The sequence below is a fragment of the Paenibacillus sp. FSL H8-0283 genome (assembly GCF_045040675.1).
In the GTDB taxonomy this organism is placed as follows: domain Bacteria; phylum Bacillota; class Bacilli; order Paenibacillales; family Paenibacillaceae; genus Paenibacillus; species Paenibacillus amylolyticus.
The window spans coordinates 1,499,454-1,557,124 of sequence record NZ_CP150295.1 but is presented as its reverse complement, the minus strand read 5'-3'; the positions used below and the strand labels follow the sequence as shown (position 1 = coordinate 1,557,124).

At 46.1% G+C, this 57,671-nt stretch carries 47 protein-coding genes (2 of these 47 cut by a window edge); 3 read left to right on the top strand and 44 right to left on the bottom strand.

Annotated elements, in window-relative coordinates; all coding sequences use genetic code 11:
* The 25 genes from MHI52_RS06900 to MHI52_RS06780 form a co-directional block, all read right to left on the bottom strand.
* Window positions 1-425, bottom strand: partial view of an AI-2E family transporter gene (locus MHI52_RS06900; RefSeq protein WP_405158719.1) — the beginning only. The gene continues 649 nt to the left of window position 1, outside the view; 425 of the gene's 1,074 nt are visible here — the first part of the coding sequence; the start codon lies at window positions 423-425; its stop codon lies beyond the left edge, outside the window.
* A gap of 177 nt (window positions 426-602) precedes the next feature.
* A complete protein-coding gene (locus MHI52_RS06895) occupies window positions 603-1,394 on the bottom strand; it encodes an ABC transporter permease (RefSeq protein WP_036611300.1) in 792 nt (263 codons plus the stop codon).
* Complete coding sequence (locus MHI52_RS06890; RefSeq protein WP_253506285.1) at window positions 1,387-2,295, bottom strand: ABC transporter ATP-binding protein; 909 nt, start codon at window positions 2,293-2,295, stop codon at window positions 1,387-1,389. Before MHI52_RS06890 ends, MHI52_RS06895 begins: the two co-directional genes overlap by 8 nt.
* A gap of 32 nt (window positions 2,296-2,327) precedes the next feature.
* The gene (locus MHI52_RS06885) at window positions 2,328-2,579 is read right to left on the bottom strand and encodes a hypothetical protein (RefSeq protein WP_127551208.1); all 252 of its coding nucleotides are present in this window, start codon (window positions 2,577-2,579) and stop codon (window positions 2,328-2,330) included.
* Between the two features lie 251 nt (window positions 2,580-2,830).
* Entirely contained in the window at window positions 2,831-3,352 is a 522-nt protein-coding gene (locus MHI52_RS06880; RefSeq protein ID WP_036611303.1) for a hypothetical protein, read from the bottom strand.
* Between the two features lie 84 nt (window positions 3,353-3,436).
* Window positions 3,437-4,021: a VanZ family protein gene (locus MHI52_RS06875; RefSeq protein ID WP_253506283.1), complete on the bottom strand. Its 585-nt coding sequence runs from the start codon at window positions 4,019-4,021 to the stop codon at window positions 3,437-3,439.
* Window positions 4,022-4,031: 10 nt separating this feature from the next.
* A complete protein-coding gene (locus MHI52_RS06870) occupies window positions 4,032-6,191 on the bottom strand; it encodes a hypothetical protein (RefSeq protein ID WP_405158718.1) in 2,160 nt (719 codons plus the stop codon).
* A 21-nt stretch (window positions 6,192-6,212) separates the two neighbouring features.
* Complete coding sequence (locus MHI52_RS06865; protein WP_253506280.1) at window positions 6,213-7,133, bottom strand: LCP family protein; 921 nt, start codon at window positions 7,131-7,133, stop codon at window positions 6,213-6,215.
* A gap of 13 nt (window positions 7,134-7,146) precedes the next feature.
* The gene (locus tag MHI52_RS06860) at window positions 7,147-8,478 is read right to left on the bottom strand and encodes a UDP-glucose/GDP-mannose dehydrogenase family protein (protein WP_047841972.1); all 1,332 of its coding nucleotides are present in this window, start codon (window positions 8,476-8,478) and stop codon (window positions 7,147-7,149) included.
* Between the two features lie 32 nt (window positions 8,479-8,510).
* Window positions 8,511-9,893: a sugar phosphate nucleotidyltransferase gene (locus MHI52_RS06855; protein ID WP_105597661.1), complete on the bottom strand. Its 1,383-nt coding sequence runs from the start codon at window positions 9,891-9,893 to the stop codon at window positions 8,511-8,513.
* Entirely contained in the window at window positions 9,890-10,918 is a 1,029-nt protein-coding gene (locus MHI52_RS06850) for a polysaccharide pyruvyl transferase family protein (RefSeq protein WP_253506276.1), read from the bottom strand. The genes MHI52_RS06855 and MHI52_RS06850 overlap by 4 nt, the downstream gene beginning before the upstream one ends.
* The gene (locus tag MHI52_RS06845; RefSeq protein WP_062833046.1) at window positions 10,905-12,281 is read right to left on the bottom strand and encodes a lipopolysaccharide biosynthesis protein; all 1,377 of its coding nucleotides are present in this window, start codon (window positions 12,279-12,281) and stop codon (window positions 10,905-10,907) included. Before MHI52_RS06845 ends, MHI52_RS06850 begins: the two co-directional genes overlap by 14 nt.
* Before the next feature lie 8 nt (window positions 12,282-12,289).
* Window positions 12,290-13,195: a glycosyltransferase gene (locus tag MHI52_RS06840; RefSeq protein ID WP_235431526.1), complete on the bottom strand. Its 906-nt coding sequence runs from the start codon at window positions 13,193-13,195 to the stop codon at window positions 12,290-12,292.
* Between the two features lie 43 nt (window positions 13,196-13,238).
* Complete coding sequence (locus MHI52_RS06835) at window positions 13,239-14,261, bottom strand: glycosyltransferase (protein ID WP_076209611.1); 1,023 nt, start codon at window positions 14,259-14,261, stop codon at window positions 13,239-13,241.
* 11 nt (window positions 14,262-14,272) lie between these two features.
* Window positions 14,273-15,217, bottom strand: a complete 945-nt coding sequence (locus MHI52_RS06830) for a glycosyltransferase family 2 protein (protein ID WP_076319067.1) — start codon at window positions 15,215-15,217, stop codon at window positions 14,273-14,275.
* A gap of 21 nt (window positions 15,218-15,238) precedes the next feature.
* Window positions 15,239-16,306 carry a glycosyltransferase family 4 protein gene (locus MHI52_RS06825; RefSeq protein WP_405158717.1) on the bottom strand — a complete coding sequence of 356 codons (1,068 nt, stop codon included), beginning with the start codon at window positions 16,304-16,306 and terminating at the stop codon, window positions 15,239-15,241.
* A 37-nt stretch (window positions 16,307-16,343) separates the two neighbouring features.
* Entirely contained in the window at window positions 16,344-16,823 is a 480-nt protein-coding gene (pssE, locus tag MHI52_RS06820) for a PssE/Cps14G family polysaccharide biosynthesis glycosyltransferase (RefSeq protein WP_339308831.1), read from the bottom strand.
* The gene (gene pssD / locus MHI52_RS06815) at window positions 16,820-17,278 is read right to left on the bottom strand and encodes a PssD/Cps14F family polysaccharide biosynthesis glycosyltransferase (protein WP_036611329.1); all 459 of its coding nucleotides are present in this window, start codon (window positions 17,276-17,278) and stop codon (window positions 16,820-16,822) included. The genes pssE and pssD overlap by 4 nt, the downstream gene beginning before the upstream one ends.
* Window positions 17,275-18,651, bottom strand: coding sequence for an O-antigen ligase family protein (locus MHI52_RS06810; RefSeq protein ID WP_405158716.1), 1,377 nt, complete (start codon window positions 18,649-18,651; stop codon window positions 17,275-17,277). The genes pssD and MHI52_RS06810 overlap by 4 nt, the downstream gene beginning before the upstream one ends.
* Before the next feature lie 34 nt (window positions 18,652-18,685).
* The gene (locus tag MHI52_RS06805; protein ID WP_076327309.1) at window positions 18,686-19,384 is read right to left on the bottom strand and encodes a sugar transferase; all 699 of its coding nucleotides are present in this window, start codon (window positions 19,382-19,384) and stop codon (window positions 18,686-18,688) included.
* The gene (galU, locus tag MHI52_RS06800) at window positions 19,381-20,283 is read right to left on the bottom strand and encodes a UTP--glucose-1-phosphate uridylyltransferase GalU (RefSeq protein WP_036611572.1); all 903 of its coding nucleotides are present in this window, start codon (window positions 20,281-20,283) and stop codon (window positions 19,381-19,383) included. The genes MHI52_RS06805 and galU overlap by 4 nt, the downstream gene beginning before the upstream one ends.
* 187 nt (window positions 20,284-20,470) lie before the next feature.
* Complete coding sequence (locus MHI52_RS06795; RefSeq protein ID WP_340902715.1) at window positions 20,471-21,148, bottom strand: CpsD/CapB family tyrosine-protein kinase; 678 nt, start codon at window positions 21,146-21,148, stop codon at window positions 20,471-20,473.
* The gene (locus MHI52_RS06790; RefSeq protein WP_235193748.1) at window positions 21,129-21,884 is read right to left on the bottom strand and encodes a YveK family protein; all 756 of its coding nucleotides are present in this window, start codon (window positions 21,882-21,884) and stop codon (window positions 21,129-21,131) included. Before MHI52_RS06790 ends, MHI52_RS06795 begins: the two co-directional genes overlap by 20 nt.
* Before the next feature lie 32 nt (window positions 21,885-21,916).
* Entirely contained in the window at window positions 21,917-22,675 is a 759-nt protein-coding gene (locus MHI52_RS06785; RefSeq protein WP_036611338.1) for a tyrosine-protein phosphatase, read from the bottom strand.
* A 155-nt stretch (window positions 22,676-22,830) separates the two neighbouring features.
* A complete protein-coding gene (locus MHI52_RS06780) occupies window positions 22,831-23,235 on the bottom strand; it encodes a hypothetical protein (RefSeq protein ID WP_127551237.1) in 405 nt (134 codons plus the stop codon).
* A gap of 378 nt (window positions 23,236-23,613) precedes the next feature.
* Here MHI52_RS06780 and MHI52_RS06775 point away from each other — a divergent pair, with 378 nt between their 5' ends.
* Window positions 23,614-23,982, top strand: a complete 369-nt coding sequence (locus MHI52_RS06775) for a helix-turn-helix domain-containing protein (protein ID WP_047841965.1) — start codon at window positions 23,614-23,616, stop codon at window positions 23,980-23,982.
* Between the two features lie 97 nt (window positions 23,983-24,079).
* On the opposite strand, the gene MHI52_RS06770 is transcribed toward MHI52_RS06775, so the two are convergent.
* The 4 genes from MHI52_RS06770 to MHI52_RS06755 form a co-directional block, all read right to left on the bottom strand.
* The gene (locus tag MHI52_RS06770; protein ID WP_017690128.1) at window positions 24,080-24,235 is read right to left on the bottom strand and encodes a hypothetical protein; all 156 of its coding nucleotides are present in this window, start codon (window positions 24,233-24,235) and stop codon (window positions 24,080-24,082) included.
* 230 nt (window positions 24,236-24,465) lie between these two features.
* Window positions 24,466-29,064, bottom strand: a complete 4,599-nt coding sequence (gene gltB, locus MHI52_RS06765) for a glutamate synthase large subunit (protein ID WP_340902710.1) — start codon at window positions 29,062-29,064, stop codon at window positions 24,466-24,468.
* Between the two features lie 671 nt (window positions 29,065-29,735).
* A complete protein-coding gene (locus MHI52_RS06760; protein ID WP_340902709.1) occupies window positions 29,736-32,018 on the bottom strand; it encodes a YhgE/Pip domain-containing protein in 2,283 nt (760 codons plus the stop codon).
* Window positions 32,019-32,224: 206 nt separating this feature from the next.
* Window positions 32,225-32,806, bottom strand: coding sequence for a TetR/AcrR family transcriptional regulator (locus MHI52_RS06755; protein WP_036611349.1), 582 nt, complete (start codon window positions 32,804-32,806; stop codon window positions 32,225-32,227).
* Window positions 32,807-33,188: 382 nt separating this feature from the next.
* Here MHI52_RS06755 and MHI52_RS06750 point away from each other — a divergent pair, with 382 nt between their 5' ends.
* Complete coding sequence (locus MHI52_RS06750; RefSeq protein WP_047841963.1) at window positions 33,189-34,403, top strand: UDP-N-acetylglucosamine--LPS N-acetylglucosamine transferase; 1,215 nt, start codon at window positions 33,189-33,191, stop codon at window positions 34,401-34,403.
* A 275-nt stretch (window positions 34,404-34,678) separates the two neighbouring features.
* On the opposite strand, the gene MHI52_RS06745 is transcribed toward MHI52_RS06750, so the two are convergent.
* Together MHI52_RS06745 and thpR are read right to left on the bottom strand one after the other, a co-directional pair.
* The gene (locus tag MHI52_RS06745; RefSeq protein WP_047841962.1) at window positions 34,679-35,536 is read right to left on the bottom strand and encodes a cell wall hydrolase; all 858 of its coding nucleotides are present in this window, start codon (window positions 35,534-35,536) and stop codon (window positions 34,679-34,681) included.
* 130 nt (window positions 35,537-35,666) lie between these two features.
* Window positions 35,667-36,269: an RNA 2',3'-cyclic phosphodiesterase gene (gene thpR, locus MHI52_RS06740; RefSeq protein ID WP_047841961.1), complete on the bottom strand. Its 603-nt coding sequence runs from the start codon at window positions 36,267-36,269 to the stop codon at window positions 35,667-35,669.
* Window positions 36,270-36,476: 207 nt separating this feature from the next.
* Here thpR and MHI52_RS06735 point away from each other — a divergent pair, with 207 nt between their 5' ends.
* Window positions 36,477-37,433 (top strand): D-2-hydroxyacid dehydrogenase, encoded by a 957-nt coding sequence (locus MHI52_RS06735; RefSeq protein ID WP_405158715.1) that lies wholly within the window; start codon window positions 36,477-36,479, stop codon window positions 37,431-37,433.
* Between the two features lie 130 nt (window positions 37,434-37,563).
* Here MHI52_RS06735 and MHI52_RS06730 read toward each other — a convergent pair whose 3' ends face one another.
* The 13 genes from MHI52_RS06730 to MHI52_RS06670 form a co-directional block, all read right to left on the bottom strand.
* Entirely contained in the window at window positions 37,564-38,541 is a 978-nt protein-coding gene (locus tag MHI52_RS06730) for an RsmD family RNA methyltransferase (protein ID WP_340389379.1), read from the bottom strand.
* Window positions 38,542-38,881: 340 nt separating this feature from the next.
* The gene (locus MHI52_RS06725) at window positions 38,882-40,594 is read right to left on the bottom strand and encodes a methyl-accepting chemotaxis protein (RefSeq protein ID WP_405158714.1); all 1,713 of its coding nucleotides are present in this window, start codon (window positions 40,592-40,594) and stop codon (window positions 38,882-38,884) included.
* 284 nt (window positions 40,595-40,878) lie between these two features.
* A complete protein-coding gene (locus tag MHI52_RS06720) occupies window positions 40,879-41,904 on the bottom strand; it encodes an MsnO8 family LLM class oxidoreductase (RefSeq protein ID WP_405158713.1) in 1,026 nt (341 codons plus the stop codon).
* Between the two features lie 21 nt (window positions 41,905-41,925).
* Window positions 41,926-43,341 carry a deoxyguanosinetriphosphate triphosphohydrolase family protein gene (locus MHI52_RS06715; RefSeq protein ID WP_074093901.1) on the bottom strand — a complete coding sequence of 472 codons (1,416 nt, stop codon included), beginning with the start codon at window positions 43,339-43,341 and terminating at the stop codon, window positions 41,926-41,928.
* 682 nt (window positions 43,342-44,023) lie between these two features.
* A complete protein-coding gene (htpG, locus tag MHI52_RS06710; RefSeq protein ID WP_237176603.1) occupies window positions 44,024-45,904 on the bottom strand; it encodes a molecular chaperone HtpG in 1,881 nt (626 codons plus the stop codon).
* A 1,353-nt stretch (window positions 45,905-47,257) separates the two neighbouring features.
* Window positions 47,258-48,157 (bottom strand): nickel transporter permease, encoded by a 900-nt coding sequence (gene nikC, locus MHI52_RS06705; protein WP_339189219.1) that lies wholly within the window; start codon window positions 48,155-48,157, stop codon window positions 47,258-47,260.
* 230 nt (window positions 48,158-48,387) lie between these two features.
* On the bottom strand, window positions 48,388-49,392 hold the full coding sequence (locus tag MHI52_RS06700; protein ID WP_315371528.1) for an ABC transporter permease: 1,005 nt from the start codon (window positions 49,390-49,392) through the stop codon (window positions 48,388-48,390).
* A 207-nt stretch (window positions 49,393-49,599) separates the two neighbouring features.
* Complete coding sequence (locus MHI52_RS06695) at window positions 49,600-51,246, bottom strand: ABC transporter substrate-binding protein (RefSeq protein WP_405158712.1); 1,647 nt, start codon at window positions 51,244-51,246, stop codon at window positions 49,600-49,602.
* A 921-nt stretch (window positions 51,247-52,167) separates the two neighbouring features.
* Window positions 52,168-53,115 (bottom strand): glycoside hydrolase family 25 protein, encoded by a 948-nt coding sequence (locus MHI52_RS06690; RefSeq protein WP_036668876.1) that lies wholly within the window; start codon window positions 53,113-53,115, stop codon window positions 52,168-52,170.
* A 517-nt stretch (window positions 53,116-53,632) separates the two neighbouring features.
* Complete coding sequence (locus tag MHI52_RS06685) at window positions 53,633-54,133, bottom strand: holin family protein (protein WP_405158711.1); 501 nt, start codon at window positions 54,131-54,133, stop codon at window positions 53,633-53,635.
* 334 nt (window positions 54,134-54,467) lie between these two features.
* Window positions 54,468-56,231 (bottom strand): hypothetical protein, encoded by a 1,764-nt coding sequence (locus tag MHI52_RS06680; RefSeq protein ID WP_405158710.1) that lies wholly within the window; start codon window positions 56,229-56,231, stop codon window positions 54,468-54,470.
* A complete protein-coding gene (locus tag MHI52_RS06675; RefSeq protein ID WP_405158709.1) occupies window positions 56,231-56,821 on the bottom strand; it encodes a YmfQ family protein in 591 nt (196 codons plus the stop codon). The genes MHI52_RS06680 and MHI52_RS06675 overlap by 1 nt, the downstream gene beginning before the upstream one ends.
* A 137-nt stretch (window positions 56,822-56,958) precedes the next feature.
* Window positions 56,959-57,671 carry the 3' portion of a baseplate J/gp47 family protein gene (locus MHI52_RS06670; protein WP_127547891.1) on the bottom strand. 427 nt of this gene lie beyond the right edge of the window, so only the last 713 of its 1,140 coding nucleotides appear in the window; its start codon lies off the right edge, out of view — the gene reads right to left on this strand; it ends in the stop codon at window positions 56,959-56,961.

Genomic DNA, 57,671 nt, shown 5'->3' with positions numbered 1-57,671 from the left:
ACATCGGATAATCGTGAGAATAGATTGGAATCATCAGGCAGGTATCTGGATACAACATTGCTCTTTTCAAGTGCATTCAACTGATCGCTGAGTGAAGTAACCAACGCTGGAGCATTCTCTACGAAATTCATCAATTGTTCACGCAGGGAAGGCCATACAAGCACACTAAAACCTGCAAGTATTAGTGCAATTACGACATAAATAATCAGAACTGATAATGCACGTTTGATCTTATGTCTTTCCATATAATCGACAAGCGGGCGCAGCAGATAATAGAAGAAACCAGCAATCAGCAGCGGAATGATGATGATGTGAATCAGTGAGGTCAGGGGGCTGAAAATAAAGTTCACTTTTTCCCCCAGATACACGATGAGCAGCAGCAGAATAATCGCTGTACATATGCGGTAGAACTTGTTATTTATCAAGAAACGTGATCCCTCCATGCGCTGCTCTGCCAAAGTGACTGCGGCGTTCATATGTATATCTAGTCATTTACTTATGATACTAAGTACCCTTAAATGACAGTCATGCCACAGGCGATGCTGAATATACACTTATTTTCTTTCCAAAACAAACATTGGAGCAAAAAAAAGAAGCAGGCGTTAGCCTGCCACATCTCTTTTGCTGAATACAACCCAGGAAATCACCATGAAAATAACGTAATACACCGCCAGAACTGCAATGGAGAAACCCAGTGTCATTCCTGCACTTGGACCACCCATTAGCGCAAAATCTGCCCCGGAGGTCATGTATTTGCTAAGATCCATGTTGTTGAATAGAACATACTTGGCCCACTCATAACGGACCGGATTGAATATGAGTGAGAAGATACTCTGTGAGAACATAATGAACAGAGATAATCCAATCGCAAGTGCACCTGAACGAAATACGGAGGACACCATAAAGGCAATCGCAAGCGTAATGAACAGATCAACGTACAAATATCCCCATAACGTCAGAGCATTCGTAGCCGGACTACCGCTTCCTCCCGGAGCATCATGCGAGAAAAGGATATAAGACGTTAGCATGGCCATCGCGATGATCAGCAATGTACTGACAATACTGAAGCCAACGACGGTCAGATATTTGGAAGCAAGAACTTTGCTTCGTGACCATGGACGGATCAGCAACAGCTTAATGGTTCCCCAGGTAAATTCGCCCGCAACCGATTCCGCTGCAATCACGACACAAAAGATCGTGTTCAGGAAAAACGTAATCTGGATGGTCGTTACAGCCGCTTCCCAGTACAAAACTTCATTGGACCCCATGCCTTCTCGCAGTAACACTGGCATTAATAGCGAGATCAGCGCCAGAATCGATAACATGATCCAGGTACGGGGACGACGGAAAATTTTCATATTCTCGTTCAATATCAGATTACCAAAACTACCCAATGCCTCCACCCCCAGTGACTTGCAAGAATTGTTCTTCCAGGGTGTGAGTCACGTTACGAATACCGTATACCTGAAACCCTTCGCTAACCAGCTTGGCATTGATATCCGGAATCTGCTCACGAGACACCCGCATCATCAGGACATTGCCCTGTACGACAGCACCCTGAATCAGATCCGCAGCGCGGTCAGCATCATTCAGCTCAAAAGCAACTTCGATTAATGCATCCGAACCGGCTTGAGCCCGAAGGTTTCTTACATCAATCAACTTGCCGTTCTGGATGATGGCCACCGTATCACACATCAGCTCCATCTCCGACAATAAATGACTGGATACAAAGACCGTAATACCTTCCTCTTGGGTGAGCTGACGTAAATAATCTCTCAGTTCCCGTATACCCTGTGGGTCCAAACCATTGGTCGGCTCATCCAGTACAAGCAGCTTCGGTTTATGTAATATCGCTTGCGCGACCCCCAGACGCTGGCGCATGCCCAGTGAATAGGTTTTGACCTTATCGTGAATACGAGCTGTGAGCCCCACACGCTCAATTGTTTCCGCAATACGTTCCTTCGTAACTCCCGGCGACATGCGAGCAAAGTGAACGAGATTTTGGTACCCGGTCAGAAACTTGTACATTTCCGGATTTTCCACAATAGCTCCTACCTGGGCTACCGCCTTCTCAAATTCATTCTTTACACTGTGTCCCGAGATGAAAATGTCACCTTTACTGATGGACATCAGTCCAACCATCATTCGAATCGTCGTTGTTTTTCCCGCGCCATTAGGTCCTAAAAAACCAAAAACCTGCCCCGGAGAAATATCCAGAGTCAGGTCGCTGACCAATGATCGGGAGGATATGATCTTGCTGACGCCCTGAATCCGGACGACCGGCTCCTGCTGCATTCAATCCCCTCCTTCATGGACGAGCACATCATTCATGCCCGTTTCTCATATGCACATAGTGTATCATAATCTTTAGTATATTGTCCCGCAAACTGGGATTTCCCCTGACGTTTCGCTTCAACTACACACGCTTCACAGCATCCAAGCGGCATTTCACTCCGGTAGAATCCGGTGCGAAATACGTGATTGCCTCCATTGCCCTCTTCCTTCATTTCGACAGAGCTTCTAGTGACCGACACAATCATCCCACAACTGACACAGTAAAAGCGGCCCGTTTCGATCAATGATATTCCTTCCCCTCACAAGGAGCTTAGAAGTCCTTGTTATTTGTCGTTAGACGCTGAAAATTGATACATTTTGTATCTATCTCGTAATTTACTTGACACCGGGACTAATGTCAAGGCTTTAAAGCTATAAAAACAAGCAAAACACAAAAAAAGCTCCAAAAATGCGACAAAAGTCTCGCATTTTTGGAGCCTTATGTTAGGTAAATGATACAATTCGGTTCAATGTATGGGTTAATACTATTTCCTGATCAGTCACTATTGTCGACCTGCGAGGTATCCTCGTTTTTCTGATTTGGATAATACCAAAGTAAGGTCCACTCATCGCCATCCTCTACCAGATAACAGGTCTGCACAATATCGAATTGGCCAAAGGTACCTGAGTACTTCTGGGTGACCCGGATTCTGTAGGCTTCAGAAAATGGCTTAACGCCATCGATCACGGTTACATCGAACTCGCGCTCCGGCTTTTCCATCTCCAGCTCAAACGTTTCCACGCCAAAGTGCTGCATAAATATATGTGCTCTGTTCTGTACGTAAGCACTCTTTGGAAACCGCTCTTTCATCAGGGGATGAAAGAGTTCCCATGAACTGCCGAAGTCACCCGTCTGCTCATATTTGTAAAACTCTTCGGCAACAGCAGCAGCTTCATCCGATGTATCTGCCTGAAACAGATACGGAATGGTTCTGGCAATCAACCACAGCAATAATACAATGATCGCGATGAACCCGATCTTTTTGAGCAAAGCATTGCGGTTCCTTCTTCGCAGCATGTCCAGTCCTCCTTGTCCTACTCCATACTTATGATGGATGGCAGACAAGTAGAAGTTGAACGATACATCTAATTTCCTGGGAAATCACTCGCTGTGAATGGAAGTACGCTTTCCCTTTCTGATCCTTCGGATCATGGACTGAAGTCCTGCATATATGGCAATCCCACAGCAACCGCCGAGCAAGTCTACTCCAACATCACGTATCGAGCTTGTCCTGTCCGGGCTGAACTGCTGAATATACTCATCAATGGAGGCTATAACAAACACCACAGCCAGAGCAGAAACGATACTGGTTACAAGGGATGTTCTTCTATACCGCAGCCCGCCATAGACAAGCACGGCAAGCACAGCGTATACAAATAAATGCGCACTCTTGCGAAAGATGAACTCTGCAAAATCATACGGCCTCTGCTTCAGCGAATACTCATACTCCCCGTAAGTGAATTGCACATCAGGAAGTGTAAAACCGATGTGCAATTTTTGAGACCATTTATGAAGCCAAGGCTGGATGTCTTGCTGTTGAGAGGATTGCGTGGACATGGACCAGATAACCAGAATCCAGATCACAATCAACAGCAGAGCAATGAGAAATCCGTACGTTCTTCGTACATGCTTTTGTCTCGTGCGCCCGGAGCCCTCCTCCATCATTTTAATCTTCACCACTTTCATATCTCTCTCGTTATTTTATTGATCCAACATACATGCCTCTGCCATTTGTACCTACATATACCTGACCATAGATTTGACGGTCTGCCGCCATAATTTGCGGTTCATTGCCCAGCCCGATTCCATTACCTAAAGGACCTATATTGTTCCAGGTTACCCCCATATCATCGGAACGGAAGAATCCATTCACGTTATTTACGGTGCCATATACATAGACAGCTGGAACCAATCTGCCGGGCTGAGCTTTACCAAAGGCAAATAATTTGGAATTCTGCACACCCTGGATCTTGGAAAAAGTATTTCCCGAATTCGTTGATGCATATAATCCATCGGTTCCCAGACTCACCCATACATTATTCGCCACGCCAGGTGCAGCCTCGACTTTAATGAAGCTTGTATTGATATCCGTATTAATCGGAAGGCGAACCGTATTCGCCTTGGACCAGTTGGCACCTGCATCCGTAGACCGATACAGATAACCAGCAGCATACATATAAAATTTATATCCATTGATGCGATCCGCAGCCAGTGGATAATTATAGGCAAAGACCATATTCCCCCCGATGGCCTGAAAAGGGGCACCATTCATATTTTGCCATGTTGCGCCACGATTCGTGCTTCTGACCGGATTACCGGTCTGGGGGTAATAAACAATTACATTTGGATTGATGGCCGAGTAGGCGACCCTCCCCAGTTTGGAGCCAGCCGGAACATTCATTGGAGTTACCGTAACTCCGTTATTGGAAGAGACAAATAAACGTGTGGTGGTACCATACCAGTCACTGCTTCCCAGAAATATCATGTAATTCGGATTTGCCTCGTGATAGTCAATACTCACAATTTCTCGCATACCTGAGAGCGGGATTTTATTAAGAGGAACATCGGTTACATTTTCATGTCTAAATCCGACTTGATCCGTTAAACCACTGAAGAATGAAACACCCTGAGGTGGTGTGGATGCCGTGAGTGCGACGACTTCTTCATGACCATCGGTAATGGCTTCCCAAGTACTCGCTGTATTGCCAGTCAATCCATTGGTACCATTGATATTTTCCGTCTTGTACACGCCAAACCAGTCTGTAGCGTATACGGTGCCCGGATTATGTGGATCAAACTTGATACTGGATGTCGCTGAGAAAAACATGTTGGGTGTCCACCAGGACGGTTTGGATACCAGCGTTTTGCTCACTGTTGTCCAACTCTGTCCGCCATTAACGGAACGATACAGTGGCAGATTATCTCCGCCTGTTCGAACGGCTGCCAGGATGTGATTATCATTATTGGGATCAATCGTGATTCCATAATAAGATGAGTAACTAGAGCTGGGTGTTATATTCGTCCACTGCACACCATTGAACTTGTAGACCCCCTGATTATCCGTGGTCACATACAACGTCCCGTTCTTCGCCACAGTCATACGTGCAGGATATTCGGGACTTCTCCCGGTAAGTTGCCAAGTGGTCTGTCCATTGCTTCTTGGTGCTTTGCTATACACACCAATGCCGCGAACCCCCGCATACACAACTTGACCTTGCTTTGTCACGGGATTCAATCCATAAGCTACACTCCGAATTCCCTCACCGGATAGCCCGCTAGGTACATCCCATACCTTGCTCCACGTGGCTGCACCATCACTGGAAGTGTACAATCCATCATATCGTGTACCCACGTGCAGGTAATTGGAGTTCGTGGGATTAACCGCGATGCTCTCTCCCATGGCTCGATGGATATTTCCATTTGATTCATTCCGAAGATTAAGTCCGGTTCGAATCCAGGTTTCTCCCCGATCTGTGGATTTCAGAATATCACTCGGCCCCACGTTCCCGTACTTCCCGGCAGCGATATACACGACATTGGGGTTTTGCTGATCCAGCGCAATTCCATCCACGCCGTACAGATTGCTATCCTCATCTCCAAAATGATCCAGTAGTGGGACCCAATCCCCTGAAGCTACATCCAACCGATATACTCCTCCAACGTCAGTTCGAGCGTAAACCAGATCAGGCTCAGTCGGATGAATAACCACGCCTGTAACGTACCCCCCACCACCAATAGGTATATTCTTCCATTGATAGTTTTGAGCTGATTGAACATAATTTGTACTTGCCGGTATCATGAGCATATACATTAGTAGCACAATCAGGGACAATTTCATTAGCCTGGAGATACGCATCTGGTTCACCGCCCTATCCGATCATTTTGAATGTTCTTCAATCATCTGATGTATCCTGTCTCGTTCCGATTGTTCCACGATATAGTAATACACTCCGTCTATTTTCTTGCCCGTGCCTTTAATCTCAACGGATTCAATATGATCCATTACCGAACGATAATTGGAGAACATCTGCTTCATCTCATCAAAGGTAACGTCGGTTCTGACGTGAGCACTGACTTCGTCCAGCAACGTCTCCAGTTGCAATACGTTGGATACCTGGACCGTATTCTTCAGCACTTGTTTGATGATCTCCCGCTGGCGGTCATTCCGCCCGAGATCTCCCTTCGGATCATCATAACGCATCCGCGAAAATCCCAAAGCAGCTTCACCATCCAGATGAATATTCCCTTGCTCGAACCGGTAACCCTCATAGTCAAATGCAAACGGGTTATTCACATCCACTCCACCCACCATGTCGATGACTTGTGCAAAGCCCTCCATATTCACTTTCATGTAGTAATGTATGGGAACGTTGAGCAATTGTTCCACGGTCTGCACAGACATGTTAACGCCCCCAAAAGCATAGGCATGGTTGATCTTATCCTCCGTGCCGTGACCAACAATATTCGTTCTGGTATCTCGGGGAATGTTAAACATAAGTGCAGATTTTTTCGCAGGATTAACACTTAATACAATCATGGTGTCGGAGCGCCCCCGATCATTGGAACGTTCATCCACACCCAGAATCAAAGCATTAAAAGGTTCTTCATTCTCCATGTCCACAGGGAAATCTCCCCCACCCCGCTGGTCTACAATAGATACCTGCTTGATGGGTTCCCGGGGTTCATACATTTGATCCGCCGCTGATTTAACATGCGAATACAGATACACAGAATATCCAATCATGACAACTGCAACAAGGGAAATGGCACCTAATGTTATTTTGATCCCGCGTCTCATGTTATGGCCTCCGTTAGATGACTGCCGTTTTTCTACCATCGATATTGGTTAGACCTGGACGACCAACGGAGTAGTATTGGAAGGACGTGTCTTTAATCTGATCTTCTCCGTAGATGTTTCTTCCATCAATCAGGATGGGTTGATTCATATGCGCTGCCAAATCAGTCAGATTAACCTCCATGAACTCTTTCCATTCCGTCAGAACACAGAGTGCATCAGCACCTTCCGCCGCTTTCATGGCACGCTCTTCCCATGTAATTGATGGGGAATCCACCTCTTTGCGGAAGTTCTCGGTAGCGATGGGGTCATATGCCCGAATCACTGCTCCCTGCTCAAGTAAACGTTGAATGATCTCAATCGCCGGAGCATCACGAACGTCATCGGTATCTGGTTTGAAAGCGAGCCCCCAGATGGCAATCTCCTTCCCTTCGAGTGAGCCTAGTGCGTCTTCCAGTTTACGAATGACGTTGAAGCGTTGATCTTTGTTCACTTCCACCACGGACTTCAGCAGTTTGAAGTCATAATCCACATTACCTGCAATTTGAATCAGAGCTTGTGTATCCTTAGGGAAACAGGAACCTCCGTAACCAATGCCTGCCTTGAGAAAGGAGGCACCGATTCGTCTGTCATAGCCCATGCCTTCGGCAACACGACTGACATCTGCTCCTACTTTTTCACAGATGTTAGAGATTTCGTTGATAAATGAGATCTTGGTTGCCAGGAAAGCGTTGGATGCATATTTAATCATTTCCGCCGAGCGAATATCCGTAACAATAATCTGATCGGTTAATGGCTGATGCAGCTCTTTCAACGTGGCGACTGCCCGCTCACTATGTGTCCCAATGACTATCCGGTCAGGATAGAGCGTATCCTGGACAGCGGTACCTTCTCGCAGGAACTCCGGTACCGATGCCATGTCGAATGGATGATTCGTCAAACTGCTGATCCATTCCTGAATACGATCGTTGGTTCCGACAGGAACAGTGCTTTTAGTCATTATTATTTTATAATTATCCATATAAGAACCTATTTCTCGCGCGACAAGCTCAATAAAGCTCAGATTTGCTTCGCCATTAGGCAGGGATGGCGTACCCACCGCGATAATGATGATATCCGAACGACTGATAGCATCCTGAATGTTGGTGGTGAAGGACAGCCTTCCTGCTTTCATATTGGCATTCATGATATCCTTCAGACCCGGTTCATAGATCGGAACATGACCGTCCATTAACATATTCACTTTTTCCACATTGTTGTCGACACAGATCACGTTATTTCCCAGTTCCGAAAAACATACGCCCGATACCAAACCCACATACCCTGTGCCAATCACCGTAATATTCATTCCATAATCTCCCCCATGTTCTAATGTGTTGGTTACGCGTGCTTCACATATGTCTGAACAATGTCCTGCCATTCAGTAGACACTCTAACGATATCTTCCTCAATCAGCTGGCTGCCGATCTGTACTTCAATGATCTCCAGTTCCGTAACGGCTCTGACGGAATGAAGCATACTCCGGTCAATGATCACCGTATCTCCTTGCCCGATCATTCGGCTCTGCCCATCCAGAATCAATTCCCCTGTTCCCGATACAACCGTCCATACCTCATTGCGAAGCAAATGGTATTGATAACTCAGGTTTTTCCCGGCACTGATGCAGATTCGTTTGGTGAGAACCTCGCCGCCAGCTTCGTTTCTTGTGTAATCCAGAACCCGGTAGCAACCCCACCTGCGCTCCTCATACATGGGGCGTTGATCCTCATTCTTCAAGATTTCCTTGATCCGTGGGCTGGCTTCTTTGTCACTGACCAGAATGCCATCCGGACTCACCGCGACCACCACATCCGACAAGCCCAATATGGCAACCGGAATGTTCAATTCATTGACCAAGTGGGTATTCAAGGAATCTCCCGTAATCCACCCTTTTCCTACAACCGAGCTTCCCATCTCTTCCGTGAGTGTGTTCCACGTGCCTAGATCTTTCCAGAAGCCGTTATACGGAATAGCGATAATCTGATTTGCCTTCTCGACAACTTGGTAATCAAAACTGATCTTGTTCAATCTTCCGTATTGCTTCAGCATTTCGTCATACTGGATCGGCAGTTCCATCTCAATGAGCAGATTGATCAAATAACCCAGTTTAAAAGCAAAAACCCCGCAATTCCATAATGCGGCCTGCTCAATCATGAGGACCGCATCAGATTCGCAGGGTTTCTCCTGGAACTTCGCTACATTCACGTATTCATTGTTATTTTCACTGGAAGATAGGGATTGCGGAATGATGTATCCGTACTTCTCTGACGGGTATGTCGGCACAACTCCCATCAAGGCCAGATCAGCACCAGACTTATCAAGCATCTCCGGTAAGGTTGCCAGCACTTCGAAGAATTCTTTTTCAACAAAGGGATCTACAGGCAACACTGCAATCGTCTCATTCAGACTCACACTCTCTACGGAATACAGATAGGAGGCTGCCAGCGCAATGGCAGGAAACGTATCTCTGCGCTCAGGCTCCACAACCAGTCTCACATCGTCTCCCAGCTGAGAAGTCAGAATCTCCACCTGTGGCAAACTGGTCGCAATAAGCGCCTCTGATGCAAGTCCGGCATGATTCAGCTGTCTCCATACCCGCTGTACCATGGATTCCGGATTTCCCTCTGGCCCATGAAGAACTTTAAGAAATTGCTTGGATCTGGAATCGTTGGATAACGGCCAGAGACGCTTGCCAGAACCGCCGGATAACAGAATACTTCTCATAGGGCTGCACCATCCGACAACACAACCGTACTTGCTCCCTTGCCGGTCTCGGTTGGTTTGTTATATGTGCTGGTCTGATTGGACTCCAGTCTACCTGCCGGATTGCTCTTGGTCCAAGCTGCATAATAATTCGAGTTCTTGCCGTATGAATTATCCAGCAGGATGTTCGGTTGATCCAGGAGACAGGCCAGAATATGTCCATGCAGACGGGATGTCGTGATGGTTTGGTATTGATTGAATTCCTTAATGGCCGTATGTACCATCCGATCAGAGTATTTGTACCACAACCAGCGGGCGAAAGAGCTGCCTTTCCCTGACTTTAACCGGGATGTAATCATGCGAATGATCTTCCGGTCTACCCGGTTGTACAATGTCTCCCAGTCTTTAAACGTGGCCTTGGGTCCACTGACGGATTCGTAATGCACCTGATTCTGAGTCTTCTCAATATCTTTACGGAAGAAATACAACATCTCTGCACTAGGCTTGCTCTTTGACTTAAGAGGCCACAACTGATGCGCCATATCCGGAGATAGATACACATTGGTTTGTTGAAATTCTTTACTGGCTATCTCATAAGATAAGGTATCCCGGACAAAAAAGTGTACATCCTTATGACGATTGAATACTTGGGCTGTCTTTTTCAATTCAATATCACTTTTGTAAAACATCGTCTGAGGCAGAATGACGATCCGATGATTCGGATGCTGGGCAATCATGCGCTCTCTCAATTTCTGATGGGCAGGGTACAGATCACCAAAGTTACCTCCCCCGTGCAACACAATCGTGATACCTTCCGGTACCTTGAGAGACAAAGGGCAATCCAGAATGCTGTATCTGGCACGTACATGAATATCATTGTCCCGGAAGAAAGCCTCAGTACCTTTCATAATCAACAAGTCGCCACCATTGCTATGCACCGGGTAATCCAAATAATAGATTTCGGTACGCGGTGGAATGACCTTCAAAATCTGACGTAAATGTCCCTTTAACTCTTCCATTGGATGAATATTGTTAGTGCCCAGCATCTCCATCTCCTCCTTGGGTGACTCTTCTTCTTTTTTTGTTTAACCGTTCATAGAGAAACGGTAGATCTTCCTTGTCATAGAACATGGCGGCAAACTTCACCTTAAATACAATCTTCATCGCAGCCACAGTAACCACCATTCGTACAATGGACCCGATCAATAAGGCAATTGCAATTCCGTTGAGCCCCCACAGCGGGGTGAATACAAAGAACAAAGCCACCGTCACCGAGAGTGCAATGAGCTGTCTGATCATCACAAGTCCAGGCCGACCAAGTGCATTAAATGCGGATGCCAGAATCCAGGAGCCACCACCAATAATGCATTCCACAGCCAAAATATAAAACGCTACGCTCGCTTCCAAAAATTCGGAGCCGAACAGAAGACCCATCAGGTAGTTCCCCACAAACATGGTGGGTATTACAATGATCATCATGACCATGAGCGAGATGCGGAAAGCTCTGCCAACTGTTCGAATAATCTGCTCTTGGGGCAATCCGGTCACTTTTGGAAAAACAACATTGCTAATCGCCGTCTGAACCGCATTGTAGATTCGGGATAACGCAAATACGACGGAATACAGTCCAAAATCACGCGGGGTGAGCAAAGCCAAAATAATGATTTTATCAAACTGGGTATACAGCGTTCCTAGTAATTCAACGCCATACACCTTGCTGCCATAACCAAAAAGTTTCTTGGCCGAACTCTGGTCCACCCGATCCTTGAACCATCTCAGTCTTAATTCATTACGGTTCGCATAGATAGCCCACGCCACCACTGAGAAGCTGGTTACAAAATAGATCGCAGCCGCGAGCTGAATGCTCAGCATGCCCAGACCCCATAACACAAAAAGCCCGCCTACATTAAACAGGGGGATCATTAACCGGATACCATTATATACAGCGAATTTCTCCCGACTCTGCGAGAGCGCTGATATGAGATTGATGACAATAAGTACAGGAACGGTAGCAATCGTATACCATCTGGATATCTGCACGACCTCCGGCGGAAAGCTGGAGAGCCAGAAAGGTAATCCAAACCAGGCCACAATGCCAATGATGATGCACACCGGAACTTGAAAAAGAAAGCTTAACCGAACATACTGCGCACTCTTCTCGGTTGCGCTCTGTTTGATGTTATAAATGATAGAAGTTGGTAGTCCGAATCCGACCAATCCGGTTAAGAGCGCCGGCCAGAACAAAATGGCCGAAAACGCACCCTTTCCCTCTACCCCGAACATGCGTGACGTCAAAATGGAAGACAACATCGTCAGTGTCATGACCAGCAGATTGGTTCCACTTGTCTGAAATATGGCACTCATTAAGCCGTTTCCTCTGAATACTTTGCGAAGTGCAACTTGCGCCATAGCGATCCTCATCCCTTACTGTTTTGACGAAGCGACCCAACAATCATGCCGTTTCGGTAACATACTTTGGCGAGCTGACGTGTGAACCGATCTGCATTATAAATGTAGATCAGTGAGGTTGTGATCCCCTGTGCAAGCTTGATGCCATGTTTGGCCGTACGCACAACACCACGATCCTGATCACGAATAGCATCACTCACACCCTGCCAATAGATTCGGCGCAGAAACCAGTTCTTCGTCGTTCGCTCTTTGGCTACTTTATGTTGTACCGCGCCGTACGGCGTGTAATATACCTTGAACTTTGTCCGTATTCTTGCAATTAACTCACTCTCTTCACTGGAAAGGAGATTGTTCCCCACTCTTCCAAGATCTTCACGGAAGGGAGCCAGTTGATCAAAGACAGATAAACGAAAAGCCACATTTGCACCAAATGGAATATAAGGACTTTTCATTTCAGTGACTTCATCTGCAAAATCCAGAATGGTGAATAGCGACCTGTTCTCCGGTGGAATCCACATTGGCTCAGGTACTTCCCAGATCGGATCAATCTTGCCACCAACACAACCGATATTTTCATTCATCTCAAACACACTAACGATCTGGTGAATCCAGTCCCTGCAAGCAAAGGCATCATCGTCAAGGAAAAGGATATACTCGCCGCGCGCCTCGTGAATGGCCCGGTTACGGGCGACAGACAAGCCTTGCTTTTCTTCCAACACATAACGGATCGAATGGTTCTCATGCTGCAAGATGGTTTGAAGCACGACTTCCCGTGTGTTGTCTTTTGAATTGTTATCAATGAGTATGATCTCATAGTCGCTGCTTGCGTAATTCTGTTGTATTGCACTTCGTATGGCCTCTACCGCATCCTGTGCACGGTTATACGTACAGATCGCGACGGTTACCTTCATCATTTCATCCCCATATTTTTCAATTAGGTCCACCCGTTCATCTGCACTAACTGGAGTACAGGGTAAGTGTCCTTTGGGCAATTACTGGCCAATCCAGCCGCTCCAACGCTTTGACAAAACCACTGCCTTCCTGAAACTCCGATTGTTTTAACCGGATCATATTCATCGCTTTAAGCAATCCATCCGGATCGGAAGGTTCGTAGAGCACGGCACAATCTTCAGGCAGATATTCCTCCAACAATCCAATCCGTGGTGCCACCACCGGTTTACAGAAGGTCAATGCCAGAATTGCACTGCCTGAAGTCGCAATTTGCTTGTATGGAAGAATGATCGAATCGACTGCATCAAAATAATCCGAATATTCATCATCTTCGATGAAATGAAAATGAGTATGAATATGTCCACTCTTGAGAAATTCATCTCCAAGGTCATAATCCTTTACCTTTTTACCGGCAATCAACAGATGGGCTTGTTCGGAATCCAGATCCTTGAATGCCTCCAGCAAATCATCCACGCCCTTGTACGGCGACACCTGACCGAAGAACGCATACACATAACTATCCTCCGGGATGCCAAACCTGGAGCGGATATTCACCCCTTTTCCCTGATACACTCCCTTGTAATGTCCATGCGGAATAACCTCGATCCGGCTGGAATCAATCCCAAACGTCGAACAGATCTCCGAGATCAAGGGTTTGCCCATGACAATTAGCTTGGAGCAATTTTGGACCAGTATTTTTCTCATCCAATAATCAAACCGCGTCTTGCCGCTGTTGTGTGGCCAGATGTTGTGCACCGTCCAGAACAATTTGGCCCCGCGCAAGCGTGCAAAACAAATCATCAATACATACAGAATGGACTTGATCACTGTTGTCAGCACGGAAGAACCTCTGTAATAGAAGCTAGGCCAATGAAAATGCAGCACATCATTTTTTTTCAGTTTGATTAGATCTCTTTTGGTAAACTGTTTCACTTCCCATCCCTTGTTCTCAATGGAATCGGATAACAGCTCATTGAATTTATTGTTCTCAATCATCTTGGGCAGCATATACACCGTCGGATTTTCCATCCAGGCACCTCTTACTTTAGTTTCATTCGCACAGGTTCCTCTGTATACGTTCCAACTGCGCGCCTTGCATGAAATCTCATTAGAAATCCTTGCATCATAATTTTGGTATTACGCTTGAGCAGCACCCAATCTTTCCACCAAGGGTACAGCGACAGTGCTTTTTTCAAATAAACGTTATTGCGAACTGTATTTCTCGACCATTCGAGCATTCGATAATGGTGTAACTGACGGCGCTTCTGTTCCTTGGACATGTCATTGTAGTATTTCAAAATAATCTTGCGTTGGCCCTTGTACTTGGCCGTTGTAGAGGTTGAAATTCGTGGACCACTATGGATGTTAATATCCACCAGCGGTTCTTTCACATTCACGGCGATGTAGCCTCGTTTCAATATACGCAGATAAAAATCATAATCCTGAGCGGATGTCAGATTTTCATCAAATCGAACTTCACGGGCCAGTGAGGTAAGTACCATGATTTTGGACGTTTCCCCAATCCAGTTGAATGTAAGCAGATCCTCATACCGAATAACATCGCGAGGTTCCACCGACAATTTCCGTTTGACCACCTGATGCTGCTCATTCGTGTATGCGAGATACTTGCTGCAAAAGGTGAATGATTCCTGTGTACGCTCCAGCACTTCCGCCTGGGTTTTTATTTTGTCAGGCATCCATTCATCATCATCATCCAGGAAGGCAATGTACTTGCCATTGGCTTGGGATATCCCTACATTCCGTGCATGGTTGGCTCCTTTGGGATATGGAACCCGGATGTACCTAATCCGTGAATCTTCCCGGGTCCAAGCCTGACAGATCTCTGGCGTCTGATCTTCTGATCCATCATCCACAATGAAAATCTCCAGATACGGATGTGTTTGCTCACGTACACTTCTCAACGCATTTTTCAATAACTCGGCCCGGTTATGGGTCGTAATGATGCAAGATACCAAGGGGTTCATTTCATCACCTTTTCCTGTTCACTAGGATACCTTCATTTGAAGTGCATCATATATTCCTGACAATCTGCCTACGAGAAGATTCATATCGAACTTATCCGATATAATCTCTCTGTTATGTGAACCCATTCTTGCTCTAACCTCTTCATCCGTGATGAGATATTCCAGCGCTGATGTCAGCCCGTGCACATCTCCCGGCTCGATTAACAGCCCATTATGACCGGATGTAATCACTTCGGGGATGCCTCCGACGGTGGTCGATATAATGGGCAAGCCACAATTCATTGCTTCAAGTATGGCCATAGGTAATCCCTCATGATAAGAAGGCAGGACCAGTAGATCCGCTTCCCGCATCAGTTTTTCCTTTTGCTCTCCGTTAATCCAGCCGAGTACATTGACACGATTCTCTATTCCATATTGTTGCACGATTGCTTTGACTTCTTCGACTTCACCATCCCCTGCCAGATTAAAGGTGGCTGTAACGCCCAGCGCCTTTAATTGCTGAATGGACTGAAGCAGATCGTAGACTCCTTTTCGCTCACCCAGTCTGCCCATGAAGAGAGCATTAACGGCTGTTTGTTGTTCTCTTACAAACGGTTCTTTGACAAAGACCCCGTTATAAAGAACCTCAATCGCTGTCTCCGGAACAATCGTAGCAAAGTATTCTTTCCACGTCTGGGACAAGACAATCAACTTGTCTGCCTGATTCAGAATGTAATGACAATACTTGCGCTGCAGAGCAAATTGATTGTAGAAATCATCAAAGCTGGCCGCATGTATATGCAGAATGACTGACTTTCGAAACAACTTTCGTGCGGTTAGCAGAAATAGAGACTTCCGATAAAAGCTCCCGTTGTTCGCCATATGAATATGCACGATATCCGGCTTGAACGTGTACAGTTTCATCCAGAATTGAATGAATCCCCGTATAAAAATAAGCAGCCGTGAGAATACGCTGCCCGTGATATATGTCTCGACCCGCTGCATAGCATACATTTCCGAGATGGAGGAATCTTCAATGTTTTTGATGACACTCACAATTCCACCCATATCCTTCAAGGATGATCCAACAACCAATACTTTTGGTTTCATGATAGACTCCTTTTTTCATGGTTAATCTTCAGACCACTTACAGACTATTCACGTAATTTTTAATGGATGAGATCAGATCAGACTGTTTTCTTACATAGGGCTGGAACGTCAGCTCCTCTATGCAAGGAACCAAGTTTTGCAATTCAGCCTGACTCTCCGCGACGGCCACATAGCCGTTATCCTGAAAAACCTTGGAGATCTCAAGCTGATGGTCATCCACATGTTCGCCCCATTCTTTCCGGCGTGGAATGACAATAACCGGCTTGCCACGTTCAAGACAATTTGTAATGGAGCCAACACCCGCATGAGAAATAATGCATCTGCTGCGCTCCACATATTCATCCATCTCTTCCTGCGTGAGGAAAGGAATCACAGTGAAATTTCGCGGCTGATATTCGGTATATCCAGATTGGGCAATAACCTCTTCTTCAATAATTCCTGCCTCAATCGCCTCATCAATAAGCTCAAACATCCGATTGAAGGGAAAACGCTGGGTTCCAACGATAGCAAATATCAAAATAAAGCCCCCCTGTATTTCGCATTGGGATAGCTATCCTGCAACGTTTCCCATTGGATGAAGAACTCATCCGAGATTTTGTACATCAATCTCCCGGTTGCGCTGGAGGAATAGATTTTGGCATAACTTTCGATATAAATCAGCTTGGCACCGAAGATTTTACCGATGAGGCAAAAAGGGTATGTGGCTCCCGCCCCTGTTGTAATGATCACCTTTGGACGCTCACGCAGATATAGAAAGAATGATTTTATAATATTAGCCACAAAGATTAGCAAGAACATCGCATTTTTCCGCTCTTGCTGCATCAAGAAATATACTTTGCCCTGTGCCGAATCTACTTTTCTGCTTTTATTTTTCTCGGTAATCAAGAAATAATCATGTTCTTCAACCGCAGGAATAATTTTGGTTAATTCATCAAAATGACCGCCAGTAGAACTGATCAAACAGACCTTCATGTTCTAATCTCCTTTGAAAAGGATACGTCCTTGGCTCGCTGTATCTGTATATCCACTTCTGCTTCAGCCCCTGACTTGGAATGGACTCCATTTCCCGTAGCATATAACGCGTTCAGGAAGATACAGAATGGAGCAATCAGATGAACCGTGGACAGGGTATTGTCAAAAAAGGAATAGGTCAGGAAACCGATAATCATACCAGCAAAATACAACCGGATCATGCCGCCCAATCGGAAGTAAACAGCCCGAAACACCAGCAGCAGCGATAGAAACAACAGGATGGCTCCAACTAACCCGCCATCGTAATAAAAACGAATGTATTCATTATGCGGAACAACGAAGCCGGAAAAAATACTTCCATCATTCGCTACGAGAGTTGAGCCGAGTCCACGTCCAAATATCGGATACTCATTTGCTTTGCCAATAAAATAATTCCAGGCTACATCCCTTCCCGACAAGCCTTTGCTCTCTGACCTCATCTCATAATTGTCCCATTGCGCAATCACCATATAGGCCACAGCGACAACGAACAGAATAAGAGGAATAATGGCACTGACTCTGCCTTTGATGAAGGCTTTCAGTTGATCAAAGAGGTAGACCAGAATAATCGGAATAAGCGCAATAAGCGGCCCCCTTGTTCCCGTCTGGACCAGAATGATCAGATGTGTCAAGGTAAGCATGTAATACAGAACAACCTGATGCCCTTGCTTGATCTGAATCAGACAGACGCAGATGGAGATAAAACACAACATGGCCAGATGCGCGGCGATGTTAGCTCCCTGTAACCGGGTTACACCCGACATCTCCAGGTTAGTAATGGACAATATGCCGGCGAGTTGCAGAATATAACCACCAGCAAGACTGAACAGCGGCAACCATGCGAGTACACGTATAATTCGTTGACTGATCTCTCTTGAAAAATGGGGCATCAGCAACAAAAAAGGAACAATGACTCCCAGAAATGCCTTGAATGGATCGAGCGGACTAACCTTACTGGGCAGATCAGATAGAAAATAACTCTCCACAAATAAAAAACCAATCGCCAGTGCAGGATATATCAACTCTTTGCGAATACCAAAGCGTAGAAAAAGAGAGACGACAAAACCCAGAATCGCCAGCTTGTAGAAGGACAGCGAATCCAGTCCTGCCAGATGAATGTTAAATATTTTATCAATGGACAATGAAAAACTTACGATGAGAATCATAAAAATCCAGCTGGGCTGTTTAATATAAACGCCCAGCAGAATCACAGCTATGAGTGCAACAACCGAGACTAGCGGAAGATAGATTGCTGCGAAGACAATTACCAGCGAAAAAAGAATGATATTAAACGACTTCATATTTAATGCAGCAAGTATACCGGTCTTTTGCATATCTACTATGCCACCTCAAAGCCAGAATCGTGTTTCAAAACGCATCCTTCGAACCTACCAGCACCTTGAACGTTCTGAAGATAATTTTGATATCCACCATCATGCTGCGCTCACGGGCATACGTCAGATCCAGCTCCACCATTTCCTCAAAACCAACACTATTTCGACCGCTGACTTGCCATAATCCCGTACATCCCGGGATCATCTGAAGACGTTGTCTGTCATAGGAAGTGTAGTTCTGCACTTCTCGGGGCAGAGCCGGTCTGGGTCCAACGAGACTCATCTCTCCTCTGAACACGTTCCACAACTGTGGCAGCTCATCCAGACTGGTTTTCCGAATGAACTTGCCAATCCGGGTAATGCGGGGATCATTTTTCATTTTGAACATATTCCCGTTCACTTCATTCTGATCAATCAGCTGTTCCAGCAGATCTTCTGCATTCGCAACCATCGACCTGAATTTGTACATATGAAACTCTTTCCCATTCTGTCCTACTCGTACCTGACGAAAAAAAACAGACCCCTGCGGGGCCTCTATTTTGATTAGTAATCCGATGACCGCAAACAAGGGGCACAAAATGATCAAACCTATGAAAGAACCCAGCAAATCGAGCATTCTTTTCATAAATAGATACACTTTATCCGCATTTTGTCCTGACATCGTTGATGCATTGTACCCCAGACTTGGGTCCATAACAATCTCCGCTTCCTTCGATTGGGGAGATGGACTCATTCAAACTCCCCCCCGGCTACATGTTCTACCGACTCTTTTTCCAGAATCTGTTGCAGAGCTTGCAGCATTGGAATTCTAAGTTCCTGTTTTTGCAGAGCGAAGTCGATGGTTGTCAAAATGAATCCCAGTTTCTCGCCCACGTCATAACGTACTCCCTCGAAATCGTAAGCATACACTCCTTGTGTCTCATTTAAGCGCTGAATCGCATCTGTTAATTGAATTTCTCCCCCTTGACCAATCTCTTGTTGCTCCAGATGTTCGAAAATCTCTGGACTCAGTACGTATCTCCCCATAATCGCCAGGTTGGAAGGCGCTGTGCCTTGGGCAGGTTTCTCTACGAACCTGAGAACCTCTGTCAAACGGCCATCCGATTGAAGCGGGTCCACAATGCCGTATCTGTCTGTTTGTTCAGCCAGTACGGTTTGTACGCCAACAATGGAATGTTGAACCTGATCATATTGATCAATCAATTGTTTGGTGCATGGAACTTCCGATACGACGATGTCATCTCCGAGCAACACGGCAAAAGGTTCGTCACCGATAAAGTTACGTGCACACCAGACAGCATGACCAAGTCCTTTGGCCTCTTTTTGTCTTATGTAGTGGATATCCACGTTAGAGGATTTGCGAACCTCTTCAAGCAGGCCCAGCTTCCCTTTTTCCAGCAAGTTATGTTCCAATTCAAAAGCGTTGTCGAAATGATCTTCAATTGCCCGCTTCCCTTTACCCGTTACGATGATGATGTCTTCAATTCCAGAGGCAATGGCTTCCTCAACGATATACTGTATGGTTGGTTTGTCCACAATAGGGAGCATTTCTTTGGGCATCGCTTTTGTGGCTGGCAAAAATCGTGTACCTAGTCCAGCTGCAGGAATGATTGCTTTTCTCACTTTTTTCATAAATACCACCCTATCCTCTTTTTTTTTAGTTTGATAAAAGTTGAACCAGGGCATCTAACCCGTCCTCACGTCATACCTTCGACGATTAACGTCTAAGGTTCATTGAACCCACAGCATGACCGAGTGCCTACGGTGATAAAGGTGCAGTAGACATTACCTGTTTACTTGGGAGCATTGGATGGAAGGTTTACTTCTCTCCGTAGCCCACCGGAACTGCAGCGTTTTTGATATTGTTCAGGATTGCGCCCAGGATTCGTGCATTCACATGCTCCAGAGCAGCCTTGGTCTTCTTCACCAGTTCCTTCTTGACCTTGCCCGAGTTCACGACCAGCAACACACCATCACACAGCGAACTCACAATGAGTGCATCCGTTACCGCGAGCACCGGCGGTGTATCAAACATGATGACATCATATTGATCCTCTAACTTATCGATCAGCCTTTTCATCCGGTTGGAACCAATCATCTCGGAAGGGTTCGGCGGAATTGGGCCAGAAGTGAACAATTGGAGATTGTCGATGTAACTCTCTCTAAGCACGTCTTCCACACTGTACTGATTAGACAGCACACTACTAAGACCGATATGATTCGGTACAGAAAACACCTGGTGCAAAGAAGGATTACGCAGATCCGCATCGATCAGCAGAACTTTTTTGCCTTCCTGGGCATAGGTTACCGCCAGGTTGCTAATGGTTGTGGTCTTGCCTTCGCCGGATTCAGCGGAAGCCACCATGATTTTTTTGATATGACTGTCGATTGAGGAGAACTGGATGTTCGTCCGTAATTTACGGTATCCCTCCGAGATCTGAGATTTGGAGTTAAAATAGGTCACCAGACTGTTATTTTCATTGGTTAGCCGCGACATATTTGCCATCCCCCACTTTCTGTTGAGATACGTAATTTTTCGTATTTTTCAGATCGTCTTTTTTCATTTTGGATATCACGGTAAGCACAGGTAGGCCCAGCTCTTTTTCAAGCTCAGTTTCGGATTTGAATGTGTCATCCAGATAATCCATCAGGAATACGAGTGCAATCGCGAGCACAAGACCTGCGAACAGACTGACAATGATGCTTAATGTGGTTTTCATATTGATTGGAGATGCATTACTATCCACTTTTGCTTCACTGAGGATAGCCACATTATCGATTTTCATGATTAGGGGGATTTGAGATTGGAACACGTTGGAGATGGCATTGACCGTTTTTGCGGCTTTTTCGTAGGTAGTCCCTTGTACAGTTATGCTCATCACTTGGGATTCGCTGGCTGTAGAGACGGAGGTGCTATTCATGAGCTGAGCAGAGGTTAAGCCTAGGTCCGGATACGTGGTAGCGACTTTATCCATAATGGCGGAAGATTTAATAATTTCTCTGTATGAGTTAATAAGTTTGATATTGGTTTGGATCATGCTGAAGTCCATCATCGCCTGGCCTTGAACGTTAGAGGTCTGGTTCACGATCAGTTTGGAACTTGCCTCATAGATGGGCTGGGTGAAGAAAATGCTTTTGACCCCTGCACCCACACCGGCTATCAAAGCAATTGCAACAATCAACCACAGTTTCTTTTGTAAGAGTCGAAAATATCCTTTCAGTTCCACTTTCATTCCTCCTATACGTTGTGATCTATCCTATGTAACTACCAGATGGACAGTAGCCATTTGCGAGGTTTCCAGCGTTCTGTGACCAGACACGAATTCGATAGAATGTGCGACGCATTCTCTGCCAGCCGCTTAACGGCTTCAGCTCCAAACCGACGCTCGATGGCCCGCTCTCCTTCACTTATGGCAAATGTCCTTTTGCACGTATCATGTGCATCTGATGAAATGAAATGAAACCCGTTTTCTTTGCAAAAATGAAAACACCACTGCCGAACTTTCCGTCCGAAAAGCCCAGTGAAAGATTGAGCTGTGAGCTGACATAGTCCGCCTTGACTCAAGTAATCAGCCAACAACTTTGGCTTCTTCAAAATGACACGATTGCGTTCCGGATGAGCAATAATAGGGGTAATTCCCGCTATTCGTAATTCATGCAGTATCCTGGGGAACTGTGAGGGAATATGACCAAAGGGCAGTTCCAGCAACATGTAACGACTTCCGGCGAGTGTGCAGCACTTTCCTGCATATAAGTCTCCAATCAGGTTGTCATGCACCCTGATCTCCTGTCCGGGACGGATCTCCAGGCGAATGTTACGTTTGCGAAGTTCTGCATGGAGCAGGTTCACGGCCTGATTGACCACCATCGGTTCATTGTTGTATTGCCCGTTCAGGTGATGCGGAGTAGCAATAATGGAGGTAATTCCTGAGGCTGCCGCCTTCTCAGCCATCGCAACGGACTGCTCCATTCGAACAGGACCATCATCTAGGCCGGATAATATGTGGCAGTGCATTTCAACCATATCCAAACTTCCTGAAATAGTATGAGCCCCCTCGCCCCTTTATTCATTGCGCAAATGCTTTTGGTGTTAAAGAACTAATGCATAACGCTATGAAATATAGTAAAATGGCGTTAAGTACATGTTTTGTTCAGAAAATGTTAAGAATCGACTTGGAATTATATGGTGAAATCAATGTAATGATAGGGTTCCTGCAGAGCCTTTTGTTCTGTTGCCTTTTCATACTGAAAACGGGAAACCGCGGGAAACTGAACTTCAGTAAGCATTGTGTTTAACTGTCCAGTTATATATAGTTTCTGTTCGTGCTGAATATGCAAGTTTGAATGATACATTGTGAGCTCTCCGAAGGGCTGTTTCCACTGCAACCTTGCGTGAAGTCGTACACATACATGTTGATCTTCAACATCCAAACCAATGAGCATTTCTGATGATACCGGCAAGTTCAGGTCGCTCAGGAAGGTGATTGCTTGAGTGTCCATTCCAAGTAACAGAACAGGGCGTCTTTTGCGGTCTACCATTTTCCCGTGAAACTCCTGAATGTACATATGGACATTTAATTTCATATCAGCCCATTCCTGAATTATTGAATACATGGTTTCATTCCTTTAGAATGGATTAGCCTACATGGACTGCCTCCACTTCCTTCTCACAGGTATATGGTCCAGGCAACAAGGAGATACTTAAAATATTCCAAATGATACATTTTGTAACTCCATACGTCCAATTTACGATACAATACGTATCATGTCAAGCGGTATTTGGACATGGTTCTTTTGATTTACGACAATTTGAGATGTCCTTAGACAGACCTATTTACAAATTGAAATGGGTTAAAGGAAACACATGAGGAGTTACTCTTTTGCAGGAAAGCTGCCCTGATCAAACACTTGGCTCAGGATTGTTTCAATATATATTTGATGTCGTTCAGGGGGAAATAGCTTATGAGCTACGGAAATCGCATTGCGGAATTACGGGAACAGCGGGGACTTACTCAAGAAGAACTTGCGAGCTCCATTCATATTACAAGAGCTGCTCTCTCCCACTACGAGAAGAATCGACGTAAACCGGATTTCGAAGTGTTAACGAGACTTGCTGACATCTTTGATGTGTCTATCGATTATCTTATAGGACGTACAAAGCAAAGCGATGTTGTGATGGATGAAGACGTACGTGAATTCGTTGATACCTTGGAGTTGTCGGATAAGGAAGTGTTGGAACGCTTCGATCTGATGATTGATGGGAAGTCCTTAACAGAAGAAGAAGCACGTCGTTTTATTGCGTTTGTCCGAATGGAACGCAGTATGGACTAAACCCGAAAAGAGGACCCAGTTCCCGAGAGATAACATCTCTGGCTTCTGGGCTTTTTTTGTGACTTAATTCCCTTTCATTCCATGCTTGTCTATTGTGTCAAGGACGCTTGTTGTTGACGGAGGATACGAAATGGTTCCAACGCTCCGGGTCGATTCCGCATTGCAGTAACACCTTCATGATGTCCATCTGGGTTGCTTCGACTTGTTTACCTGTCGGCCTACGATCGTCCCTGTTTGGATGCTTCATATTCATTCCGCTAACCTCTCTTATCTTTATACTTTCCCTGCCCTCCAAAACTAGCCTTATTATACTTGAGAAAGTTCCTCGATGTTGTCGTCTCATGGCGATAACGTTTTTTGATGGGGTTCTAATTTTGTCGAAAGCAAAATAGGAGCAATATGATGCCGGAATGGCAACCATATTGCTCCTATTATTCTTAATACAACCTGTTCATGCACTTCCACCTTGGAACAAGGAAGTTATTAACCTCCAGCACGTGCAAGTTCACGCATATTCGCTTCAAACGCTGCAAGCAGCGCTGCTTCTCCAGTCAAACCTGTTGCCTGAATCCGTTCGATCTGTTCTGTCATACGTTTGAAGTCCTTCGGAATAACCCGAACGAACTGATTCAGCGCATCTTGCCAGTTATCCAGAACGCGCTGACCGACAGCACTTCCTGTGTTGGCAACATGACGTTGAATCATGCCTCGCAGATCTGCACTTTCGGCCACATCTTCGATACGCTCCAAAAGAACCATTTCCAGATTACAACGTTTCAGGAATGTTCCTTCCGGATCATACACATAGGCAATACCTCCGGACATCCCTGCTGCAAAGTTACGACCTGTATCGCCCAGTACAACGACACGTCCACCTGTCATATACTCACAACCATGGTCGCCTACACCTTCAACAACTACTTTGGCGCCCGAGTTACGTACAGCAAATCGCTCACCCGCAATACCACGGATATACGCTTCGCCGCTTGTTGCTCCGTAGAGAGCCGTGTTACCGATAATGATGTTATCTTCCGCCTCAAACGTTGCTTTCGGAGAAGGCATCACGATCAGTTTACCTCCGGACAGTCCTTTACCTACGTAGTCATTGGAATCCCCTTCAACGGTCAAGGTCATACCTTTAGGTACAAAGGCCCCAAAGCTTTGTCCGGCAGAGCCGACAAATTTGAATTTAACCGTATCTTCAGGCAATCCTGCGAGTCCATATTTGCGTGTGATCTCACTACCCAAAATGGTACCTACTGCACGGTTAACGTTTGTAATTGGAAGCACCGCTTCAACCGGTTGACCGGATTCAATAGCAGACTGTGCCAGTGGCAACAATTGTTGCATATCCAGCGTTTCTTCCAATTGGTGATTCTGATGCTGTGTACGGTAACGTGCAGAGCCTTCCGGCATTTCAGGCACGTGCAACAATACAGACAGATCCACACCTTTTTTCTTCCAGTGATCTACGGCTTCTACCGTTTCGAGGCAATCTGTACGCCCGACCATCTCCTGAATAGTACGGAAACCAAGATCAGCCATGATCTCACGCACATCTTCAGCAACAAATCGCATGAAGTTAACCACATGAGCTGGATCACCCATATAATTTTTACGCAATTCCGGATTCTGTGTCGCTACACCAACCGGACAGGTATCCATCTGACAGACACGCATCATGATACAGCCAAGTGCAACGAGCGGTGCCGTAGAGAATCCATACTCTTCTGCTCCAAGCAAGGCAGCAATCGCCAGGTCACGGCCGTTAAGCATTTTGCCATCTGTTTCGAGGACGACACGGTCACGCAGATTGTTCAACATCAACGTTTGATGTGTCTCTGCAAGACCTAGTTCCCAAGGCATACCTGCGTGGCGAATCGAACCTTGCGGTGATGCACCTGTACCACCGTCATAACCGCTGACGAGGATAATGTCGGCACGCCCTTTGGCTACACCAGCTGCGATGGTACCTACGCCCACTTCCGATACAAGCTTCACGTTAATCTCAGCACGCGGATTGGCATTTTTCAAGTCATAGATCAACTCTGCCAGATCTTCGATCGAGTAGATATCGTGATGCGGTGGTGGCGAGATCAGACCTACACCCGGTGTAGATCCACGAACTTCAGCAACCCAAGGATACACTTTACGTCCTGGCAGCTGTCCGCCTTCACCTGGTTTAGCTCCCTGTGCCATTTTAATCTGAATCTCATCGGCATTAACCAAATAGTTGGATGTAACACCAAAACGTCCGGATGCTACCTGTTTAATCGCACTGCGACGGGAATCCCCGTTGCTATCTTTAATGAAGCGAGCCGGATCTTCTCCACCTTCACCGGTATTGGATTTACCTCCAACACGGTTCATAGCGATGGCAAGATCTTCATGCGCTTCTTTACTGATCGAACCAAAGGACATTGCACCTGTTTTGAAACGACGCATGATATCTTCTACGGATTCAACTTCTTCGAGTGGAATGGAAGCTCCCACCGGTTTCAGCTTCAGCATGGAGCGAATGGTCAACAATTGATCATTCTCACCTTGCACGAGCTTGGAATATTTTTTATACAGCTTGTAATCCCCAGTGCGTACTGCATGTTGCAGGGTATGAATGGTTTGCGGATTGAACAGATGCTCTTCTCCGTCGTTACGCCATTGATAATCCCCACCGGAATCCAATACTTTATCGTTACCGTCTTTTTCCGTAAAGGCACGGTTATGATGTGTCAACGCTTCGGCTGCCACTTCTTCCAACCCAATTCCACCGATACGGGAAGGTGTCCAGGTAAAGTAACGGTCAACGAAATCTGATTTCAGACCTACCGCTTCGAAGATTTGAGCTCCACGATACGATTGAATCGTAGAAATCCCCATTTTGGACAATACTTTAGTAACGCCTTTGGTAGCTGCTTTAATGTAGTTTTTCACTGCTTTCTCATGCGAGATACCACGCAACAACCCTTGCTGAATCATGTCATCCAGCGTTTCAAAGGCCAGATAAGGATTCACCGCACTTACACCGTAACCCAGCAGCAACGCGTAGTGGTGAATATCACGCGGTTCTGCCGATTCAAGCATAATGCTGACTTTGGTTCTGGTTCCCTGGCGAATCAGATGGTGATGCAGACCTGCTACAGCAAGCAATGCAGGAATGGCAGCATTCTCTGCGTCCACACCGCGGTCAGACAGGATCAGAATGTTATGACCTTTGTCGATAACACGATCTGCAGCTTCGAAGAGCAAATCCATAGCTTTGCGAAGTCCTTCTGCCCCTTCCGCAGCGGTGAAGAAGATTGGAATCGTCATGGAGCGGAAGCCTGGGCGACGCACATGGCGAATCTTCGCAAAGTCTTCATTAGACAATACCGGTGTATCCAGACGGATCTGGCGACAACTCTCCGGTTCAGGGTTCAGCAAGTTGCGCTCAGGACCAATGGTTGTTGCCGTAGACGTTACAATCTCTTCACGGATTGCATCGATTGGCGGGTTGGTTACCTGGGCGAACATCTGTTTAAAGTAGTTGTACAGACGCTGCGGACGATCGGACAGCACAGCCAGCGGTGCATCATACCCCATCGAACCCGTAGCTTCCATACCTGTTGTTGCCATCGGCTCCAGGATTTTACGTAGTTCTTCAAATGTATAACCATAAGCGAGCTGAAGCTGGGTCACGTTATCATGTTTTGGATCAGGAAGTTCCGGTGCGTCCGGCAACTCGCTCAGATCCATCAAATGCTCATCAAGCCAATCCTGATACGGATTCTCGGCTGCAATGATTGCTTTTACTTCCTCATCCGCGATGATGCGGCCTTCTTGTGTATCCACAAGCAACATCCGACCTGGACGCAGACGATCTTTGTACAGGATCTCTTCCGGCGCAATATCAAGTACCCCAACTTCGGAGGACAGGATAATACGGTCATCCTTGGTTACATAATAACGAGCTGGACGCAATCCATTACGGTCAAGTGTTGCACCAATTTGCAAACCATCTGTAAAGGCCATTGCTGCTGGTCCATCCCAAGGCTCCATCATCGTGCTGTGATATTCATAAAATGCTTTTTTGGCAGGGTCCATGTCCTCATCTGTGCTCCAAGGTTCAGGAACCATCATCATCGCCACGTGTGGCAGGGAACGACCACTCAGATACAGGAACTCCAGCGTGTTATCAAACATGGCTGTATCCGAACCGTCCGGATTGATAACCGGTTTTACTTTCGCGATGTCGTTACCAAACAACTCGCTCTCGAACAAGGATTGCCGTGCATGCATCCAGTTCACGTTACCACGCATCGTGTTGATCTCACCGTTGTGGATCATGAAACGATACGGGTGGGCACGTTCCCAGCTGGGGAAGGTGTTGGTACTGAAACGGGAATGCACAAGTCCAATGGCCGATTCCACGAGTTCTTCCTGCAGATCCAGATAGAACCCGCCAACTTGTTCAGTTGTCAGCATGCCTTTATATACAATTTTGCGACAAGACATGCTCGGAAGGTAGAACGAACCACCTTCTGCTTCATCTGCCGAATAACGAATAGCCAGTTCAGCACGTCTGCGAATAACATACAGCTTACGCTCGAATCCAAGCTCATCCTTCACATCTGCGGATCTTCCAATGAACACCTGACGTACATAAGGTTTCGCTGCAAGTGCAGAACGGCCAAGCATTTCATCAAAAGTAGGAACATCCCGGAAACCCAGGAACGTCTGACCTTCTTCTTCAATAATCTTCTTAAGGCTCTCTTCATGCGCACTGCGAATGGCAGGGTCCTGGGAAAGGAACAACATCCCTACGCCATAGAATCCCTGTTCAGGCAATGCAAAACCAAGGCGTTTCGCTTCCTCTGCAAAAAAGCGATGTGGAATCTGAATCAGGATACCTGCTCCGTCACCAGAATTCGGTTCACTTCCCTGTCCTCCACGGTGCTCCATGTTACTGAGCATGGTCAGTGCCTGACTAACGATATCGTGTGAAGGTACTCCTTTGATGTTGGCAACAAAACCCATTCCGCATGCGTCTTTTTCGAACTGCGGGTCATACAGACCCTGTTTTGGAGGTAATCCGATGTGTCTCATGGAACGCAACCTTTCTATAATGAAGTATTTCGGAAAGATCAAGAACATAGGCAACAGGCAACAATGAAACGGGAGGAGCTGGCCTTTCGCTTGCGATAGAGCCTGCTAGATAGAAGAGGTGACAGCATGAGACTGTCAAAAATAATGCCTGCTATTGGGCAGAAGCCATTAAATGAGATGAGCTGATCCGGACGATCCGGCAAACAGCCTGTATAAATCAACACGCAGCCGCTGGCACGGCTACTGAAATGGAGCGACGTTTTTTTGATATAGTTCTATTATTTTAACACCGACCTAACATCAGCGCAATTTAAACTTTTTAATACCTCTGATAAGAAATGTTTTGCAGTACAGCTTTACAGTAGTGACGTTTAAATTCATATCTTTTTCGAATAATTATACACTTTTTAAGCCAGAGTACAACTGAATTAAATTGCTGACAGAAGAAAATCGTTCCATGTGCCGCCTACGTTTATCCATAATTCCACCAAATTTTCACTGCTTAAGCCAGCGAAACTTTACTTCTCTATGCATTTGTATACAAAATAGCCTGCAACCCCTATTTGGGGTCACAGGCTATTTGCACTATTTGACTACTATATTGCATAATTTCACTACAAGAAAATAAAGTTTTTTTCAAAAATATGACCCTGCTGAAGATCAGGTTCGACTTATGCCGTCACAACTTGACCAGAATCAGCCTGTTCGACTTCTTTTTTCGGACGTCTGCCATTCCAGAGGAAGTAAGCAAGCGTCAGCAGAATGGATACACCTGCATAGATGCTAAGAATACCTGCCTGATGCCACATCACATCCAGATTACCACTCGATACCACGGCTTTGAAGCCCATAATGCTGTGTGTCATTGGCAACCAAGGGCTAAATGCCTGAAGCCATGATGGAATCAGTTCTACCGGGAAGGTTCCTGCACTAGCCGCAAGCTGGAAGACCAGCAGCAGAATGACAACATAACGTCCAGGCAGATCCAGCCAGGTTACAAGTGCCTGAACAATCAACATGAAGGTCAGCCCCGTAATAATGGTAAACAGGTAGAACAGCCCTACGCTGTGCGTCTCCAGTCCAAGACCATATAACATGAAACTTGCCACGATAACTGATTGGAAAATACTTACGGACCCAAATACCAGTGTCCGGCTGACAAAACGATTCCAGCCTGTTGCACCAGGTACGGACGTTTCCCGCATTTTCAATACAATCGTGGAAATCAACGATCCCACAAACAGACCGATCGACAGGAAGAACGGTGTCAATCCTGTACCATAATTGCTCACGTTCTCTGCTGTATTCTCCGAGGAGTTCACAGGTTCAGCAAACATGTTTACTACGTCATCCGTTTTCTTAACTTCGGATGTTTTCTGAGCGGCATCATTCAGCTTGGTTGCCAGTTCACTCGAGCCATCTTTTAGCTCAGTAAGGCCGTCAGCCAGTTTGCCCGCACCATCACCCAATTGCTTGGAACCATCGGTTAGTGAATTAACGCCGCCACTTAGTTTACCTACACCCGTTTGCAAAGCTGTTGTTCCTGAGCCCAGCTGCTTGGCACCATCTGCAAGCAATGTACCGCCACTTGCAGCATCACCCAATTTGCCGCTGAACTGCTTCAGGCCATCGGATAGCTTAGCGCCTCCTTGACTGAGCTGCCCTGCACCAGCCAGCAATTGCTTCTGACCATCCACCAGTTGGTTCGCACCAGCCAGAAGTTGCTCCTGACCTCCATGAAGCTCGGCTGCACCCGCAGCCAGTTGCTGGTTACCCTGATGCAGCTGATCTGCACCTTGTGCCAGCTTCTGCTCGCTCTCATTCAATTGTGCACTGCCGTCAGCAACAGCCTCACTTGCCGCAAGCAGCTTCTGTACATCCGCATTTTCAGCCAGTTCGGGGTTCGATGCAGCAAGCTGTTTCAATCCGGCGGCTACGCCCTGTGCACCATCAGCAACCTTGGAACTGCCATCTACAGCCGATTGCAGGCCTGTTGCCAGTGTACCGCTGCCCTGAACTGCACTTTGCAGACCATCCGACAGCTTTGCACTGCCCTGTTCTGAAGATTTCAGGCCAGCCTGCAACTTACTTGTGCCATCCAGTGAAGACTGGAGTCCAGTTTCCAACTTGGCGCTGCCATCCTTCAACTGATCTGCTCCGCTCTGAAGCTGGCTCGAAGCGGCTGCCTGAAGCTGTTGCAGACCGGATACAAGATTCGATGTTCCACTTTCAAGCTTGGTTGCCCCTGTATGCAGCGCGTTAACACCATCGCTTAATGGAGAAAGTCCTTCCTGAAGTTCAAGCGTTCCGGATGCAAGCTTCGCCAGGTTATCCTTGAGCTTAACAGCACCATCATCCAGTTTGCCTGCACCGGTATTCAGTTCACCAGCCCCATCGCCTGCCTCAGCCAAGCCATCCGATACTTCGGAGAACTTGTCGAGCAATGTCTCTGCATAGGATTCCGTTACTTTGGCTGAGACTTTTGCTTTCAGGTCCTTAATAGCGGTCTTACCGATCTGTGCACCGACAAAGCTGTAATTGCCATTCGGTTCATAGATCAGATCAGCCGGCTCCGGCTTGTCATCGAGCAATGTTGTTGCTTGGGATGAGAAGTTCTCCGGAATCGTAATTTGCATATAATATTTGTCATTACTCATGCCTTCTTTAGCTTGACTGGCACTGACAAAATCCCATTTAAAATCGGCATTTTTCTTCAACTCATCCACCAGATCACTACCTACATGGAGGGATTTGCCCTCCAGCTCAGCGCCTTTGTCCAGATTAACAACGGCAACCGGCATCTCATCCACATGACCATACGGGTCCCAATAGGCTGCCAGATAGATGCCACTATACAGGATCGGTATAAACATAATTGCAATAACAGGGATCAACACCTTCGGGTTTCTCACGGCCGATCCCACATCCTTGAAAAACACGGATAAAGATTTCATGTCATTTTCTCCCCTTAATCTCTCTGCTCCATGAGCAGGAATAACCATAATGAAATACAATGTCGCATTCCAGAAAACATACTGAAACACGAAGTGACCACTTTACTCAAACGGTCACTTTAGGACAAAAAAACAACCTGTCTTCCGACAAGCCTCCCTGCTTGATACGCGTGAAAATCCTTATATTATAGTAGATTAAATTCGGATTACGTTACAGCAGCAATTCCTTCCATTAAGAAAAGGCGAAAGTAAGTCTTGATTTCCTCTTTGCTCAGCGGTTGATGTTGTTTGCTCCAGTCTGAGGTGAGTGCAATATACAGGCGAATCATCATAAATGCGACGACTTGCGGATCACAATCTCGAATCTCTCCATTGTCTTTTGCTTTCTCAAGCTCCTTAGCCAGAAAGTCGGAGATTACTTTCTCCACCTTGTCCAAACCTTCCTTGGCCTGCAGCGTTCCAAAGTCCTTCAGCTCCTGAGATAACTTAACGAGCAGATCGTGATCACGACGAAACTCCAACAAGGCATCCAGTACCCGAAACAGATTATCGAAAAATGCACTTTCCTGATGTACTTCACGATGCGCGATGTTTTTCATTTCCTGAATCACTTCTACCAGGATCTGATCAAACAATTGTTCCTTATTGGTGAAAAACGTATAGATCGTTCCTTTGCCAACGTTCGCAATCTTGGCAACCTGATCCATCGTCGTTGCTTTGTATCCAAACATGGCAAACGACTGGGCTGCTGCATGAATAACCTGCTGTCTCCTGTCAATCGGAGCCATCTAATCCCTCCTTTAATCACATTCATTGTTCAATCGCTCTACATAAATGACCAAAAATACAATTCAGTCATTCGGTCAAAAACTACAATACCACCTTCGAAAACAGATTGCAACCCTAACATTTTAAAAATTGTGTTAATATTTTTTAACCTAAATGCAGTGGAAACTCCTTCTGTCGTCGTCTATAGTGTAAGATGACTCAGATAATACGTGTATATAATGAAGTTTAAGTTGTCTCATTGTATGATATATGGTGTAAATATTCATAGAAGAAACATGATTTTGTGCTTCAATGTATATTCATGTAGTAACGCATTCCATAGCTAGAATAAACAATGAATATCTTCATTTTGAATTAAAACTTATGAATAAAGGTGAACTCATGCGAAAACCAAGAGTGCTCTTATTATCGGAAGGTTTCGGTACCGGTCACACTCAGGCCGCTCATGCGCTGGCACATGGCATCAAAAAAGTCAGTCCACATGTTCACAGTCGTGTCATTGAACTAGGCAAATTTTTGAACCCAACGGTAGCTCCACTAATTTTCTCTGCATATCGAAAGACACTATCGGTTCAACCCAAACTGGTCAGCCTGTTGTACCGCACACAGTACAATAAATCATTAAATGGTTTTACCAAGCTGGCGTTGCACCGAATTTTCTATACACAGACGGCACAGGTCGTATCCCAACTGAAACCCGATGCGGTGATCTGTACCCATCCTTTTCCGAATGCTGTCATCTCCCGGCTCAAACGCCAGGGTCTGAATATCCCGCTCTATACGGTTGTGACGGATTATGACGTGCACGGAACATGGATTAATCCGGAAGTGAACAAATATCTGGTCTCTACCCCTCAGGTCAAAGCATTGCTTGAGATCCGGGGTGTCGATCCCTCCCATATTCAGATCACGGGAATCCCTGTGCATCCAGACTTCTGGGAAGCAGGAGATAAGGTGAAGCTACGGGAAGAGATGGGGCTTCAGAACATGCCTACAGCGCTACTTATGGGTGGCGGATGGGGACTTTCGTTTGATGAGGATCATATGAAAGCTCTCACGTCTTGGGCAGATCGTGTTCAACTGGTCTTCTGTCTAGGGAGCAATGAAAAAATGATCGCAAAAATGAAGGAAATGCCTTGCTTCCAGCATCCGAATATTCGTATTCTGGGATATACACGGGAAGTAAGCAAACTGATGGATGTATCCGATGTGCTGATTACGAAGCCAGGTGGCATGACATGCACTGAAGCGTTGGCCAAGGGTCTACCGATGTTGTTCATTCCTCCGATTGCAGGTCAAGAGGAAGAGAACTGTGAATACTTTGTACAAGCCGGATACGGCCACGTCATTCACTCTGCCGACGTGATCACCAATCGTTTCAGACAACTAGTGGAGCAGGCATCTACTCAAACTGAAAGCCCGCTGAACGTAGCGCATCATTCAGGTAACCATTCGGTCTATGATCCGAAGTGCTGTGCTCAAGCTGTTCATGACTTATTGTTTCCGACGACAGCCGAAGTCACAACAACCTCCTTGGAGCGCTTCACAGCCGGAATTACTGCCACATCCTTGTCAGGTACCAGAATACCATTCTGACGCCTCTACGGACCTATAGAACAGCTCTCACGAGGTGTTATAGGGGACAAGACAATTGCTCACCATATACAAAGAAGGTTCCCTTCCGAATTTTTGGAAGGGAACCTTCTTTTATTTTCACTAATTCCACCGTATGATTTGGCAGAAAAAAGGGTAATTTAGAGTATAACGATATTTTTTAATAACGAAATAAAACTACGATTCAGGCTTTTTCAAGGGCCGTGTGAAGCACACACAGTTAACTACCCTGCCTGTTTGCAGAATTTACGGGTCGATTACTTGTAAAAAGTATGATGACCGATCGTTTTTACTTTTTTCTGCGAGCGGGCAACTGTCAGATCGTCGGCAAGCGTCAATGATAAGAAATAATACGTATCATCGGCAACTTCCTTCTTCCCATTCAACGCAGCATTTACTGCTTTGATGCTGTCCTCGTTGGGAACCACACGTTTCATACGTCCGTTCGCTACAGGACTAAACTGGGATTTCTGATGGATGACCTTGTAAATGGTATCGGGAAAATTGGCTGACCGCAGCCGGTTTAAGACAACATTGGCAACTGCCACTTTGCCTTCGTACGGTTCACCTTCCGCTTCTGCCATGACGATTTTTTGCAGCAGATGCAGTTCTTTATCGGACACACTGTATGACCAGGTTGCAAGTTTCGAGTCTTCCTGGTTCAGAAGTTTGGTCCGTGTAAAGTATAGTTTTTGGGGGGGAGTTGTTACAGCAGCGACTTCTTTGGCACGTTTCACTTTGGCCAATTTCAGTGCAGCTTCTTTTTTGGCTTTGGCCGCAGCTACCGCTCTAGCTTTGTTCTTGGCCTTGGCTTCTTGCAATTCCTGCTCTTCTTGAGCAGTCGTAAGCCAGTTCTTCGCTGGCAGAGATTCAGTCCACGCTACGGTTTGGGCAGACAGATTAGAGGACAGACTTGTCCCATCTTCCATCATGCGCCTCTCTTCTTGCGTAGATGTTTGGTTATTTTGCCCAGAAGCCGCAAGTTCGGTCATCTGTTTACTATCACTAGCTTCATTCCACTTCCCCGTCGCCTGAACGACATTTACCCCCACTATACATACAAGCAGCACTGATAACATCGGTGCTACCCAACGATTTTTGCTTATAATGTTCATTCGAAGATTCCTCCTGTCGAAACAATTCCCTTAACTAAGTAACCCAAAAAAAAGAATTTGAATAACGATGGCTAATATTACATAGGGATAAACGTTATGTCAATGTGATTTTATGGCATAAAAATGATTATCAGGAAAAAGTGAACGTATCCACGGCCTCATACATTGGCGATTGTCCCAGCCTTGTCACATAAAGTACAATGTCCTCCACCATCCATGAATTAACACCTGTGGAATGTTCCGGAAGCACTCCAGATATCCCTTTATTTTCATTACCTGGAAGCTGTCCCAGATATTTTCTGGCAATGGTAATGTGGGGAGCATAAGGTCTTAATTCAGCTTCATACCCCAGGGGCGAAGTTGCCTGCACGATTTGTTTTTGCAATGAAAACAAGTGCTCTATCTCTCCGCTAACACCTTTCCAAAGCACCTTAGGTGCTTCTTCAAGTCCAAATGTGCCCCAGTCGGAAAGCTGAAGTTCAAACGGCTGAAATCCGCTTGCTGCTGAGCGCAATGCTTTTCGCAGGTGCCCAATGTCACTAACTAACGTATCCCCCAGAAATTGCAAGGTTATATGATAATCTCTATGATCTGTCCATTTACGAAAATCTAGCTTGTTCTGTACAAGCCTCGCATCCATCTGAAGAGACTGCTGAACAGCAACAGGAAGACGAATTGCTACAAACAATCTTTCCCGTCGGGATGAATGATCCTGATGTGATTGGTTATTCATTGCATACACCTCTCTAAAGTTCGCTCTATTATTTCATAACTATACATATCGTTTCAAGTTGGGTAAGTATAGAGTGACACAAATATAACCATTTGCAAATAAGGCTAGATTCCTGCATTTCCCACCTTAATGCACATCCAACACCAAATCTGATACACTTTAATCATCAAACTCATCAAACTATTTATCTCAGGAGGACCACACATTATGGGTAAAATTGTATGTTTTCCATCTCTATCCGAAGAACAGCAACAACGAATTCAGAATACTGCACCAGGATACACCCTGAAATTCGGAAAAGCCAAGGAATTGGACCCCGCTGAGTTGAAAGAAGCTGAGATTATTCTCGGCTGGTCCCCACTCGTCACAGAACATGCATTGAAACAGGATAGCCTGTTGAAGTGGGTTCAGGTCTGGTCTGCTGGTGTGGACAATCTCCCCTTCGCAGATTTGCAACAAAAGAACGTTCAGGTCACCAGTGCAAATGGAGTTCACGCGATTCCAATCACCGAAATTATTCTGGGCATGATGTTATCCCACAGTCGCTGGCTGAGACAAGCTATGCTGCATCAACAGCAGGCCGAATGGAAAGCTCCTGCCAAACCACTGCCGGAACTGCATGGCAAAACAGCGGTCATCGTTGGTGTAGGTGAGATCGGTACGGAAACAGCCCGTATTCTTAAAGCACTCGGCATGCGCACGATCGGAGTTCGCCGCTCAGGTAAGGATGTCCCCAATGTGGACCAAATGTACGACATGACCGGTTTACATGAAGCCTTGAGCCAGGGCGATTATGTAATTAACATTTTACCGCTAACTGATGAAACCAAACATATATATGATCAAACTGCATTTGAGCAGTTCCGATCCGGTGCCTGCTTTGTCAATGTCGGCCGTGGCCCCAGTGTGAAAACGGAAGCCTTGCTGAATGCACTCCAAAACGGCCAAGTTGCCTTCGCCGCACTGGACGTGTTCGAAGAAGAACCTCTTCCTGCAGACCACCCGCTATGGAGCATGGATAACGTGTTAATTACGCCCCATATCGCAGGAAGTACAGAGCAATACGCGGATCGAGCAGTTGATATTTTCGTCAAAAATCTGGAAGCTTACGTCGCTGGCGATACCCTGCCGGTGAACCTTGTGGATTATAGTCATAAATATTAACACAAACACCCGTTCCCATGCAATATTGTGCAAATCAGATCAACGATATCAATGGATATGTACGCAATAAAAAACGCTACCTCTGGGAAATCTAAATTCCCTTAGAGGTAGCGTTTTTGTTTTTTCACGCTTACATACACAGCCAAATATGACGTATAAACGTGCCTTTGTGTACTGTTCTGTACTCTTTTACAGTCCATCCTGCTTCCAACAAGTGCTCTTCTACCCACTCTGTGGAAACAATCACCGCCCGTTTTGCCAATCTGCGCAAACTCTCCAGCATGGCTCGTTGCTCAGCATCTGGAAGTACAGAGCAGAGGTTATAAGGCATGTCCAAAATTGCCGCATCATACAAATCTTGCAGTTCATTCATATCCCCCAGTGTGATTCGATCTGAATCATATCCATAATGCGGCAGATTGATTCGCGCACCTCGGACAGCCAGCGGATTGAGATCGTTACCTTTTGCATCAATTCCCATGGATAAAGCCTCAATCACAACCGTTCCCATACCACAGCATGGATCAAGCAATCGATGATTTTCTACTCTCGGAACAGCAATATTAACCAGCGCTCTCGCAAGCGTGATGCCAAATCCAGTTGAGTAATTTTGCGGCTTCTGCCGATGAATCTGCCATGATCGGTCCGCTTCTGTCCACTGGCCCAAGATCCATTTTTCTCCTGTTCGGATTAGGCCGAAAGTCACCTTAGGTTGTTTCATCTGTGCCTTGCCTTTAATACACATACCAACTTCTTTTTCCAGTTGACGAGACTGTGCATAATCAGGGGCTTGATCCCCTTCTTTTAGACAAACTACCTTGAATGTCTCATCTGGCAACAGGTGAATATTTTTGGCAAGAGGAAGCAGATCCATCACAGTCTCCCCTTCGCCGATCACGTCTAGTCTGCCGTGGATAAAAGGACTGCGTCCAGGTGGAATACATCGTTCAGACCACACATACGACCCCATATCCATACGGATCTCCGAACTCGGTTCAAGCAACGTAGTCAGCTCCAGCATGCATAATTCTTGCTCGTTCTCGTGGCAAGCAAAGGTGTAGAGGTGTTTCCCAGAAGTAGCGTACATACCAAGTGTTTCATCAGGCAAAATTCCCCTCTCCTTCCTTCATTAATCATGTTTCTTCTATATAAATAGTAGGCACATTGAAGACATATCAAATACGACTCATACGTTTGCTTTCAGGTAGTCATTGTATACAATGTTAGGCCCCTAGACAACTATCCATTTCCTTGCACGTATCTATTTGGAAGAAAAAAAATAAGGTGTTCCCATGTTGAGGAACGCCTTACTTTATTTTGAGATTATAACACTGGAAATCTAATCGTTCTTGCCAGTAAACGTTATAGGCCAACAGCTCATATATCATACTGATTTCTCACCATTAGCCGCCTGCGTGATTCCAGCTTCTTCTATTATAAGAGCAAGGTTATATTTTTAATTTTTCAATGGATGTAAGCAAATCTTCGGATAATTCTTTCAGACTTTGAATGTTGCCGCTAATCGTTTCCATAGAACTTACTTGCTCTTCCGCCGATGCAGAAACTTCTTCCACACTCGCTGCCGATTGTTCCGAAACAGCGGAAATCTGCTGACTGAAATCATTCATTCGTCCGCTTGCTTCCTGCATGCCTGCGAGACCATCTGTCATAGTGCCGATTACACCAACCATGCCTTCCACCGATTCATTAATTGTACGGAAGAGTTGACCTGAAGTAAGCACATGTTCCTGACCCAGTTCGGTCTCCTGAACGTTCGTACGTAATTCCGCAACCACCCCTTGTGACTCCTGCTGAATATCCTCGGTAATCGCCGTGATCTCTTCAACCGAATTCTGCACAGCCTCAGATAACTTCCTCACTTCTGATGCCACTACGGCGAATCCGCGTCCACTCTCTCCCGCACGCGCTGCCTCAATGGAGGCATTTAATGCCAGCAGATTGGTTTGGCGTGCAATGTCATGAATGACTTGAACCAGCTTGGAAATATCTTCATTTTTACGATTCAACCGTTCCATTTTGTCCATGGAAGCCGAGACCGAGCCGGAAATCTGTTGCATCTGCTGCACCGACTGTTCCATCACCTTGCGACCATTCAGCCCTTGTTCCAGTACACGATCCGACATGACGCGCAACTGGCTGCCTTGTTCCGTATGACTCTGAATGTGATCATTCAACACTTCAACCGTACGAGCTGATTCCACGGCTGTCTCTGCCTGGCTCTCTGCGGCCTTGGCTGACTCTTCCATTGTCACAGCAATCTGGCGACTACCAATCTTAACCTCTTCTGAGGATATTGCCAGTTCCCCACTTTGTAGATTAACAGCTTCCGCAATTCGTCTGACGCTCAGAACCATGGAAGTCAGGTTACCTTTCATGTCATTCACCGCTTTGGCCAGAACACCAACTTCATCCTCATGTTTGGTATGTATGTCCTGAACATTCAATTGTCCTTCTGCAATCAGTTTCACCGCACTAATGACACGTAGCAGTGGTTTCACGACCTGTGAACGAATAATCGGAATGCTGATCGCTGTAATGGCAATCATGACAAGAACACCGATAATGATGATTAATCTACCATCCTGTACCGATCTGATCGTTTGGGCCGCCGCAAGATTGGACTGTTCCTGATTGTATTCCACGAGATAATCAAGATCGACTTGCATGGTGTCAAAGGAATCAGCACCTTTATCAGCTACTTCCTTCGCCAGCTGTGTCTGACCCTCATCACTCAGCTTGATCGATTGCGTATTAATCTTGAGATACGCTTCCCATTTGTTCTTGAACGCATTCCAGTGTTCGAGCTCTTCCGCAGACTTCTCCTGCTGATCATAGATTTTAATCGCCTGCGTCGTTTCACGAATATACTTGGTACGCTCTTCTGACAAAAATGCCTTGTCTGTTTCTTCCGCGTCAAAGTGACGATAACTTAGTGACAGAACATGTTCTGTGGTATAATTTAACCGGTTAATTTGCTGGATTGATGGCATCCAATTGTTCGTAATTTCGTTAGTGTTGGTTTCAATTGAATTCATCCGGGTGACAATCGTGACACTCAAAATAATTAAACAGAGGATTAACAAGTAGAACGCGATGCTGATACGCAGACCGATACTCTTGATCTTGAATCTGCTGAACATATGATTTCCCCCTTGACCTCTTCGGTCATCCCGAATTCAGGTGCTTATGTCATTGTTTTCCCTTCTTTTGACCTCTTGTCAAAAGAACTTCTCTATATTATATCGATAGGAAAATAGACGTAAAGTATTATAACATTATTTTGTCATTAAGATGCTTGGTTTTGTAAAAGATTGTTGAATCTTGACAAAGTCCAAACCGAAGAGCTGCAGCATACGGTAAAGTCCCGATCTGCAGCTCTTCGGTTTGTTCGGATTTCAACGGCTAACATCATAAAGTGATCAGCCTAGTTCAGTATTGCTGTCTTATGCTCAGCCAGCAATCGATATGAATCCAACCTGCGCTCATAATCTGGTCCTGCCGTAACCAGAAGCAACCTCTCCGTATCCAGCCTGCGACTCACCTGTTGCAATCGAGCCCATACCTGCTCAGGTGTACCTGCATAGTGTCGTACCGATTCATTTTGATCACTAACGGCTTCATCATTCGTATTAGAGACCGCGGTACCACTTGAATTCGGCTCAGTTGAATTTTCTTTCCCATTCAGCTTACGCCTCTCCGCCATGTCACGACTCCAGTCCAAAGCATCCGTCTCTGACTCGGCACACAATACGCTCACTGCCACCATAACCTCAGGCTCCTTCATCGTTGCACTAGGCATAAATCCTTCTCGATATCGCCTTACAGCCTCTTTACCATCGGCATCACTCATGAATTGACCAAAGACATATCCCATGCCAAACCGTGCCGCAAATTCTGCACTCTTCACGTTAGTTCCCAACATCCAGAGTGATAACGGGAGCTCGGGAATCGGACGAGCTGTCACGGAATGATCCTCGTACATGTAACGGTCTTCGAGCAGTTCTGTGAGTGCTGCGAGTGATTCAGGCAGCTTGGACACATGCTGCAAGTAATTGCCACTGAGTGCCATCGTGGCATGAGGTCCACCGCCAGGAGCACGTCCGAGCCCAAGCTCAATGCGCCCCGGATAGAGCGCAGCCAGCAGGCGGAACGACTCCGCAACCTTGAGCGGGCTATAATGCGGCAACAAGACCGCACCAGAGCCAAGTTGGATCGTTGTTGTCCTTGCTCCGATGTGCGATAACAGTACTTCAGGAGAGGCCGATGCCAGTTCAGCCATATCATGATGCTCTGACGTCCAGTATCGGGCGTATCCCCAAGCCTCGGCATGTTGCGCAAGTGTCACCGATTGTTGAAGCGCCCGTTCCGCTGTGGCATCGTTCAACCTTGGAACAAGGTCAAGTACGCCCAGACTGAACATCTCACTCATTCGCTTAGCCACGCGTCTCATCTCCCTTTATATCGGTTAATTTTAATCCAGATCGTAGATCGAACCCACCTTCAGACCGTAGAGTTCATTATATATTTTCTCGGCAAATGCATCCGTCATTCCTGCGATGTAATCGATCACCATGTGTTCCCAAGTCCAGATCGGCTGGGCTTTGGCTTGATCCTTCTCATACCGCTGCAGCCAGTCGGATGGAATAATGGATTTGGACGTTTCCGGATCGAGGAATGCATCCCATAATCGCTTAATCATCCACTCACTGCGCTTCTGTAGCCGCTGCACACGCAGGTCACGAATCATGGTTACCCAGGCAAAACTTTTGAGCACACTCACCGTACGCAGCATATCGAGGTCTTCAGCCCCTTCACGGACAAAGGTTACCTTCTTCCAGTCGCCGTCGTCAATAACGCCAAGACTGCCTACAAAAAAGCTCACCCAGTAGGCTTTCACCTCACGGCGGGTACGCGAGTAATCGTGCTCGCAGAACGGCATCTTTTCATTCCAGATGCGCAGGAACGAAGCGAGGACCTCTTCTACCTTTTGCCCAATCGATTCTCGGGTCCATCCGTTCCAGAACAGATCCTCCAGCGTTGTAATTTTATCCACAATCAGTCGATTCACATGCGGATCTTGCAAAAAATGCTCATGTACTTCAATTTTGCCTGCTTTGATGCCATCCTCCAGGTCATGTGAGGAGTACGCAATATCGTCGCAGAGGTCCATTAACTGTGCTTCCAGCGTCTTCTTGCCTGCCGGCACGTTCCAGCGATCACGGATCTCCCGAATATATTGCCACTCATGATGATACATGCCTTTTTTGCTCTCTGTCCCAGGGTACGGATATTTGTTGATTCCTAGTAACACCGCATCAGACAGATTCAGTCCGTCGATATCTTCACGTTTCTCCAAGTGCATAATGAGACGGAAGTTGTGCGCATTGCCTTCAAAATGCTCGTATTTCCGTTTTAACTCAGCACGTACTTCAGACTCGACCTTGGGAACTTTGGCGCTGCGGCTTTTTTTCATGATTTTCTTAGCCTCGGTGTTAATGAGGTCATCCAGAATACCATCCAATACTTCTTCACCTTTATGTCCAAAAGGCGGGTGACCGAAGTCATGTGCGATTGCAGCGCACTCCACCACTTCTGAATCAATAATAAGGCCGGGGTTATCCGCGCGGTCCCAGTCTACCTCGGGAAAACGGCGAATCAAACTTCGGGCAGCCTCTCGTGCAATCTGTGCCACCTCCAGGGAATGGGTCAAGCGAGTACGATAATAATCACCCGTTCCTGCGCCAAACACCTGCGATTTGCCCTGTAACCGACGGAAGGTCGGTGAATGAATGAGTCTCGAATAGTCCCGTTCATACGCTGCACGAGATCCATCCAATTTGGTTAATTCAGGATATTGTCTATGTTCTCTCAGATCGTTCCATTGCATGGGGATCACTCCTAGCCGACTGTCTATATTTTGAGTGATTATACACAACATCTGTGGTTTCGAAAAGTAAAACCTGTCTGCGATTGTCATCTCTTCTTACATCAACTTGTAATGAACAGTCATCTTCTCTTATTATACCCTGCCAGACTATCATCCGTGCATCTAAATGACAATGATTCATATTGAACTCATTATTCACATATGCTCGCTCCCATAGCAGAACAACCATAAGTACTCACTGTGACACCAGGTAGCCGTTCCGGTTACGGATCGTTCTTCTGATCGCTGTTGTCTCCAGGTTTTCTGAATTCCCTTTATTAAGGGAAAAACCCGGAGACAAAGGCGAGCGCTTCGCTTCTTCAGAATCGATTCCGTCCCCTTCACTACTTTTGCGTCCTTAAAATACATAATGGTATTCATCATCCAGCTCGCTAAAATCGAGTGAAAATCAAGTTCAATTTAGAAAATATCATCATTTGTTTCAATGATAGTATGCCTCCCCTGCACCCTCCCCGTTGTGGGTAAAAAACAAAAACCGACAGGACGGAAATGCCCTGTCGGATGAATATGGTGGATGCAGCGTTGCGATTTAGCTACTAAACTTAATGTTCACGCAGTCTACTCTTGAAGCTACATGAACTTTTGCATCAAGGATATTATCGCACCCTTGTACGAAGGATTTTCACACCATAACCTTACAGATATCGTTGGTGAACTCTACTGGATCTTGAATTGGCAATCCTTCGATTAACAATGCTTGGTGGTACAGGAGGCTAGTGTAGAGGTTCAGCTTTTCCTGATCCTGCGCGAAAGCGTCTTTCAACGATTTGAAGACATCGTGATTCACGTTGATTTCCAACACTTTATCAGCCTGTACGTTTTCGCTGTTCGGCATAGCTTTCAAGATTTTCTCCATTTCAATCGTCAGCTCACCTTCAGTGGACAAACATACCGGGTGGCTTCTGAGACGTTTGGAAGCTTTAACCGCTTTGACTTTACCCGCCAATTGAGCTTGCATCGCTTCAAACAACTCTTTGTTGTCGTTGTCCTGAGCGTCCGTTTCTTCTTTGTCCGCGCTATCTTCGATACCCAGGTCACCACTGGAGATGGATTTGAATTCTTTCTCCTTGTAGTTCGTGATCATCTTGATTGCAAACTCGTCGATGTCATCGGTAAAGTACAATACTTCGTACCCTTTTTCAAGAACACCCTCGATCTGTGGCAGCTTCTCAATACGGCTAATGGACTCACCAGATGCATAGTAGATGTACTTCTGATCTTCCGGCATTCTGGAGACGTATTCGTCCAGGCTCACGAGTTTGCTCTCTTTGGAAGACGTGAACAACAGCAGATCCTGCAAAGTATCTTTGTTCACACCATAGTCGCTATATACGCCATATTTCAACTGACGGCCAAACGCTTGGTAGAACTTCTCGTAGTTCTCTCGCTCGTCTTTCAGCAGGCTTTGCAGTTGGCTCTTGATTTTGTTCTTAATGTTCTTCGCGATCAGGCTAAGCTGACGGTCATGTTGCAACATCTCACGCGAAATGTTCAGGGACAGGTCTTCCGAATCCACCATACCTTTGACAAATCCAAAGTAATCTGGCAATAGATCCCCGCATTTATCCATGATCAATACACCGTTGGAGTAGAGTTCAAGGCCTTTTTCATACTCTTTGGTATAGTAATCAAACGGCGTGTTCTCCGGAATAAACAAGATTGCATTGTACACCACTGCGCCATCTGCGCTGATGTGCAGGTGTTTAAGCGGTTTGTCAAAACCGTAGCGTTTTTCCATATAGAAGTTATTGTAGTCTTCTTCGGTCAGTTCGCTTTTATTTTTACGCCAGATCGGCACCATGCTGTTCACGGTTTGTTCTTCTTGGTATTCCTCGAACTCGTTCTCCGTGCCCTCTTTTGGACGTTGACCCGTCACATCCATCTTGATCGGGTAGCGAATGAAATCGGAGTATTTCTTGATGATGGATCTCAGGCGGTACTCTTCCAAAAATTCGTCATACGAATCTTCTTCGGTATTCTCTTTGATCGTCAGGACGATCTCTGTACCTACGGAATCTTTCTCAGCTGGTGTGATTGTGTAACCATCCGCGCCTTCGGATTCCCATTTCCAAGCCTCGTCGCTGCCCAGCGTTTTACTTGTTACGGTGAGCTTGTCCGCCACCATAAATGCCGAGTAGAAACCAACCCCGAATTGTCCGATGATGTTGTGGCCATCTTTAGCTTCATTTTCCTTCTTGAACGCCAAGGAACCACTCTTCGCGATAACCCCCAGGTTGTTCTCCAGCTCTTCCTGCGTCATCCCGATTCCGGTATCCGTCAGTGTGAGCGTGCGGTTTTCTTTGTCAATCGTGAGCTTGATGAAGTAGTCCTCTTTGTTGAAAACGAGCGCATCGTCCGTAAGTGCTCTGTAATAAATTTTATCAATGGCGTCACTGGAGTTGGAGATCAATTCTCTCAAAAAGATTTCTCTTTGGGTGTAAATGGAGTTGATCATCATATCCAGCAAACGTTTGGATTCTGCCTGGAATTCTTTTTTAGCCATGAGTGGTTGGACTCCTTTCAAATTGGGATATCGAATGATTTGATTGAAAATAGAAAGTAACTGAGATAATCCTGCGGCCATTAGTAGACTCAAAAACCTTTGATCGCTCTAGTCCACAGATATTGTGCTTCACTTCTAACTGGCTCACTGTAAAAATAAGTGCACGACGTTCTGCAATGTAGCCGTTCCGGTTACGAATCGTTTTTCGGATTGCTGTTATCCCCGTATTTCTTTGATTCCCTTTTTAAAAGGGAGAAATCCGGTGATAGCGTGTGCTTCCGTAGCAGCTTTCTTTCAGAAAGCTTTTAGGCGAACGCTCTGCTTCCTCCAAATCGATTTCGTCCCCTGCACTACTTTTGCATCTGATCAGTGACTGATTTTTTAGGATAGAGAATATCAATGAAGTGATATCTCCTAGACGTGGAATGCAGCTTCAAGTCTGTTGCACACTTTGGCTTCGCATGTCCTACTCAGGTTCAATATCTATTTTCAAAAACAGAATCATTCCATATGTAGTCGTATAGTAAAACATCATTTGTTAGCACTCTAATGATCGGAGTGCTAAACCCTTCCTTTTATATAACATATGGGAAAATTGGGTGTCAATACGTAGGCGGTTATTTTAACTAAAAGATCGAATAACTCTTTAACTTTTGCGCATCACCAATCATTTTACAGTAATCCCGCAGGTAAAACAAAAGCCGCCTCGAACCAAAGTTCGAACCGGCATGGTCAAAGATTGTGATGTGTCTGTTGATATAGTAGATAGCGTTAAAACATATTCATTTAATGTACCTTGGAGTATCCTCGGTCTTACTGTGTTGAGACTGATGTAGGTTATATGGGTACTTTGGTATGTTTGTATGTTGGTATCTTGGTTGCTTGAATGTCTTGAGCAGTACGACAGTCACGCGCTAACGAATCTCAGAGGCGTTAATTGGCCTTTTTGGGATGACTTCATAATCTAACGAATTGTAGACACGCTATTTCTCGACTTTAGCCAACCTTTTGAGACTTTCCGCAGGTTTTCGCAAAATAACGCGTGTGAGGTTCGTTAGACTGGGAAATTGGCTGGAAATCGTACAATAAGGTCCCCCGGGTTCGTTAGAGTTGAAGCAAAAGATGGCCGTTACGGTTTGAGATAGGATTGTGATAAAAATTAGTGCTTACGGTTAGTGTTAACGTTGCCTTTGGCACGCATGCTGCGTTACAGAAAAAGTTAGGCTTGCAGAGTTAGGGTTTCAAATCAAAGTTGCAGTTTGAGTTCGAGCTTGGGTTAGAAGTTACGGTTACGGTTACGGTTACGGTTTGAGTTTGAGTTTGAGTTTGAGTTTGAGTTTGAGTTTGATAATTCTACTTTTTCGCCATTTTCGGATCAAGGGTATCGCGCAGACCATCGCCCATTAGGTTGAAGCCGAGAACGGTCAACATAATGGAAACGCCGGGGAAGATCAGTGTCCACGGTGCTTTTTGTATAAACTGACGGGAGTCTGACAGCATTTTACCCCATTCCGGGTCGGGTGGTTGTGCGCCCATGCCTAGAAATCCGAGTGCAGCAGCTTCGATGATCGCAGTCCCAATTCCGAGTGTACCTTGCACGATCAGAGGAGTAAGGCTGTTGGGCAAGATGTGGCGAAACAAGATTCGACCGTTGCCCGCTCCAAGTGTCCGTGCCGACGTAATGAATTCCTCCTGTCTCAAGCTGAGTACCCGTGAACGCACCAATCTTCCGTAGGTCGGGATGTTCACGATGGCAATGGCGAGCAGTGCATTTTGCAAAGACGGGCCCAATATCGCCACAATGGCGATGGCCAGCAAAATCCCCGGAAATGCGAGCAAAATATCAAATAATCGCGAGATAAGCATGTCCGCCCATTTTCCATAAAATCCGGCAATTAAACCAAGCAACGTACCCACGATAATGGAACCAATGACGGAGAAGAAGCCCACCCACAAGGAAATACGCGCCCCGTGCAGCACTCTGGAAAACACGTCACGCCCCAGATCATCGGTACCAAACCAATGCTCTGCCGAAGGGGCCTGAAGCCGATCCACCAGCACCTGTTCCTTGTAATCGTAAGGTGCGATGTATGGCGCGAGGAAGGCCAACAGGATAAAAAATACGATAATAATCAGACCTGCAAGAGCAAGCCGATTTCTCCGAAACGTTCTCCACGCTTCCCGCCATGGACCGGATGTGCTAGCCGACGCAGCGTCAATGGATGGTCCGGTATTGGTCGATAATTTGGCCATGCGGTGTCTCCTTTCTTGGATATGAATATAACAAAAGATCAGCGCGTTCTATTACACTCAAGCACTGCAATCGCAGTACCATCTTCTGATCGCTGTTATCCCCAGATTATATTGATCCACCTATTTAAAGGTGAAAATCCGGTGATACATGCGCAGCCTATGCTTCCGATGTAGCTTTCTTTTAGAAAGCTTTTAGCTTCGCTTCTGCAGATTGGTTCTTTATGGAGTCCCTATTTATAACTAATACGAGGATCAAACACGGCATAGAGCAAATCTACAATCAGATTGATCACCACGAAAAAGAACGCCACGATCAGAATGCCACTCTGGATCACCGGATAGTCCCGCGAACTAATCGCTTCATATATATAACGTCCCACGCCCGGCCAGGCAAAGATCGTTTCGGTCAACACCGCACCTCCGAGCAATGACCCAGTCTGGATGCCGATAACCGTGAGGACGGGAATAAACGCATTTTTGAGCGCATGTCCATATACGACAAAAAACGGACCCAGTCCCTTCGCCTTTGCTGTACGAATGTAATCGGAACTCATCACTTCCAGCATGCTGGAACGGGTCATCCGGGCAATAACAGCCATTGGAATCGTTCCCAGTGCAACACTTGGCAGAATCAAATGTTTGGTTACGGTCCACAACTGATTCCATTGTCCAGCAATCATCGTATCCAGCACATACAAGCCCGTAATGGCTTCCACCGGATCACGTGCATTCATGCGCCCAATGGATGGCAGCCACTGCAACTTGTTCGCGAACAACCATTGTTCCATCAGACCTAACCAGAAGATAGGCATCGATACACCCACCAAAGCAATGACCATACAGCAATAATCAAACCAGGAGTTGTGCTTCCATGCACTGACAATCCCGGCATTCACCCCAATAATGACAGCAAACAACATACTGGCCATCGTTAATTCAAGGGTTGCTGTCAGATAAGGCACAATTTCCTGGGCAATAGGCACCTTGGTGCGGATGGATGTTCCCAGATCACCTTTGAGCAAATCGTCCAAGTAGGCGAAATACTGCTGGAACCAGGGTTTATCCAGACCCAGTTGGTCACGAAGGGCCTGCTTGGATTGTTCGGTTGCCTTTTGCCCAAGTATGGTCTCGGCCGGGTCACCCGGGATGGCGTGGATGATGGAAAAAACAATCAGGGTCATGCCCAGCAGTACGGGCAGCAACACAAGCACACGTTTGACAATATAGCTGTTCAATCCTGTTCACCTGCCTTCGACATATCGTGCAAAATAAAAAGCGCCGGCAAAAACGCATGCTTTGGATAGTTACGTCCGGATGTGGGTTCTGCCAAGCATTGCGTCTCACCAGCGCTTTGAAAGAAAGAATTAAAACGTAATCACTCCGAACTGTAGTGCCATCTTCAGATCGCATTTATCCTGAAATGGATAAGTTCAGCTTACAGCTTACTCGAAATACGCACCGGCATAGGATTCGGTGCCCAGTGGAGAAGGGACGAAACCTTTCAGGTTTGCTTTACCCGCCAGAATTGGCGTCGTGTGTACCAGAGGAATCCATGGTGCGTCTTCCTTGATCATCGCCTGCGCTTGTTTGTACAGTTCAGCACGCTTGTCCTGATCGGTTTCTTTCTGTGCACCCGTTAGCAATGTGTGTAATTCTTCATTTACATAATAACTGCGGTTGTTGCTTGGAATGGCATCTTTATCCAGCAGTGTATACAGGAAGTTATCTGGGTCACCATTGTCACCTGTCCAGCCGAGCATGTAAATGTCGTCCTTCTCCCCGGCCTTTGTATCTTCGAGATACGTTGCCCACTCCGGTGATTCGATGGTGACGGTCACTCCAATTTTCTCAAAATCAGCCTGGATTGCTTCCGCTACCTTCTTGCCATCTGGCATATACGGGCGGGATACCGGCATTGCATAGAAGGTTACCGGATCAGGCAATCCGTCAGGGAAGCCAGCTTCGGCCAGTAGAGCTTTTGCTTTTTCCAGATCATATGGGTAATCCTCAAGGGTATCGTTGTATCCCCACAGCGTTGGCGGCATCGGGTTGACAGCAGGCTCAGCTTGTCCAGCAAAAAACGCATCAATAAGAGCCTGCTTGTTCACCGCATGGTTGAGAGCTTGTCTTACTTTGACATTATCAAATGGTTTCTTCTTGAAGTTAAAACCGATATAGGCCACGTTGAACGGTGGACGCTCGATCTTCTGCAACTCGCTGTTGCCTTCAAGGATGGACAGATCGTCCGGGTTCAGGTCTTCCATGACATCAATCTCGCCGTTTTGCAGGGCATTGAAGCGAGCGGTATTATCCGGAATGGAACGCACGATCACTTTGTTCAGCTTTGGCAGTCCTTCTTTCCAGTAATCCGCGTTTTTCTCCAGGGTGATGGAGTCGTTACGCTTCCACTCTTTGAATACAAATGGGCCGGTGCCCACAGGCTCGCTCTTGAAGTTTTCTTTTTTCTCCTGAATCGCGGTTGGGCTGGCAATGCCAAATGGCGTCATCGCAATATTTTGCAGGAAAGGGGCTTGTGGCTGGTTCAATGTGAACTCCACCGTAGTCTCGTCCGTCGCCTTCACTTCCTTGATCACACGTCCGTCCTCTGGACCAAACATGGAGTCGTAATAATCGAAGGAATCTCCCTCGAATTTATATTCACTCGCCGGATCACCCCAGCGGTTGAAGTTGAACACAACAGCCTCGGCATTAAAATCAGTTCCATCATGGAATTTCACACCGGACTTCAGCTTAAACACATACTTGAGCCCATCCGCCGAAATCTCCCAGCTCTCTGCTAGTCCAGGAATGACCTCTGTTCCGCCTTCCTTGTAGTCCAGCAATGAATCAAACACCTGATGCCCAATCTTCAGCGACTCCCCATCGGTCACAATCGCCGGGTCGAGTGCTACGGAATCCCCACCACGTCCCATAATCATCGTATCCTGTGCTACCGTTTCGGTTGGAGGGTCGGTTCCTTCCGCCGGAGCAGGTGTAGCCTCTCCACTCTCGTTACTGGAGCAACCAGACAACACCAATACGGTACTTAAGGCCATCGTTAGAACACCGGACATCCATTTTTTTCTCATTCGCATACGTACAACACCCTTCCCTGTCTCATAATGTGTGTGATGCTGGCATGAAAGATCTCCAATGTTGGCAATCGGTTTGGTGCTATGTATCATATAAAAGGCTTTAGATGCCTGCGATACCTGAATTAAAGTTTTGGGAAAAGTAAGACATGTGTATAAAATGTAAAAACAGCATGGGACACGTATAGAATACAGGTAAATTTCAGATCGTGCACATGGATTTAGGACGTCGTTTGATTACTTTTATAGAAAATGAAAAAGGTTCAACAACGGATCTTGTGAGATGAATCTATGAAATTGTTGCGTTTTATTTGAACTAAGGTCAATAAGCAACAGTGGACGGTTATGGACTGGTAAGAGCAGGTTTAAGTTGGTAGATTAAAAATACTGATGGGCATATGGATACTACGCTACTGGCTACGCAATAAAGTCTGTTCCTTGAGCGTGTCGTGTTGAGCATGGAGTGTGGAGACCGGATTAGGTATCGTTATCGTTCGTTAGCAATACGGATGAAAGAAACTCAACATAGGCTAGGTTGTTTGGATGTGTAAGTTGTTTATTAGAGTGGCTGTCTCTTGCAGATTGGATGTATAAAATGTATGAACGAGTCATCTTGAGATGTTGGATTGTACAACAGGGAGACATTACAATAACTTCATATGTTATGGTTTTGTCATGATGAGGAGGATTGTGTAAATAAACTGTGGTGAAAAACAATTTCGTGTAACTTACTTTACATCACATTAATCAATTAGACAAGAGATTTACAGACATAAGTCTTTAACTTTATTATATGCGTTAATATTACTTACATAAAACACAAAAAAGGAACACAGTTCGACAAAAAGCGTCTCGTGTTCCTTCTCCACTCAATCCACATTCAGATAAAATCCACATTTAAATTTGCTAAGAATCAGCTCACTTTTTAAACAAACCTCTGCGATGCATCACGGTAATAAAACGGTAAAAATCATAACTCGCCCCATTATCGATGCTGAACAATGGATTTTTGGTGTCATATGCAAGTGCTGCATCCACAGCTGCCTTTGCCCATACTGGAACTTCCATTTGCTGACGCGCCTGTAGTTTGTCGACCTGGGATTTGAGCGCATCAAACGTTGCTTTCTCTTCGGCTGTCATCGGTTCGCCCCCTTTCGGTGGTTCAGTTGGTGGATTCGGATGACTTGGATTCGTTGGATTGGATGGCTCCGGTGGTTTCGGAGTTGCTGCTGCGTATCTTGCTCTGAGCTGTGCCGCTGTTCCCTCGAATTCATTCATATCCACGTTGCCACTAATACCATTCACCTTGCCCGAATCCGTATACTGCCAGAACGTCCAACGCTTCCATGCCAGCTGGTCGTCCGGTACACGGGTGTTGCTGTAACGCGCGATCCACAGATCGTATGAGCTGAGTGATGTGTCAAAATTACCGGCAAATGAATTGCCCGTGTATATGATCGGTTTTACACCTGTCAGACGTTGTAATTCAGTTAAAAAAGCTTTGGCAACCGTATTCATCTGCGCTTTGCTCAGGTTGCCGGGATTGTTCTCGTAGTCCATGACGGGTGGAAGTTGTAACGCTTTGGCCCCTCCAACTTTGTTAAGTGTATTGGCATAATGTGCCGCTTCTGCCTTGGCAACATCGGTAGAGGTCGCTCGGAAGAAGTGATACGTTCCGACCAGCATACCCGCCGCCAGTGCGCCTGTTACGTTTTTCTGATAATTCGGATCGGTATACGTCTGTCCCTCAGTCGCCTTGATGAACACAAATGTCATGCCACTCGCCTTCACCTTTGCCCAGTCAATATTGCCTTGGTATCGGGAGACGTCAATGCCCTGTGTGTTGCCCGAACTTCTCGTTTGCATGTTTCTCACACCCTTTATGCGGCAAATTGCCGTTTGTATCAGCATTTTACATCATTCGATTCAAGCGTTCCCGGGTACAAGTATAGCCAGACTACAGCATTCTGATCTATACATTGCTGACTGGATGTCACTCTCTGGATTGATGCAAAATGCTCCTATAGTTAATGCGGTTGGATTAGGGGTTGCTTGTGTGCGTGTCCCTGATGTGTTGGAAATGAACTGAGCCTTGTTCACACGGACACTCCGATGACAGAATAACCTTCCAATCGCTGTTATCCCCGGATTTTTTTGATTCTCTTTATAAAGGGGAAAATCCGGAGGATAAAGGCGAGATTATGCTTACGAAGTAGCTTTCTTTCAGAAAGCTTTTGGCTTCGCTTTTTCAGGTTTTTTCTCTCCTCTCCGTTATTGTGTGAAAATGTTAAGTTCAATCTGTATAGATGTATATAGTTCAAAAAAACTACACTTGCGATGTTCAGCAACGGTATAGTAAAGAAGACACTAAAAATATTTCAAACTATTTAACGTTATCTTGAGTTTCAGAAGGTTCAACATCCTCTGTTTCTAGATTGGAAAAAGAATCTTTGCCCTTCGGGGAGAAGTTACCGGGAAGTTCCCCGGTTCCCCCCTTGCCCTTGAGCACTTCAATAGATTGCCGAATCACTGGCGGAATTGGAGCGCCCAACTTACCCCCATTTTCGATAATGGACAACAACTCATTTGCGATATAAAAAAAGGCGACCGCATCCCTGAACAAATGTCCGTCTCCCAGAACACCGTCCACCAGATGAGCCACCGATACCATTGCAAATATAAATACCTTTCGTGCGATGCCGAACATACCTACGTTACTTTCTAACTTGCCACTCATACCCGCTGCTGCGATGCCCGTCAGGTAATCGAGGATGACAAACACGAGTAGTACACCGAGCACGCCTGACCAGCCACCGAAAAAGTAGGTTACTGAGCTGCTCATAAGCGCGATTCCCCATTTCCATAGGTTGTCCCATCGTTCCATGGTTCCACCTCCTTTGGTTTGATATTTGAAGCCTTAGAAGTTTACAGCACTAAATCTATTCTATTGTCGTTTGGATAAGACAACCTGCTTTGTAATTCCCCTAATGAAATCCAAACCTGTTAAGACAGCCACATCCATAGCCACTTAACCCATCATTTCAATTGTTACGCCCTACAGCAGCTCCTGATATGTCAGCAATTACCGATTACAGACGAATACGGATTTTTAGCGGTAAAATGTCCTCAACTGAACACAGCCCCCCCCTAAATATGAAAAGTACCATGACCACTCCAGAAAGCATAAAAATAGGGGCTGTCTCAAAAGCCCCATCATATTAAAGAATTTGCATAACTTGATGTGCTTCTCCCGCTTTTCCATCACGTAATGCATAGACTAAGCCTTCATTTTTTGTAGCAGATACCTGAGAGTACTGAAATAAAGGGTAGGCATTAATAGGATAACTCACATTATAAAATATTGTCTTATTCTCGAGAGTCGTCACTGCCAATATATTGTCAGATATGAATGCGAGGCCGCCTATAGTGCTAGTTACAGGTCTAATATCAGGGAACACCGTAAACGCACCACTATCAATAAGCATAGGTGTTAATGTTCCACTGGGCTTATTGCCAGAATCGGTGATCATAAGCTTACCATTAGGAGATATGGCTGCTCTAGCACCGGAAACGACATAATCAGATAGTGACGCATTTACTGGTATCATTGATCGAGAATTAGCCGACATTATCCCAGATACAGGGAAAATATAAGGACCTTCATCCGTGGTACTGAGTGAAAAAATAACATATTTTGAATCCGGCGTGAAGGTGATATTACGTAAGGTTCTCCCGTTACCACTAGATCCCCAACCGTAATTCCATATGGGGGTAAATGTATCTCCTATTATTTCAAAGAAATTGAATCCTTTTTGGTCAGTTCTTCCGACAACAAAGTACTTACCATCGGGTGAGAAGGTCATCATATACGATACCCCTGTATTAATAATACTAGCATTATCTGCTAATTTAGTGAATGTATCTCCACTTCGCTTATAGATCCACCAATTCCCGGATGCTGTTGAAACGGCTAAGAGTGAACCGTCACTAGAAAAACAATGGCGGGCTAGTGAGCCATCGTTTACTGGTACCGCTGGATCTGGTAATTTAGAATAATACGTACCCGCCCACTTATAGATTCTGAATTCCCATCGTGTAAGTCCATTCACAGTCAAAACTAGGTAATCCCCCCATGCAGATGAGGCAAACACTGATTCTCCTGTGGCCAGAGAAGATGTACTAATGCCAGTTGGTTCTGTGGAATGAGGTGTTTCAAATTTAAGCACCGTATAGAATTGGCCATAACCATGAATAACGAGGGTTTTTCCATCCACGCCCTTTTGTGAAATGTAACGATTCGTGTGATCCATCGTTCTAATAACACTAGAGAGCGTAGGTGTGTTGATCAGTTTAGCAATACTGCCCTTTTTAATGTCAGTACTGTACGTTACTGATACACGGCCCTTATTGTTTATCACCTCCTCCACAACACTAGTTTCTAAAAAATCCGATCCAACTTTTCGGAATGAGTAAGGTTTTCCTACTAATAGATCACCAGCGGCATAAGAGGTTCCGTCCTGCATTTTAAGCGGAATCGTCCCTAATCCGTTAATATTCAGCGTAGGTTCATGGGCACTCGTGATGTGAGGCACAATCGTGATTCCGAATCCCTCAGTTAACGTAATAGGCGCGGGGTTTAGAATTACCAAATAAGCCGAACCTGTGCCTATTGTAGTTGCATACCCGGGATGGCGGATATAATCGGACAAGATGCTCAATCTTGTATCGCTTAAAGCCTTTTCAGTTGGCACCAATTCCTCAGACATACCATCTATTTTATTTGATAATTGCACCTTGCCTTTTTCCGAAAGGGATGCATCCGGGATGTCCACCTCGCTTATCATTTGGCGTAATGCTTCCACTTCAGACCGTGTTGCAACGCCTGCGTCAATCTTTTCAAAAATCCCATTAATACTCTCCCGGGTTACATTCTCGTTCCCCAAGGGAAGAGGTAATTTCAATCGATCGGTTTCTTGTGGCATTACGCCCACACCTCCAGTTCATTCCACGTCAAGGACGCGGCATCGAGTTCGTCCCATGTCATCTGTTTGTCGTCCAGATCATCCCAGACCAGATAACGATATTTATATTCCACGGCCATATGGGCCGGTTTCAGTTCTTCAATCGCTCTCTTCAGATCATCAATGTTGGGCGGGATGCCCATCGTATCCACAAAGCTCACCGTAAAACTCCACGCTTCCGGCTGAAAAGTTACATCCACCTTGCCCCCGGCATAAGCCTCAGCCACATTCGCAACCAGCCTGCCCGAGAATTTTCCTGCCCCGCGCAGCTTCGACTCCACCACCGCACGCCGTTGCTCCACAGGTTTGAGACGGTCCGTCTCAATACCTAGCTCCTGCTCCCAAAAGTCCAGCCCCCACGTCGCTGTACGGACAAAAAACTGCTCCAGCGTCTCATCCAGCGCCTGGTACAGCAGATCCATTTCGCTGCCTTTGGTCTGCATATCGGCCTGCATTACACGAGAAGTCTCATAATACCTGGGCAAATACGAGAACAGCTCCCGCCCTTTCTCACTCGTCAGTCCAACATCTACAATAGAAGGAGCACTCATGCCCTGTCCCCTCCCTTCCTTGCACATCATCATGAAACGTCTCGCTCACCAGCTCTAACTCAGATCGGCGTACTTCTCCCAATCTCCCTAGGCCTCCACACTCCAAAACTACTTCCTCATCCACCATCTGCCCAACACTACTCATACACATCCACCGTCCCCAGCACGGCGACCTGACTCGAGGTCATCTCAATATTCTGGTCACTTACACCGTTCACGGTCAGCTCCGAATAGTCGATAATCGGCGGAATGTCCAGCAGAATCGCGGCAATGCGGGTGTAACGAACGAGTGGATCGGCAAAAGCCAACTGCTTCAGATACGCGGTCACCCCGCGTTCGATCAATGCTCGTACATCGGCGAGTGTCGCATCACTTGCCAGCGTCAGTTTCACCTGAATGTTCATCGGCACTTCCTCGGCTGGCATCACGGACACCACTGGCCCCGCCGGTGCAACGCCTTCACCCTGTCCATCCTGCGTGGGGTCAACATACTTCTGTACCGCCGTCACCAGATCGGTGCCCGCAGCGCGCTTTTCCGTGTCCAGCAGATACAATCCCACCGTGCCTGGCCCTTGCCATAACGGAATAACCCGCGTTGCACCAACACCTGGTACTTCACTGGCCCATTGCACATATTGCGATTTGTTGCCGCTTGTCCCTTGGTTGCGGACTTTGGCATAAAAGCGTTCCAACAATGCCGTATCGGCCTCAATATCCGCACCGCCTTTTATCAACTCAACGTTCGTGACAGAAGTCACGCCACTTACAGGTGTAGACAGCACAGTTACCGTGCCCGCAGGCACATTGCTTTCTTTTCCGGCAACAAGCGCTCGCACGCCTACCACCCCGG

Coding starts and splice junctions, on each gene's coding strand:
- MHI52_RS06860 (WP_047841972.1), bottom strand. CDS start 8,478: ATGAATATTACGGTGATTGGCACAGGGTATGTGGGTTTGGTATCGGGC.
- MHI52_RS06775 (WP_047841965.1), top strand. CDS start 23,614: ATGAGCTACGGAAATCGCATTGCGGAATTACGGGAACAGCGGGGACTT.
- MHI52_RS06760 (WP_340902709.1), bottom strand. CDS start 32,018: ATGAAATCTTTATCCGTGTTTTTCAAGGATGTGGGATCGGCCGTGAGA.
- MHI52_RS06755 (WP_036611349.1), bottom strand. CDS start 32,806: ATGGCTCCGATTGACAGGAGACAGCAGGTTATTCATGCAGCAGCCCAG.
- galU (WP_036611572.1), bottom strand. CDS start 20,283: ATGAAAAAAGTGAGAAAAGCAATCATTCCTGCAGCTGGACTAGGTACA.
- MHI52_RS06690 (WP_036668876.1), bottom strand. CDS start 53,115: ATGCAAACGAGAAGTTCGGGCAACACACAGGGCATTGACGTCTCCCGA.
- MHI52_RS06805 (WP_076327309.1), bottom strand. CDS start 19,384: ATGAGTCCATCTCCCCAATCGAAGGAAGCGGAGATTGTTATGGACCCA.
- MHI52_RS06850 (WP_253506276.1), bottom strand. CDS start 10,918: ATGCTGGGCACTAACAATATTCATCCAATGGAAGAGTTAAAGGGACAT.
- MHI52_RS06870 (WP_405158718.1), bottom strand. CDS start 6,191: ATGCGTATCTCCAGGCTAATGAAATTGTCCCTGATTGTGCTACTAATG.
- MHI52_RS06790 (WP_235193748.1), bottom strand. CDS start 21,884: ATGAAAGTGGAACTGAAAGGATATTTTCGACTCTTACAAAAGAAACTG.
- MHI52_RS06795 (WP_340902715.1), bottom strand. CDS start 21,148: ATGTCGCGGCTAACCAATGAAAATAACAGTCTGGTGACCTATTTTAAC.
- htpG (WP_237176603.1), bottom strand. CDS start 45,904: ATGGCTAAAAAAGAATTCCAGGCAGAATCCAAACGTTTGCTGGATATG.
- MHI52_RS06880 (WP_036611303.1), bottom strand. CDS start 3,352: ATGCTGCGAAGAAGGAACCGCAATGCTTTGCTCAAAAAGATCGGGTTC.
- MHI52_RS06715 (WP_074093901.1), bottom strand. CDS start 43,341: ATGCAATGGAACGATCTGAGAGAACATAGACAATATCCTGAATTAACC.
- MHI52_RS06865 (WP_253506280.1), bottom strand. CDS start 7,133: ATGAGACGCGGGATCAAAATAACATTAGGTGCCATTTCCCTTGTTGCA.
- thpR (WP_047841961.1), bottom strand. CDS start 36,269: ATGAATAACCAATCACATCAGGATCATTCATCCCGACGGGAAAGATTG.
- MHI52_RS06725 (WP_405158714.1), bottom strand. CDS start 40,594: ATGTTCAGCAGATTCAAGATCAAGAGTATCGGTCTGCGTATCAGCATC.
- MHI52_RS06685 (WP_405158711.1), bottom strand. CDS start 54,133: ATGGAACGATGGGACAACCTATGGAAATGGGGAATCGCGCTTATGAGC.
- pssD (WP_036611329.1), bottom strand. CDS start 17,278: ATGAAGGTCTGTTTGATCAGTTCTACTGGCGGTCATTTTGATGAATTA.
- MHI52_RS06845 (WP_062833046.1), bottom strand. CDS start 12,281: ATGGCGCAAGTTGCACTTCGCAAAGTATTCAGAGGAAACGGCTTAATG.
- MHI52_RS06770 (WP_017690128.1), bottom strand. CDS start 24,235: ATGAATATGAAGCATCCAAACAGGGACGATCGTAGGCCGACAGGTAAA.
- MHI52_RS06875 (WP_253506283.1), bottom strand. CDS start 4,021: ATGAAAGTGGTGAAGATTAAAATGATGGAGGAGGGCTCCGGGCGCACG.
- MHI52_RS06745 (WP_047841962.1), bottom strand. CDS start 35,536: ATGAACATTATAAGCAAAAATCGTTGGGTAGCACCGATGTTATCAGTG.
- MHI52_RS06680 (WP_405158710.1), bottom strand. CDS start 56,231: ATGCCACAAGAAACCGATCGATTGAAATTACCTCTTCCCTTGGGGAAC.
- MHI52_RS06750 (WP_047841963.1), top strand. CDS start 33,189: ATGCGAAAACCAAGAGTGCTCTTATTATCGGAAGGTTTCGGTACCGGT.
- MHI52_RS06675 (WP_405158709.1), bottom strand. CDS start 56,821: ATGAGTGCTCCTTCTATTGTAGATGTTGGACTGACGAGTGAGAAAGGG.
- gltB (WP_340902710.1), bottom strand. CDS start 29,064: ATGAGACACATCGGATTACCTCCAAAACAGGGTCTGTATGACCCGCAG.
- MHI52_RS06810 (WP_405158716.1), bottom strand. CDS start 18,651: ATGCAAAAGACCGGTATACTTGCTGCATTAAATATGAAGTCGTTTAAT.
- MHI52_RS06840 (WP_235431526.1), bottom strand. CDS start 13,195: ATGATGAAGGTAACCGTCGCGATCTGTACGTATAACCGTGCACAGGAT.
- nikC (WP_339189219.1), bottom strand. CDS start 48,157: ATGGCCAAATTATCGACCAATACCGGACCATCCATTGACGCTGCGTCG.
- MHI52_RS06855 (WP_105597661.1), bottom strand. CDS start 9,893: ATGAGAAGTATTCTGTTATCCGGCGGTTCTGGCAAGCGTCTCTGGCCG.
- MHI52_RS06830 (WP_076319067.1), bottom strand. CDS start 15,217: ATGAACCCCTTGGTATCTTGCATCATTACGACCCATAACCGGGCCGAG.
- MHI52_RS06695 (WP_405158712.1), bottom strand. CDS start 51,246: ATGAGAAAAAAATGGATGTCCGGTGTTCTAACGATGGCCTTAAGTACC.
- MHI52_RS06780 (WP_127551237.1), bottom strand. CDS start 23,235: ATGAAATTAAATGTCCATATGTACATTCAGGAGTTTCACGGGAAAATG.
- MHI52_RS06835 (WP_076209611.1), bottom strand. CDS start 14,261: ATGGAAAATCCGACGGTGTATATGCTGCCCAAGATGATTGAGAACAAT.
- MHI52_RS06735 (WP_405158715.1), top strand. CDS start 36,477: ATGGGTAAAATTGTATGTTTTCCATCTCTATCCGAAGAACAGCAACAA.
- MHI52_RS06825 (WP_405158717.1), bottom strand. CDS start 16,306: ATGAAACCAAAAGTATTGGTTGTTGGATCATCCTTGAAGGATATGGGT.
- MHI52_RS06785 (WP_036611338.1), bottom strand. CDS start 22,675: ATGGTTGAAATGCACTGCCACATATTATCCGGCCTAGATGATGGTCCT.
- MHI52_RS06720 (WP_405158713.1), bottom strand. CDS start 41,904: ATGAGACGCGTGGCTAAGCGAATGAGTGAGATGTTCAGTCTGGGCGTA.
- MHI52_RS06890 (WP_253506285.1), bottom strand. CDS start 2,295: ATGCAGCAGGAGCCGGTCGTCCGGATTCAGGGCGTCAGCAAGATCATA.